Origin of the sequence: Micromonospora sp. SL1-18, from assembly GCF_047921505.1 — a bacterium.
Taxonomy (GTDB): Bacteria; Actinomycetota; Actinomycetes; order Mycobacteriales; family Micromonosporaceae; genus Micromonospora.
Window position 1 is genome coordinate 1 of record NZ_JBLROA010000049.1, and the last position, 46,410, is coordinate 46,410.

A 46,410-nucleotide genomic window follows, 5' to 3' on the forward strand; every position below is an offset into this window, starting at 1 on the left:
CCGTACGACATGCCCTGGAACACCAACGAGAGACCGACGTCGACCCGGACGGCTACCCGCTCGTGTTCATCGGCCGCCGTCCCGCGGAGAGCGCGACGAACGGTTCAGCGAGATGCTCACCACCGTGTGTGCTCGGTCAGCGCAAGCCGGCGAACAGGTCGTCCTCGGGCGTCGGCGCATCGGTGGTGTCGCGGACCCGGACGAAGGTCTCCACGCCCATCAGCTCGGTGAACCGTTCCTGGCCAAGTTGCAGGAAGAAGATGTTCTCGGCCTGACTGGCGTGCGCAGCCAACGATTCGAACTTCTGCGCGCCGTAGCCGCTCGTGTCCACCCAGGTGGTGATCTCGTCGTCGGGCAGGCCGAGCTGCGGCATCTCCTCCGACGGCCCGTCCGGCTCGGGAAACTCGACGCCAATCTCCTTCATGACGCGGCCGAACTCCTGAAATGCACTACGTGGCACGGTGGTCCAGTAGACCTTCGCGGGGATGTTCGTCCGCTCGACGGCGGCCATGGTGATGCGGTGCGCCTGGATGTGGTCCGGATGGCCGTAGAAGCCGTTCTTGTCATAGGTGACGACGACGTCGGGCCGATAGCGCTGGATCAACTCGGTCAGCCGGTCGGCCGCCTCCGCCACCGGCGTGTTCCAGAACGCGCCGGGCACGTCGTTGGCCGCCCAGCCCATCATCCCGGAGTCCGCATAGCCGAGCGTCTCCAGGTGCGTGACCTTCAACGCCTCGCAACTGGCCGCCAACTCGGCCCGGCGCATCGCCACCACGGCCTCCGGGTCGTGCCCCGGGTCGCCCGGCTTGACCCCGCCGGGCCCGTCGCCGCACCGCCCGTCCGTGCAGGTCACGAGCACCGTCGTGATCCCCTCCGCCGCATATCGGGCGAGGATGCCGCCGGTGCTGGTCGCCTCGTCGTCGGGGTGCGCGTGCACCGCCATCAAGGTCAGAGATCGCTCAGCCACCCCACCACAATACGAGGGACATCCGACGCAATAGCATTGCCGCGGTCCGGGACGGCTGCTGAAACGAGGCGAGATGCGTTGGCTCCGGCAGTTGGTGGGTAGCAGGCGGGTCCAGCTCAATCCGGGGCGGCAGCAGGCGCTGCTGCGGGACGTACGGCACCGGTACGGCGCCCGCTCGCAGGTCCGGTTTCCGGAACAGGTCGAGGCGATCACCCGGATGCTGAACGACGACGACGGCCTGGTGGTGGCGGCCCGGATCGTGAGCGAGGCCGCCGACGAGGCCCACGCGGACCTACAGGCCCAGGTTCATGACGTACACCGACGGACGGGCCGGCGGCTCCTGGTGCACCGCCGAAACTACCGGCCGCTGTGGAAGGAGGCCGGACCGGCACTGCGGTGGCCCCTGTTCGCGCTGCCGTGCGGCCTCCACCCGTACGCGCAGGTGGCCGCCGCCGTCGCGGTGGTCGGCAGCCGGGCGCCCCGCCTCGGCCGGCTGTCCGACCCGAACCCGCTCCTGACCCGCGTGTTCGAGGTGCTCGACCTCACCACCGCCGGCTGGGAGTACGGCCGGGTGCGGGTGGACACCGATGCCGCGGCCCTGGCCGATCGACTGATCTCGACCGCCGGGCAGGTCCTCGCGACCATCGACGACCCGCCCCGGCTGCCGCCTCCGGTCCGCGAGCTGATGCGCTGCAACAGCACCCTCGACGTTCACGATCCGACCGGTCCGCGGGTGGTCGGCGGAATCAATCTGGGCGCGAGGATGCGGGAGACTCTCCTGGTCTGAGACACCGCGGCGGCCTGACCAACGTCCACGGGCCGGGAGCGGCGGACGGAGCGTGAGGATCGCTGGCGAACCGCGTCGCACGACCTGCGGCCGTGAGAGTCAAATCGCACCACGATCAGACACGGCGTAGCACCAGTGGTTGCGCGGGTACCGCAACGTTCTGGGCTTTGCGCTGGCACCGCGCACCGCCCCGTCCATGCCTTACTTTCATCCATCTCGGATGAAAGTCAGGGCTCTTCCGGTAAAAGCTATGGACGTATCGACATTTGTTTTGTTAGCGTCGGCCGGGTGATGAAGCCGCTCCACACCTGTCCAACACCCATCCCCTAGCCCCCGTGTCCTTCGCCCGCCGTCGAGCGCAGCTGCCCTGCCACTGGTGATCTGCGCCTAGCTGGCCGCGTACCGCGCAGCAGCCCGCATGGTCGACGCCACGGTCGACGTGCGATGGGCGGCTCAGCAGTGCCCGAACACCCGAGCCGCCCACGGAGAAGGAACAAGCAGTACGTCCCCGACCTGCCCCGATCAGTCCTCGATCCAAGGAGAGGCAGATGAAGAGACGACGCGCGCTCGCCGTAGCGAGCCTGACGATCACCGCGCTTGTCGCCACGCCCACCGTCTCGATGGCCGAGCCGGGCGCGCCCCCGGAGACGAGCTTCCAGAAGGTGACCCTCAACGATCGCCCGGGCGAGCCGATGGACCTCGCTGTGCTGCCCGACCGCCGGGTGCTGCACGTGACCCGCCCGGGTGAGGTCTGGCTGCACGACCCCGCCACCGGCCGCAACACCATCGCCGCCACCCTGGATGTCTACCAGCACGACGAAGAGGGCCTGCAGAACGTGGCGATCGATCCCCACTTCGGCAAGGCCGGCAACAACTGGGTCTATCTGTACTACTCGCCGCCGATGAACACCCCGGTCGACGACCCGTCGACGCCGAACATCAACGAGGGCGATGCACCGGCCTGGGGCACCCCCGCGGACTTCGCGCCGTTCAAGGGGGCGATCCGGCTCTCCCGGTTCCGATTGGTCAAGGACAAGCTGGACCTGTCCACCGAGCAGCAGATCCTCGACGTACCGGTCGACCGGGGCATCTGCTGCCACGTCGGCGGGGACATCGCCTTCGACGCCAAGGGCAACCTGTACCTGTCCACCGGTGACGACACCAACCCGTTCGAGTCCGACGGCTACACCCCCATCGATGAGCGGCCCGGCCGGAACCCGGCGTACGACGCGCAGCGCAGCTCGGCCAACACGAACGACCTGCGCGGCAAGATCCTGCGCGTCAAGGTACGCGACGGCGGCGGATACACCATCCCGGACGGGAACCTCTTTCCGGAGGGCACGCCCGGCACCCGGCCCGAGATCTACCTGATGGGCCTGCGCAACCCGTTCCGGATCGAGTTCAACCGCCAGACCGATGAGCTGTACGTCGCCGACTACTCGCCCGATGCCGGCGAGGCCGATCCGCTGCGCGGGCCAGCTGGGCAGGGCAAGTGGGCGGTCGTACGCAAGGCCGGCAACTACGGGTGGCCCTACTGCGCCACCGCCCAGTTGCCGTACGTGGACTACGACTTCGCCACCGGCCGGTCCGGGCAACCGTTCAACTGCTCCGCGCCGGTCAACGAGTCACCGCACAACACCGGGCTGCGGGAGCTGCCACGGGTGGAGCAACCGGACGTGTGGTACGGCTACGGCTCCTCGGCGCGGTTCCCGGAGTTGGGCACCGGCGGTGTCGGACCGATGGCCGGGCCGGCGTACCACTTCTCCTTCCCGACGACGCGGGGACGCGCTCCGGTGGCGTGGCCTGCCTACTACGACGGCGTTCCGCTGTTCCACGAATGGACCCGGGACTACGTGAAGGGCTTCCGGCTGAACGCGGGCGGCGGCCTCGGCGGCATCGAGCCGGTGCTCCCCTCGTTTACCTTCGACAACCCGATGGACCTGGAGTTCGGCCCGGACGGCGCGCTCTACGTGCTCGAGTACGGCGACGGTTTCTTCAGCGAGAACCCGGACGCGCAGTTGGCCCGCATCGACTACATCGGCTGGAAGGGCAACCACACTCCGGTGCCGCAGGTTTCGGCCACGCCCACCAATGGGCTCACGCCGCTGACCGTAGCTTTCTCCAGCGAGGGCACCCTGGACTACGACGGCGATCGGCTGTCGTACGCGTGGGACTTCGACAACGACGGCAAGGTCGACTCGCGCGCGGCGAACCCGACGTTCACGTACCAGAAGAACGGCCTCTACAACGCCACTGTCAAGGTGAGCGACCCGGGTGGGCTGTCGGCCTCCGCGTCGGTCCGAGTCGTGGTCGGCAACTCCGCACCCGTGGTGGAGCTGGTCAAGCCGGTCGCGGGCCAGCCGTTCAGGTTCGGCGACACCGTGCAGTTCGAGGTTCGGGTGACCGACGACCAGCCGGTGGACTGCTCCCAGGTCAGCGTCACGTACGTCCTCGGCCACGACACGCACGGCCACCCGCAGACCACGGCCAAGGGCTGCGCCGGCACGATCCACACGACGGTGCCGTCCGGCCACGACCCGGAGCACGACAACCTGACCGCCGTGTTCGTGGCGTCGTACACCGACCCGGGCGGGAACGGTCTGCCCTCCCTGACCGGAACGGACCAGGTCGTCCTGGTCCCCACCGCCTAGCCCCGGCCGAAGGAGTCATCATGTGTTACGGATACGACGGAGAGGCCGCGCTGCGGCGATCCGTCCTTGACCGGCGACGCCTGCTGCGCGGTTCACTGGCGGCGCTCGCCGGTGTCGGGCTCGCGTCGTCGGGGATCGGCGCGACGGCCGCGACGGCGACCACCCGTCCCACCGGGCGGCGGCACGTGCCCCCGGGCCTGATCAGCATCCAGCTGTGGACGGTTCGTGACGCACTGTGGGGCGGGCCGGGGTACGACGCGACCCTCACCCACCTCGCCAAGATCGGCTACCCGAAGGTGGAGCTGGCACTCGGCTACTTCGGGCGTACCGCCACCCAGCTGCGCCAGTTCCTGGACAGCATCGGCATCCGGGCCAGCTCCAGCCACGACGGGATCAGCGATAACGCCGCCGCGCTGGACGAGAAGATTCAGAACGCGGTCACCCTGGGCCAGTCCTACCTGGTGGTGCCGTACCTGTACTCGGAGCGCGAGGACGACTGGAAGCGCTGGGCGGAACAGATGAACGCCGAGGCCGCGGCGGCAGCCAGGGCCGGCCTTCGGTACGGCTACCACAATCACGCCCACGAGTTCACCATCGACCTCGGCGGCGGCAAGCGCCCCTGGGACGTGCTGACCGCGGAGCTTGATCCCAGGCTCGTGCACCTGGAGGTCGACATCTACTGGGCGGTCACCGGGGGCATCAACTCCGGCGATGGAGTGGCCGATCCCGAGCGCTTCACGCTGGACGTCATCCGGTCCGCACCGCAGCGCGTCCTGCAGTACCACGTCAAGGACCGGCACGCGTCCGACGGCGACATGGCCGACCTGGGCACTGGGATGATCGACTTCGCGCGGATCTTCCGGGAGCACTCCGCACAGGAGTACATCGTCGAGAACGACACCCCCGATGTGACGCCGCAGCAGACGGCGGAGGTCGGCTACCGCTACCTGCGCAAGCTGCGGTTCTGAGGAACCGCGGAAAGAAGTACTGACGGACACCAGGGGCGGCGCCTGGTTCGTGGGAACTCGCACACCTGCCGACCCGCCAGAATTGCCGGCCCTGGTGTCCGTCATCCGCCATATCGCGGACACTCAGCCGTCCACCCTGGAGCACATAGCTGGCAAGGCCGACTCCCTCTGCCGAGGGAGCAATAGAACGTGGAAAAAAACAAATTCGACAGGCCGGGCCGACACCGTTCGCGCATTCGAACGCCATTCGGTGGAGTTGCCCCCTCGATTCCCGATCCGCTGCCCTGCGCGCCGTGCGGCTGTGCCCGCTGACCAGGGGCGACGCCGCCGATCGTGACGCCGGTAGCGGGCGGCCACAGGTCGGGTGAGCAGCCGCGGATGATGCCGCTGCGGGCGTGGCTGCCGGCGGACCTCATCGCTGTCGAGGCGACGCGGGCCGAAATATGATCGCCGCCAAAATATTGACCCGTCGAAATGGGTCTCGTAGGGTGCCATGGAGCGTGAAAGCGCTTTCTGTCCCCCGTCCCCCGTTGAGGAGCGCGTGTATGAGACGCCAACGCACGCTACTTTTCGCCCTGCTCGCAGCCGTCACTCTCCTATTGACGAGCACGGCGACGACCGCCGCGAACGCATCGACCACCACCTCCACCTTCCGGGTGCTGGTCTTCTCCAAGGTCACGAACTTCTATCACGACTCGATCCCGGCCGGCATCGCCGCCGTCGAGCAACTCGGCGCGCAGCAGGGCTTCGCCGTCGAGGCGACCACCGACGCGGGCGCGTTCACCGACGCCAACCTCGCCCGGTTCGACGCCCTCGTGTTCAACAACACCAACTCCACCCCGGCCTCCGGCGACCTGCTCAACGCCGAGCAGCGGGCCGCGCTACAGAAGTTCATCCGCAACGGTGGTGGCTGGGTCGGCCTGCACGCCGCCTCGGCAAGCGAGCGGGACTGGAAATGGTACGAGGGACTGGTCGGGGCCATCTTCGACCACCACCCGGACTTCTCCCGCACCGGCGGCACCTTCCCGGGTCGGATCAAGGTCCTCGACCACGTCCACCCCTCCACCAAGAACCTGCCGGAGCTCTGGGAGCGCAGCGAGGAGTGGTACAACTGGCGGACCAACCCCACGGGTAAGGTCCACACCCTCGCCCAGATCAAGGTGCGCGACGGCATTCCCGGGATGAACCAGGGCGTCGACCATGCCTACTCGTGGTGCCAGAACTACGACGGCGGTCGCTCCTGGTTCACGGCCGGTGGGCACAGCTCCTCGTCGTTCCAGGAGCCGGCCTTCCTTCAGCACCTGCTCGGCGGCATCAAGTGGGCCGCGGGCGCCGCCCCCGGTGACTGCGGTGCCACCCGGACCAACAACTTCGAGCGGGTCCCCCTGGTCAACCAGAACCTCTCCGACCCGTTCGAGCTGGCGGTAGCGCCGGACCGCCGGGTCTTCTACATCGAGCGCACCGGCGCGCTGAAGGTCATCAACCAGGACACCCTCGCCGTCACCACCCTGCTGGACTTCGCCTACACGCCGCAGCAGACCAGTCAGTCCGACGGCCTGCTCGGCATGACGCTGGACCGGCACTTCTCCACCAACAACTGGATCTATCTGCTCTGGTCCGACCGGGTGGAGAAGCAGCTGAACCTGTCCCGGTTCACCCTCGATGGCGACAGCGTCAGCCTCGACTCGGAAAAGCGCCTGCTCACGATCCCGACCTGGCGTGGTGAGGCTCGTGCCAACTCGCACATGGGCGGCTCGCTGACGATGGACCAGCAGGGCAACCTGTACGCCGCCATCGGGGACAACACCGACCCGTTCGAGTCCAACGCCTTCACTCCCATCGACGAGCGGCCCGGCCGTCGCGCGTTCGACGCGCAGGGCACCGCCGGCAACACCAACGACCTGCGGGGCAAGATCCTGCGAATCAAGCCCCTGCCCAACGGCAAGTACGCCGTCCCGGACGGCAACCTGTTCGCCCCGGGCACGCCCAAGACCAGGCCCGAGATCTACACGATGGGCATGCGGAACCCGTTCCGCATCACCGTCGACTCCAAGTCCAACGCGCTGCTCGTGGCCGACTACGGCCCTGACGCAAAGTCCGCCAACCCGAAGCGCGGGCCGGAGGGCACCGTCGAGTTCAACCGGATCACCAGCGCCGGAAACTACGGCTGGCCCTACTGCATCGGGAACAACATCCCGTTCAACGACTACGACTTCGCCACCGCCACCTCCGGGCCGAAGTTCAACTGTGACGCGCCGGTCAACGACTCCCCCAACAACACCGGCCTGACCGACCTCCCCGCGGCCAAGCCGGCTCTGGTGTGGTACGCCTACTCGGCCTCCCCGGAGTTCCCGGAGCTCGGCACGGGCGGCGGCGGCCCGATGAGCGGGCCGATGTACGACTTCGACCCGTCCAACAAGCGGCTGACCAAGTTCCCCCAGTACTTCGACGGCAAGTGGATCGTCTACGAGCTGACCCGCAAGTGGTTCAAGACACTGTCGATCCACGAAACCGCCCAGACCTTCAACGATCCGCGCTTCAACCCCACCAACGCCGGTGACCTGCAGTCCATCAACGGAATCTTCGGCAACATGTCGTGGGTCCAGCCGTTCGAGGCGGAGTTCGGGCCGGACGGCTCCCTCTACGTCATCGACTTCGGCGCGGGCAGCGGGAGCGGCCGGGGCGGCAGCAACGAGGGCGCGGGCATCTACCGCATCGACTACGTCGCCAACAGTCGGCCCCCGGTGGCCAAGCTGGCCGTCGACAAGGACAGTGGACCCGCGCCGCTGACCGTTGCCTTCTCCAGCGCCGGCACCAGCGGGCCGGACGGCACTGCGGTCCAGTACGCCTGGGACTTCGACGGCGACGGCAGGGTCGACTCCACCGCCGCCAACCCCAGCCACACCTACAGCACACCGGGGCGCTACACCGCCCGACTCACCGTCACCGCCAACAACGGGCAGACCGCGGTCGCCGTACAGGAGATCACCGCCGGCAACACGCGCCCGACGGTTACCCTCAGCATCCCCGACGGGGCCTTCTCCGATTTCGGTGACCGCATCCCGTACACGGTGACTGTCACCGACCCGGAGGACAACAGCATCGACTGCTCCCGCGTGGTGGTGCAGACTCAGCTCGGCCACGACTCACACACCCACCCGCTGGACAACTACGTCGGATGCTCCGGGGTGGCCATCACCGACAGCAACTCCGGTGACGGGCACGGCCCGGGACAGAACCTCTACACCGTGCTCACCGCGCAATACACCGACGGCGGGGCAGCCGGGGCACCAGCCCTGATCGGCTCGACCCGGGTGAAGCTGCAAACCAAGAGCAAGGAGGCCGAACACTTCGACGGCCAGAGCGGCATCCAGGTGATCGACCGGGCGACCGCAAGCGGCGGCAAGCGCCTCGGTGACATCGACGACGGAGATTGGATCAACTTCGGTCCCGTCAACCTCCGTAACATCGACTCGGTCACCTTCGGTGTCGCCTCCGGCAGCACCGGCGGCGACATCGAAGTCAGGGCCGACTCCCCCACCGGTGAGCTCCTCGGCCGCGCCACCATCGGCGGCACCGGCGGCTGGGACAACCTGATCTCGCCCACCGTCGAGCTGGCCGATCCGGGCCGGACGTGCACGCTCTATCTGGTCTTCGTCAACCCGAACCAGGTCGGCGGCAACCCCGACCTGATGGCGCTGGACTGGCTGCGCTTCAACGGCCCCGGGGTACGCGAACAGACCGACGCCACCGTTTCGGCCTCGGCCACGCCCACCACCGGTAAGGCGCCGCTACAGGTGGCCTTCACCGGGACCGCCTCCCCGGCGACCGGGCGCACCATCACGGACTACGCGTGGAACTTCGGCGACAACACGACGGTCGCGCACGGCGCGTCGGCCAGCCACACGTACGCCCGCCGGGGCACCTACACCGCACAACTGACCGTCACCGACAGCCTCGGGGCGACGATGTCCTCGACCGTCGTCGTGACAGTGAGCTGAGCCCCAGGTGGTGGCGGGGTAACAGAACGCCCCGCCACCACCGACCCGGCCCGACCCGCTCCGGCCGATCCTCCATTCGACGCCGGGGTGCGGTGAGCACGTCGGCTTTCCCGTCCGATTCCCCGTCCATGTAGGAGAGAGAGCATGAATCCGAGTTCCACCCGCCCGTCCCCCAATCGACCGAGCCGAGCGCGCCATCTGCTCGCCGCGTCGCTCGCCGCGGCACTGCTGCCGTTCGCACCCGCTGCGGCGTCGGCCGCCGAGTCCCCGACCGACGGGAGCGTGGTCATCGACGACGCCGCCACCGAACAGCTCATCGAGGACAGCTGCCCCTGGGGTTACACCCCCTCGTCCACGGTCTTCTTCGGCCAGGACCGGGCCAACTCGGGTGTACCCAACCGCGACCTCGGCAACGGCTGCACGATCATGGACACCATCTGGGCCGAGGCGCCGTTCCCCAACCACGGCAGCTTCGTACGGACAGTCGCCAGGCTCACCAACATGCTCGAGCAGGACGGCACCCTCACGCCGGAGGAGCACGAGAGCATCGTAGAAGCGGCGGCCGAGTCCGAGATCGGCAAGCCGCAGCCGGCACCCGGGACCCGCGCCGTGCCCGACGATCGGATCGGCCTCGTCCTCTACACGGTGCGGGCCACCATGCCGAACGCGCCTGAAGCCACCCTGGCCGCTCTCGCCGCCTGCGGCTACCGCAACGCGGAACCCTCAGGCGCGGTGAACAACTTCTACGGCAAGACGGCCGCAACGCTCGCGCCCATAGTGGCCCAGTCCGGCCTGTCGGTTCCGTCCATCGGGATCGGCCTCGGCGACCTCAAAAACAACCTCGACGGCGTCATCGCCAACGCCAAGGCCTTCGGCGCCAAATACGTCCGAATCTCGGGCTCGGCCTCGTGGCGGCTCAGCGACTACTCCGCGACTGCGGCGACCCTCAACGCCGTCGGCCCCAAGCTCAAGCAGGCGGGCATCACCGTCGCCTACCACAACCACGGGTTCGAGTTCACCGCCCAGAACGGCGTACGCGGCTACGACGTACTGGCACGCGAGACCGACCCGAACCTGGTGGCGATGGAACTCGACCTGTACTGGGCATCCAGCGTCGGCGCAGACCCGGTGGAACTGATCAAGCAGTACCCGGGCCGGTTCTCGCTGTTCCACGTCAAGGACATGGCCCCCGACGGGTCGTTCGCCGACGTGGGCGAGGGCACCATCGACTTCGCCCGCATCTTCACCTACAGCGACATGGGCGGCGTCGACTACTACCTGACCGAGAACGACAACCCGCGGCCGAACGGCGTCTCGTCCGCCTGCGACAGCTACGCCAATCTCAGCGCCCTGCGCTACTGACACACCTCGCCGGCCCGCGACACCCGCGGGCCGGCGAGGTCCATCTCCACGCCGACGACCGCAGCGCTGGAGCTGATACGGCCTTGAACAGATCCAGCACGTCGGCAGGCTCGGGGGCCTGGGGTCTCGATTGCCGGAGGGAAGGCACAACGTCCACCCGCCCGGTTTGGAGGACAGGCGCGAGTGTCACGCCTTGAAGGTTGCTTGCCAGCGCTCGATCAGGCTGGCGAACTCGTCGACGGCTTCACGGGCTTGCCGCGTGGTGGTCTGGGTGTGCAAAGCCGCCCGGTAGGCGTCAGCGGTGCGGAGGATGGCGTGGTCGGCGGCGATGTAGATGGGTGACCGCTCGCCGAGGAGGTCCAACAGCCGGGGACGGTCCAGTTCGGACTCGACCAACCGGCGCTCCGCGTCGTGCGCATCCTCGGCCGGCCTCCTCTGGCCGGGAATGGCTGGCGGCGGGGACCATCTGAAAAGAAGCAGGTGCGACGGGCCGGACATCTCGTCCCGATCCCTCTCCCACGCTTCCAGAAAGGCCAGGACCGCCCGGAGGTTGCCAAGGACCGCCACTGGTACCTCGACCAGCGGCTGGGCGGCGCTCGGGCGGGTCGCGGTCAGCCGGGCCCACAAAACGATGGTACGAATCATCGGGAAAGCCACAAAGACGATGACGGATGCCAACGCGATGACGATGACCAGTCCCGCCCACGGCCCGCCGAAGTCGGTCGCCAGTCGCCAGTCCAGGATCTGCGGGATGTTGGGACCGGGAAACGAGCCGACCAGGTGCCAGGTGACCGCGGCGAGCGACTCGGACGCGCTAGTCCAGCCGGCATCGGTCGCGCCGGCCCGGACATCAACGGCGCCAACGGCACGCAGCACGGTCAGCACCGCCGCCGCAGCGATGACGACGTGCACACCGACCAGCGCATAGCCGCGTAAGTCCTCCCGCAGCCCGCTCGAGGGTGACGCCCAGTCGCTGGTGCCCAAGACCGCGGGGCGCCGCACTACCCTCCACATCAGGTAGACAAAAAAGGCCGCAGACAGTCCCCAGCACGCGGTGATGATCGCCCGACCGACGGGGAAGTCCCAAGGCGTCCACGTCACGTGTTCAGTGAGCCATCGCGTGGCCGGTGCATCGCTTCCTACGAACCCGAGCAGGAACGCCACGGCCACCAAGTCGTTCGGCAGTTCCTCCTCGTCCCATAGAAACACCAGCAACAGCACCGCCACCACGAACCACACGAGCAGCGTGATTCCGATCTTGCTCCACAGTCCCCGCCCGCCGGCCCCGGGAAGCACTGGGTTGTCGAACCACACCAAGGCGACCGCCGCCGCCAGCGTGAGCACCGCCGGCAGTTCGCGGACCCGCTGAAAGGCCCAGATGCCAAAGGCAGCAGCGACCATCGTGGCAATGACGGTCCCGGCGAGCGCGAGGCTGGCCCACGAGAACCACCGCATCGCCACATCCGCTCCCGGCGCTATCACGCTCCACACTGTGCCCGCGCCCGTAGCCAGCAAGAGCAGCCAGACCGGGATCTCGACGAATCGGAAGATGCGGCGGCCACCGATCTTGCTCGCCACCGCGGCCGAATATCGTCGTTCGTTGCTTCGGCTTTCGACGAGCGCGTACACAGCGACCGCGACGCGCACCAAGGGCGGAATCACGACCAGCTTGAAGCCGAGCACGAGCAGCCCCCCGTCGATGCCGGGGAGTACAGGCGGCTCGGTCCACTCCAGCCGGCCCGCAATGTCAAGCAGCGGAACGGAATCGACAAGGTGCCACATGTACAGCCGCTCGATCGCCCACAGGCCGGCATCCCCGCCGGCCATCGCCGCCGTAATGGCGGCGAACGCCTCGACGCTCACCATGACGGCCGCCGCGGAGGTGAGGAACGCCACCAGCAACGAGCGCCGGTGAGCCGGATCGACCAGCGAGATGACGACGTTGCGGACGACGACTATCAGCAGTACCGATGCCAGCAGCACCGCCACGGATGCCGCGACCCAGCGCGCCACCGGACCGCCGCCGACCGCCGCCGTCAGCACCAGCCGCAGCAACGCGACGACGCCGACGGTGGCCACCATCGCCAAGGCGAACAAGCGCAACCACGTACGCAGTGACTCGTCGGCCGCGGCGTCGAGCCGGACCTCGGCGCGATCGCGCCAAGCATCGAAGGTGTTGAAGGCCAAGTCCAGCATCGCCTGGACCCGCCGCAAGGCCGATTTCACAACCGCATCCTCTCATCGACACAGAATGCGATGGCTGCACCGCCGCGAGTAAATTGGCTACGGCCTGCCCTTGCCAAGACGCTCGACTTCAACCAACCAATCGGACTCATCCTCAGCGGCGTCATGGGCCACGTGCCCGACTACGAGACAGCCCGATCGGTCACGCGTCAGCTGCTGGCACCGCTGCCATCCGGCAGCTACCTCTCGCTCAACGACGGCGCCAGCCTGATCAGCGCCCCGAGATGCAGCAGGCGCAGGACGACTACAACGACACCGGAGCGACGCCCTACACACTGCGCTCGCCCGACCAGATCGCCGGATTCTTCGAGGGCTTGAAACTGGTGGAGCCGGGCGTCGTACCGTGCCCGCGGTGGCGGCCCGACGACAAGTCGACACGCCCGCCGACATCGACGCCTTCGGGGGTGTGGGACGCAAGCCCTAGCTTGATCTTCAGCGGCTACGGCGGATAAGGGCCGTGACAGCGGCGAGCAGCCGCTAGTGGCGCACCTCGTGCTGTCACCGGCCGGGCCCGTCCGGGGCCCGTCGCTGGTCAGCCGCCGGTCAGTCGTGGGTGGTGGCCACCGGTCGTCCGCCGATGCACCGCAGTTTCAGCTCGTATTCCCCGTCGGGGCCAACGAATTTGACCTCGACGTGATCGTCCGGCCCCCGGTCGACATCCTTTACCCGGTACCCCTGAGCGGGCGCCCAGGTAACCAGGCGGGCGCCGGTCGGCCCGCACTCCGCGACGGCCGTGCCGCCCGGGGTGGCGAAACCCTGCCGCGCCCCGGCCAGGCTGCCGGTCGGGCTCGCGGTGGAATGTCCGGTCGGCTGCAGGGATGCCGGTTCCGGTGACGCGAGGGCGCGTTCGACCTCCTGCTGGCCGAGTACGCCACCCGGGGTGCTGGTGATGCCCTCTCCTACCAGCCGGATCGCGCCAATGCCTACGAGTGTGGCGGCGACTGTGGTGGCCAACCACCCGACGGCGGCGAGGAACGAATGACGGCGCATGCACCGAGTCTCCCCGACGGAAGGTTGAGCCGGGCACCGGGGAACGCTAAGAGCGGGTTAACGAGAACTAGCCCGCGCAATCCCAGCGGCTACCCTGCATCCTGTGTCCCGGCTGCTGCTCATCGAGGACGACCTGGCGATCCGTACCCCGCTGATCCGGGCCCTGCGCGAGCGCGGCCACGCGGTGGCCGCCGCCTCGACCGCGATGACCGGGCTGCGCGACGCGCTCGACGACCGACCCGACCTCGTCGTGCTCGACCTGGGGCTGCCCGACCTCGACGGCCGGGAGCTGCTGCGGATGCTGCGCGCGGTCAGCCAGGTGCCGGTGATCGTCGCCACCGCACGCGACGACGAGGCCGAGATCGTCCGGCTGCTCGACGCCGGGGCCGACGACTACCTGGTGAAACCGTTCACGGCGGCACAGCTCGACGCCCGGGTCCGGGCCGTGCTGCGCCGGACGGCCGGCGACACCGCGACCGGCGATCCGACTCTCGTGGTCGGCGGGCTGCGCATCGACCCGCGGTCACGGCAGGTCAGCCTGGACGGGGCACCGGTCGAGCTGACCCCACGCGAGTTCGATCTGCTGCACCACCTCGCCGCACGGCCCGGGCAGGTGGTCACCAAGCGGGAGCTGCTCACCGAGGTGTGGCGGATCCCGTACGGCGGCGCCGACAAGACCGTCGACGTGCACCTGTCCTGGCTGCGGCGCAAGCTGGGCGAAAGCGCCCAGGAACCGCGCTACCTGCACACCGTCCGAGGCGTCGGGGTGCGGCTGGACGCTCCGGAGGCCGCCCGGTGAGGGGCCGGCTGGCGCTGCTCGCCGCCGCCGTCAGCGTGCTCATCCTGACCGCCTTCCTGGTGCCGCTGGCGCTGCTGCTACGCACCGTCGCCGCCGACCGGGCGACCGTGCGCGCCACCGCCGACGCGCAGAGCCTGGTACCGGTGGTCGGCACCGCCGACCCGGACACCATCCGGCTGGCCGTCGAGCAACTCACCACGGAGAAGGGCCGACCGGTCAACGTGTTCCTACCCGACGGCACCGTGCTCGGCGCGCCGATGCCACGTACGCCCGCGGTGGCCCTCGCCGTGCGAGGCCACAGCCTGACGGCCGAGTCGGACGACGGCCGGGAGGTGGTCATCGCGGTCCAGGGCCGCCCGGACGGAACGGCGGTCATCCGCACCGTGGTCCCCCGCTCGGAACTCACCGCCGGGGTGGCCCGGGCCTGGCTGGTGCTGGCCCTGCTCGGGGTGCTGCTGGTGCTGGTCGGGTTGGTCGTCGCCGACCGGCTGGCCCGCACCCTGGTCCGGCCGATCACCGAGCTCTCCGCGATCTCCCACCGGCTCGCCAACGCCGAACTCGACGTCCGGGTCACCCCGGCCGGGCCCGCCGAGCTGCGGGAGGTCGCCGGCGCGCTCAACCACCTGGCCGGACGGATCCAGGTGCTCCTGCGCGAGGAGCGGGAGCAGGTGGCCGACCTGTCGCACCGGCTGCGTACGCCGCTGACCGTGCTGCGGTTGGAGGCCGAATCGCTGCGCGACCCGGACGACGCCGCCCGGCTGACCACCGCGGCGGACAGCCTGGAACGCGCGGTCACCGGCCTGATCCGGCAGGCCCGGTGGCGCAGCTCGACATCGGACGGCCGGGCCGGCTGCGACGCGGCGGCGGTGGTCGGCGAGCGGGTGGCGTTCTGGTCGGTGCTCGCCGAGGACACCGGCCGCGAGGTCACCCTCGACCTCGCGCCCGGCCCACTGCCGGTAGGGGTGACCGACGACGAGCTGGCCGCGGCCGTGGACGCGCTGCTGGGCAACGTCTTCGCACACACGCCCGACGGAACGCCGTTCACCGTACGGCTCGCCCCCGACGCGGGACAGGTCACGCTGACCGTCGCCGACTCCGGTCCAGGGCTGCCGTCCGGCACGGTCCGGCGGGGCGCCAGCCACGCGGGGTCGACCGGGCTGGGCCTGGACATCGCCGACCGGGCCGCCCAGGCCGGCGGCGGCCGGCTGGAGCTGCGCAGCGGGCCGGACGGTGGCGCGGTCGTACTTCTCCGGCTCGGCCCACCGGCAGCCTCGACCCGGGCTTAGGCTCCGGGTAGCGCGCCGCTATCCGCTCAGGGCCGATCCTCGATGACAGGACCGAGTGCCTGCTGATCCGGTACCGGTACTCCAACCATTCCTGAGCCCCAGGCCGGCACATCCGGCGAGCCTGCTACGGGTGGAGGCGCTGCGCGGCAGATCTGACGCATTCGCATCTATGGGCGCGACGTGAGCCTCGGCGCGGGTGTCGAACACCGGAGAGGCGGCCGGGTAGAACGAACAGCACCGAGGCATGTGACCTTTGCTCTTATTCGGTGTTACGTTCGTAACCGCAGCAGCTGGGGGTGGGTGTGGAGCGGTTCGTGATGGTCGCAGCGTCGACCGCGGGCGGGTCGGCAAGCCTGCGGATGCAGGTGTGGCGGAAGCTGCGCTCATTGGGGGCGGTGTACGTGCAGCAGTCGGTGTGTCTGCTGCCAGCCCGGGACCAAGTGCTCAGGGAGTTGCGCCGGCTGGTGGCCCGGGTTCGCGCCGAGGGCGGGACCGCGCGGATGCTGACCGTGGACTTGCCCGAGCAGGCCGAGTACGACGACCTCGTCGCGGAGTTCAACGCGGCCCGTGATGTCGAGTACGCCGAGGTGGTGGAGCGTACGCCGGCGTTCCTGGCCGAGATCGAGATGGAGACCAAGCGGGGCCGGGCCACCTACGCCGAGGTGGAGGAGTCCGAGGCGGACCTGGACCGGTTCAAGACCTGGCTGGGGAAGATCACCGCCAGGGACTACTTCGGCGCCCCAGGCGGTGAGCCGGCCCGCGCCGCCGTCGCCGAGTGCGAGCAGGCCCTCGCCGCGTTCGAGCAGGCAGCGCTGTCCGCCGAGGCCCTACCCACCGGGGAGGCCGCTTCGGCGCAGGCCGCCGGGGCGGGCCGATTGCGATTGGTGGCCGGGAACCCGCCTGGCACCGGCGTGACAGCGGGGCGAGCTCGCAAGCCCCGCGGCGACCGCCAGGGAGGCCCAGCATGAGCGTGCTGGCCGCCCTGCCGTCGGTTGCCGCACGGGGCCGCCCGCTGGCGGGTGTGTCCCTCGGCGAGGTGATCGCCGCGATCGTGCTGGTGGTCGTGGCCGTGAACGTGGCGATTGTTGCCCTGCGCGGCTGGGTGTGGTGGCGGGACGAGCGCACCGCCCGCCGGCCTCTGAACGACGTCAACAGTGCCCGGGGAAGACGTGAGAGGGACTGGTCATGACCACGACATCCCAGGCCGCCACGGGCGAGCAGACCCCTTGGCATGCCCTGGACACCACCATAGCGTTGTCACGCCTGGACGCCACCGTGGAAGGGCTGCCCGAGCTGGAGCGGGCGGCGCGCCGGACGCGATACGGGGCCAACGCCGTGCGCACCCGCAAGCCCAAGCGGTGGCCGGCCGAGCTCGGCGAGTCGTTCACCGAACCTTTGCAGCTGCTCCTGATCGCGGTGGCGGCCCTGTCGGCGGTGTTCGGCGAACTGTCCGACGCGCTGGTGATCGCGGCGGTGATCACCACCGTGGCGGTGCTGGAAACGGCGACCGAGATGCGCGCCGCCAAGGCCATCGACGCCCTGCGACAGATGACCGCACCCACCGCCCGGCTGACCACCCCCAGCGGCCGGGTCCAGGTTCCGGCGGCTGAGCTGGTGCCCGGCGATGTGTTCACGATCGAGGCGGGAGACGTCGTGCCCGCCGACGCCCGGGTGCTGTCCGCCGCCGGGTTGAAGACCGACGAGTCCACCCTGACCGGCGAGGCCCAACCCGCCGGCAAATCCGATACGCCGGTCGCCGAGGCGGCGGACCTGGCCGAACGCTCCAGCGTGATCTACGCGGGCAGCCCGGTGGTTGCCGGGGAAGCCACCGCGGTCGTGGTCGCCATCGGCGCCGACAGCGAGTTGGGACGCATCGGCGGACTGGTCACCGACGCCAAGGAGCCACCCACCGGCCTGCAGAAAGCCCTCTCCCAACTGGCCCGCGCCGTGCTCGTCCTCGCCGTCGCGGCCAGCGTCCTGGTCCCCCTGGTAGGCGTGCTGGCCGGGCAGCCGTGGCGGGACATGCTCCTGTCCGGGTTGACCGTCGCGTTCGCCACCGTCCCCGAAGAACTACCCATCCTCGTCGTCGTTCTCCTCGCCGTCGGTGGCCGGCAGCTCGCCCGCCGGGGGGCGCTGCTGCGCCGGCTCAAAGCAGGGGAAACCCTCGGCGCGGTCACCACCGTGGTGACCGACAAGACCGGCACCCTGACCGAGAACCAGCTCACCCTGGCCGGCATCGACGGCGACCCCAATCAGGTCCTCGCCGTAGCGGTAGCCACCCAACCACCAGCCGGGCACGGCCGTGAACCCATGGAAGCACAGCTCGCCGCCGCAGCCGTCGACGCCGGCGTCGCCCCACCGGTCGGCGAGGTCGCGGCGTTCCCGTTCGATCCGGTCCGCAAGCTGGTCGCCCGCGCCCACCAGCAGCCCGACCACACCGATCAGGTCACGGTGTCGGTGGCCGGCGCGCCTGAGCAGCTTCTCCCCCGCTGCGACCTGCCGCCCGAGCAGCGGGCCGCCGTCCAGACGCGGGTGGATGATCTTGCCCAGCAAGGCGTACGGATCATCGCATTCGCCCATAGGCAGACCACCGGGATTCCGGCCGACCAGGACAACGCCGCGATCGGGCTCACCTATGTGGGGCTGGCCTGGTTCGCCGACCCGCTGCGCGACGGGGTGCCACAGGCCGCCGCCGACCTGACCGCCGCCGGGGTGAAGACGATCGTAGTCACCGGTGACCACCCGGCCACCGCCGCCGCGATCGCCGCCCAGGCTGGGCTCCCAACCGGGCACTTGATCGCCAGCGGCGACGCCCTCGACCGGCTCTCCGACGCCGGTCTGGACGCGCACCTCGCGCACGGCACGGTTATCGCCCGCGCTACCCCGGCCGGCAAACACCGCATCGTCACCGCACTGCAGCGGCGCGGGGAGGTCGTCGCCGTGACCGGAGACGGCGCCAACGACGCCCCCGCCCTCACCGCCGCCGATGTCGGCATCGCCATGGGCGCCCGCGGCGCCGACCTGGCCCGCGCCGCCGCCGACCTCGTCCTCACCGATGACGCCTACCCCACCGTGGTGACCGCGATCGGCAAAGGCCGCAACATCTCCGCCCAACTACGCCGCGCGGTCGCCTTCTACCTCGGCGCCAAACTCGCTCTCGTAATCGTGCTGCTGGCCGCGCTAGCCGGAGGACGGCCGATCCCGTTCGCGCCGGTCCACATCGTCCTGCTGGAGATCTTCATGGACCTCGGCGCGTCGGTGGCGTTCGTCGCCGAACCCGCCGCCCCCGATGCGATGCGCCGACAACCCCGGCCAACTGGGGCCCGGTTCCTCGACCAGCCCGCGCTGTACGCAATCCTCGCCGTCGCTGCGACTCTCACCGCAGCCACTCTCCCCTGCTACCTGCTGCTCACCCACGCCGGAACCGAAGCCGCCCGCTCCGGTGCCGTACTCGGCTGGCTGGCCGGACACGCCCTGATCGCCTGGATGCTGCGCACCCAACCATGGCTGTCCTGGCGGGTCAACCCGGCCTTCCCCGCCTGGGCCGCCGCAGCGATCACCGCCGGGCTGTTCCTGAGCCTCACCGCTGCGGGCCGCCCGGTCCACCTCACCCCGCTGGCCAGCACCCAGGTTGCCACCGTCGCCGTGGTGGTCGCCCTCGCGATCACCGCCACGTACCTGCTGCAACGGCTGCTGAGATTGTCCCGACGCCTTTGACATCCTCCCCCGCCTGAAGCTGAAGGCGGGAGATTCCCGCTTCCAGCGGCCAAGCGGGTCGGACTTGTCATCTGGCGGTCAGGTTGTCAGCAGCGGATGGGAGACAGCGCGAAGTCCTCCACCGCCGCGCGGCGCGGGTTTTCGGCCTTCTTCGTCCAGGTGTTGGTCGCCGGGTCGTACGACCAGGTGGTGCCCTCGGGCCCGGCCGGGGTTACCCAGCCGCCGGTCACGATGATCTTCCGGTCCACGACGCCCACCGCCATGGCGTGACGCGCGCCGGGCAGATCGGCGATCGGCGTCCAGTTCTGCGCGAACGGGTCGTAGACCCAGCTCTTCGCGCTGGAGGCCCGTTCGTCGCTGCCGCCGATCGAGTAGACCTTGCCACCGAGGTTGACCACCCGGTGTCCATCACCTTCACCGGGTACCTGGCGATGTCCATCCAGGGCGCCGCGTGCGGGCCGACCGCGGCGGGGGCTGCCGTGTCCTCCTTGCCGGACGCCTGCGCGGCGATGGACCCATCCTTTTCGGTGGACCTCGTGCCGTGCCCGTGCGTCCATGCCCGCCGCGTCGTCGTGAACCAGGCGACCCCGGCACACGCCAGGCGCTCGCGCACCCGCGCCCACTCCGGCAGACCCGCGCCCTCCTCGCCGTACCGCGCGTCGTGCTCCGCCACCGAATCCGTCACTGGATCAGCCATGCCGACCGACCCGAGTGATGAGTTGTCGCGCCCGCACCCGTCACACCTACGACGGGACACGACGAGGCGGAAGGATGACGTGATGAGTGCGGACACACGGCTGGAGGAGCTGGGCGTGAGCGGTCTGGGCGGGAACGGGCTGGGCGGGAACGGGCTGGGCGAGGTCGACGAGCCGGCATTCTCGGGGCTGGCGCAGCGGCACCGGCGGGAGCTGCACGTGCACTGCTACCGGATGCTCGGGTCGTTCGAGGACGCCGAGGACACCGTGCAGGAGACGTTCCTCCGTGCCTGGCGGCGGCGGGAGACCTTCGAGGGGCGGTCGACGTTCCGGGCCTGGCTGTACCGGATCGCCACCAACGCCTGCCTCGACCTGCTCGCCAAGTGCCGCCCGAAGCCCGCGACCGGCGGCGAGGTGCTGTGGCTGCAGCCCTACCCGGACCGGCTGCTCGACGAACTGCCCGCAGGCGACGCGGACGAGCCGGAGACCGTCGCCGTCGCGCGGGAGACAATCGAGCTGGCGTACCTGGTCGCAGTCCAGCACCTCGCGCCGCGCCCGCGGGCCGTGCTGATCCTGCGGGACGTGCTCGGCTGGCCGGCGAAGGACGTCGCGGAGCTCCTCGGAGACTCCGTCAACTCCGTGAACAGCGCGCTGCAGCGGGCCCGCGCCGGCATGCGGGAGCACCTGCCCGCCGAGCGGCAGGACTGGACCGGCGGCGAGGAGGACGCCGGGACGCGCGAGCTGGTGCGCCGCTATACCGACGCCAGCGTGGCCACGGACATCGACGGGCTCGCCGCACTGCTGCGGGACGACGTCCGGTGCTCGATGCCGCCCACGCCCGGCCTGTACGTCGGCCGCGACACGGTGGTGAACAGTTGGGTCGAGGACGGCTTCGAGGGCATGACGGGTCTGCGCGCCGTCCCCACCTCCGTGAACCGGCAGCCCGCCGTCGCCTTCTACCACTGGCGAAAGCGGGAGGGCGCGTACCTGCCGCTGACGATCGACGTCCTGCGCGTCACCGGCGGGGCGATCACCGAGATCGTCACGTTCCACGACGACCAGTTCCCGCGGCTCGGGCTGCCGGAGCGCCTGCCGGCGGACGGCACGGAGTAGTGCCGGTGTGGACGCTCGCGCTGCCCGGTGGCGCGCGTGTCGCCGTGGTCGCGGCGGAGTGGTGCGACGCGTTCGGCGTCGTCACCCGCGGGCGGGTGCAGCTGGAGCTGCGCGACGGCGAGCCGGGGCCGGTCCTCGGACGCGACGCCGGGTTCTGGCTCCGCGGCACCGGCGTCCGCGCCCTGCGGAACCCCGGCCGTCGCACGGCGAGGGTGCGCATCATCACCCCGAGGGCCAGGACCGTCACATGCCAGTCAACACACCCCGTACGCCAGTTACCGAATGATGGAGAAACGACATGAACAGCATGAATGACACCGGGGTCGCAGGCCCGGCATCGGGCCAGACCAGCCACACCCACCGACTCCGCGGGCTCGCCGGCACCGGCTTCATTGCCACGCTCGCAGCGATGGTGGCCACCACCCTCGCCGCTGCGCTTGCCCAGGTCGTTGGCGTCGACTTCGAGGTCCCCGATGGTGGCGAGACGATCCCGTTGTCCGGGTTCGCCGTGGTGACCGGCTTCTTCTCGGTCGTGGGCATCGTCATTGCCGTCGCTCTTCTTCGTTGGAGCGCTCGCCCCGCCGAGCGATTCGTGTGGACGGCAGTGACGCTGACCGCGATCTCGTTGGTCCCGTCCCTCCTCTCCGGGGCAAACACCGCCACCACCACCGCCCTCCTCGGGCTACACCTTGTCGCTGCGGCGGTGATGATCCCCACCCTGGCACGGAGCCTCCGCACCCGGACCGATTGACGATCCCGCAACGGGACAACGCGCGGCGTAAGGGGAGCCCGGCCCACCTCACCGTCGGTGTCGCACTCCCTTGGGGTGACTGGCCGGTGCCGCCCCGGCTACCTCCCGGGCCACAACCGGACGCTCTACCACTGAGCTACAGCCACACTCGCGGCCCGTGTCGTCGACGCCTGAGAACTGGTCGCCTGGCGGCGCGCGGGTTCTACAGCGCGTCTCATAAGTCTGTTGGGTCATGAGACACCGCCCTTCTCGGGCGTCCCTGCCGTCACGGATATTCGTGGCGGCAGGGTTCCTCCGTCACCAGGGCTGGTTTCACCGGCGCGTGGGCGCCGGCCAGAGCCGTCCCCTCGGGAGGCGTTGGTGACCGGGCCTCGTACTTCGGGTCCCGGGTCTGAGCATGTTGCTCGGCCCAGACAGCGAGGTTGACCGCCGCGTTGACGTCCCGGTCCGCCGTATGCCCACACTCGCCGCAGCGGAAGACGCGTACGGACAGGGATAGTGCCGGGCCGATGGTGGCGCAGGCACTGCACATCCTGGTCGACGGGTACCAGCGGGGTGCCGGGATGGTCTGCCCGCCCCGCCAGCGTTGCTGGTAGCCGATGATGCGAGCCAGATCCGCCCAACCCGCGTCGGAGATGGCGGCGGCCAGACGCCGGTTACGCAGCATGCCGGCGGTGTGCAGGTCTTCCAGAACCAGCCGGTCGTGAGTCTTGACCAGCCGATTGGCGACCTCGTGCAGAAAATATCGACGTACGTTCGCGACACGCAGGTGGGCACGGCCCAGCCGGGCGACAGCCTCAGCCCGGTTACGCGAGCCTCGCTGTTTACGACTGACCTGGCGGGACAGACGCCGCAGTCGGGGCAGGGCGGTCCGCAGCGGGCGCGGCGCATCATCGACACGCAACACCTGCCGGCCGGTGGTGTCGGCAGCCACGACAAGAGCGGCAAGACCTCGATCGACACCCACCCAACCACCACCACCGTCGGGGCGGGGCGGGTGCCGGCGCGCGGGATGCAGATCCGCCGCCTCCACCGTCACAGTGATGGTCCACCGGCCGGCCCGGGCAGAGACGGTGGCATACCGGACACAGGCACGGCCGGTGCGGATCATCCGCCGCAGGCGACGGGTCTCCTCCCGCACCCTCAGAACCCCGATCCTCGGCAGACACACACTGCGCGGCCCCGCCGTCGGATCCCCCACCCGGATGCTCGCCCGACCCGCCTTGATGGTGCAGCGGATCCGAAACGACGGCCGGGTGCGGGTCTTGCGTTTGAATGTCGGGAACCCCACCCGGCGGCCCGGCCGGTTCCCCCGCCGCGAGTCGGCCCAGGCGGTCAGGGCGCGGCCCAGGTCGACAGTGGCTTCCTCACACACCTGCTGACACACCTGCGCCCGCCACGACAACCCCGACGCCACAATCTCGACCGAGCCGGCCGAGTCGACCACGAAACGGCGACCCGCCCGCGCCGAGGTTTTCCACGAGTTGAACGCGTTGATCAGGTCAAAACCCGACCACGGCACCACCACCGACCCACCCCGACGCTTCGCATCCAGGGCTTCCTTCACCAGAGCCAGGCACTGGTTGAACGCGAACCGGGACGCCCCCGCATGACGGCCCAACACCACCACCTGCGACGGCGACGCGTCGACTGTGAACCGAAACGCGGTAAACCTCCCCACAGCCCCACAGCATGCCCGCCACCTACGACACTTTTGAAACACGGCGTAGGGCGGATTCAACCGGTCGTCGCAACACGAGGTTGTTGGAGCGATCGTAGGTGCTTGTCGAACCCGGTCCGAAACGGCAGCAGCGGCGCGAGGACTGGCGAAGCCGCGTTCGCCTTGCCAGCGCAGCCCGCGCAGCAGCCGGTTTTAGGCGCGGTTTTTCGGGTGCGAGCCGCCTGCCGTCAGCAGGCTGCTTGACCGGGTCTTGATGCCGTGGCCTGCGCTTTCGTAGCCGGAGTCGGCCAGAGCGGGCAGGTCCAGCTCGGCGGCGGACCAGTTCAGCGCGGCGGTCACCCTAAGTTCACGGGCACAGCTGGTGTCGTGCAGGTGCCCGGGCATCGCCGCCGATGTCCAGATCGGCAGTCCGTCCGGGCGGATGATCGCTTGGGATGTTCGCGCCGAAGTCTCGGTGCTTTCCGGAGTACCAGGCGTCGATGGTTTCACCCTTGACTGCCGACTTCCTCCGCTGCCAAGCCGAGGCCCTGCTTGCCTGCGACTGCTTCGAGACCATCACCCTGAAAACCCTGCGCAGCTGTTTCGGTCGCTACGCGCAAGGCAAGCTGGAGCACGTACTCGGGTCGGTCGAGGCATTGTACGACGCGGTATCGACATGACGACGGGGCCGACCGGTGCGCCGTGTCGCTGCGGAAGGGGCCGGGTTCCCCACTGCTGGGGACCCGGCCCTTTCCTCTGGATCGGGACGAAGCCCGACTGTGGCGCGTATGGACTTTTACGACGTCTTGCTTGCCAGCAGGTTTTGCATCCAGTTGATCTGCGCCTGCTGCGTTACGTACATGTCGTTCGCCCACCCTCTGAGGGTCTCGTCGCTGCCGTGGACGAGGACGTCTGCGAGCATGTCGAGCGCGCCTTGGTGGTGCCGGATCATCAGGCGGAGGTACATCACCTCGAAGGCAGCGCCGTTCGCCGCGCTGAGGGCGGCCATCTGCTCCGGGGTGGCCATCCCCATCATTTCGAGCATCATCGGGTCCTGCAGGTGTTCCTGGTAGGCCTTCTCGGCATCCGTGACCTCGAGGCCATTCCAGGACTGCCAGCTCTGCATCGTGGTGATCTCGAGGCCCTGCTCGACATCGATCTGGCTCGCGATCGAACGCACGGCCTGGTCGTTGGTCCTGGTGGGCGCCATCTGACTCATCAGGAGCGCCTGGTAGTGGTGCGGGATCATCATGCTGACAAAGTCCGCATCAGCAGGATTCACCGGGGGCGGCGTCGGCGTCGGCTTGGGCGTTGCCGTCGGCGTCGGCGTCGGCTTTGGCGGCTTTGGCGGCTTTCCGCTATTGGCTGTCAGCGGCGGCGCGGCCGACCCGGTCGTCACCAGTGCGGTCGTCGCGACGAGCGAACACGCGGCTACCAGTACCGCACTTATGGCTAGACGAAATCTCATTGCGCCCCGTCCTTTCTGTCTCGCCACCCCGCGAGACGGGATGAGCGTGGATGATGGACTTGAGAGCATCGGCGTGAGGGCCCCGGCAGGCACGCCGCCGGGGCCCCGTTTACGCGTACTTCTGTCAGCCGCGGTTGCCGGTGTCCTTGTAGTTGTCCTGGGTCTGCGGGTTCAGGTAGGGCAACTTGTTGAAGTTGGCGCTGCTCACACCCTCAAGGCCCGTGATCTTGAGAACGTCCAGGCCCTTTTGGATGTCGCTGGAGTAGATGTACCCGTTGTACCAGTACGCCGACCAGCTGCCGCCAAGCGGGCTGAGGGACGTCTTACTCAGGGGACCGCGCTCGAAGAAGGCGATCTCCCGCGGGTCCTTCGACCGATCGGTGAAATCGTACACCGATACGCCGCCCTGGTACCAGGCCTGAACGTAGACGTCGCGCCCCTTGACCGGGAGCAGCATGCCGTTGTGAGCGACGCAGTTCTCAGTGGACTGCTGCATGCGCGGGATCTTGAAGTAGCTGCGGAACACCAACTGGCGGTTGTCGCCCTCGCCGACGATGTCGTAGATCGCGTCGGCTCCCCGGCGCGGTCCGATCGCCTCGTTGCACACGGCCGCGCCGCCGCCGCCGAGCTCGTCGGTGAAGATGACGCCCTTTCCGCCGTTGACCAACGTCGCCGAGTGCCAGAAGGCGAAGTTGGGATCGCGGACACCAGTGATCTTGCGCGGGTTCACGGGATCCGAGATGTCAAGCAGGACGCCGTCGCCCATGCAGGCACCGGCGGCGAGCTTCCCAGCCGGGAAGACCGTGATGTCGTGGCAGCCGGAGGTGTTGCCCGCACCGGTCTCCTCGGGGAACAGCACCGGCTGGGCGACGACGGACGCGGTCGTCGGATTGCCCAGCGGGACCTCGACGATGGAGATCGAGTCATGCGGCGGCTGGCAGTGGGGGAACGCGACGTTCGGGCCGTAGGAGGAGACGTAGAGGTAGACCCTGTCGGCGCCCCCCGGCACCAGCGTGTGGGTGTGGGATCCGCAGTCGGTCCGCACCGACTTGACGTACACCGGGTTTGCCTTGTCGGTGATGTCGAAGATGCGGATGCCTTCCCAGGCGGTCGGCACGGACGCATTACTCGCACTGCTCGTGCAGGTGTCGTCCGACCGCGGCGAGTCCACCGACATGAACAGGAGCTTGCCGTCGGCGCTCACCGACACGTCGCCCTGCGACCCGTTGCAGTCGATCTGGGTGACGGTCTGAGGCCGCTTCGGGTGCGTGATGTCATAGATCGTGATCCCGCCATAGCTGCCCTGGAACAGGTAGTTGCCCCAGAACGCCATGTCGCTGTGGTAAACGCTTTGGCCCGCGAGCGGGCCCTGCTTCGGGACGTTCGCCACATGCTCGATGTTCTTGCTGTGCGAGATCTCGTCCACCTCAAGCTGGTCGCTCGCCGCGACCGCTGGGCCGACTAGTGCAAGCGGGATGGCGAGCATGACGCTGCTGAGGACTGCTGTGCGCAGTCTCCAGCGCGATCCGCGCGCCGGACCAGGGGTTTGCATGAAAGGCATCCTCCTCGTGTCAGGACGTCGGCACCGTCCTCGTAGGACTGCGAGACTCGGGACTGCGATGCCCCGGGTCCGTACGGTCGTGGCATGGCCATGGAACCGCTGCTCGTACTGGTTGAGTTGGTTGCAACAGGCTGCGTACTGGTTGCCAACGCCACACTAGTAGTACTGCAATTGCACCTTAGGGTACCTGACCATGGTCGTCAACAGCCGTCGATGAACTTGACCATGTGTGGCGGCCGGGTCATCCCTTCGACCACCCGTGGCTTCTTGAGACCTTGTCCGCCCTCTACAAGTTACGGCCGCATCGACCGGAGCCGCGAAGGCGATGCCGGACGTTGGGTGCTCGCCCATCGCGAATCCAGTCCCGACCGCCGACCCTAGTACGGCTCGTGGTTCAACGTCTACCTCTGCTCCGCCACCGTGACCGGCGTGCGGGTCGACCAGAAGCTCACCCCAGCGCGGAGCGGCATCCCGGTCACCGAGTCGAGCTGCAGGCCATGAGGCGCCCGCCCAATCCTTATCGGCGCCGTCGGGCTTGTCGTGCTTCGCGCTACTGGCGTTCTCTTCCCCGCGCCTGCCCGGCATCGCCGGCACCGGATACAGCGCCAACTTCAGCGACGAGAACAACACCTGCCCGCTGCAGTACTCCCGGATGGTGTCCCTGCACGCCGTGGATACCTCGAAGCCGAACACGCCGCCCGAAGTCGGGTACGCGGTGACCGCGCCGGAGGGCAACGCCCGCAGCTACCCGGTCTTCATGAACGGGCTTATACCTATACTGGACCGACAACAGCACTTGCCTGCGCGTGGCCAAGTACGTCGGCCCCGGGCAAACGCGCTGCCGGGGCCGCACTCCGGCGTCCACGAGGGCAACTCCACGAGTCCACACCACTGAGGTAACGGGGCAGGAGCGGAAGGAGCGGCACCTTCTTATCCGGGAAGCGATAAGACGGTTTTCCTCCTTCCAGAGGGGAGGCACCCGATGGGTGCTGGTCGTCGCACCGACTCCTGCCGGGTCGCCGCGGTCGCGCTGCTGCTCGGCCTCGCCACACTGATCGGCTTGCAGACCTGGGCTGCCGGACCGGCGCAGGCCCACGCCGAGCTGATCGGCACCACTCCCCCGAACGGCGCGCATCTCGACGCGGCGCCGGCACAGGTCACGCTGCGCTTCAGCGAGGCCGTCACGCCCGTACGGGGCGGCATGAGAGTGCTCGGCCCGGACGGCGGCACGCTTCGAAGTGGACAGCCACACGCCGATGGCGGAACGGTCACCTTCTCGCTCCCCGGCGGCCTCGGTGACGGCATCTACACGGTCGCCTGGCGGGTCAGCTCCGCAGACTCGCACCCCATCGAGGGCGCCTTCATTTTCAGCGTGGGCGCCGCCGGTCGCAGTCCGGCCATGATGGGCATTCCGGCCCCCCCCGGGCAACCGGGCCTCGGCGTCGCGTTCGGCGTGGTGCGCTGGCTCGGATACGCGGGAGCCGCCGCCCTCGCCGGAGGAGTCGCCTTCCTGGTGCTCTGCTGGCCGGCCGGCTGGGCGGACCGGCGTGCCCGCCGCCTCCTTCATGTGGGCTGGGCCGGATCAGTCGTCGCCGCCGTCGCCGCCTTCCTGGTGCAGGGTCCGTACGCCGCCGGCGTCTCCGCCGCGCACCTGGCCGACCGCGAGTTGCTGTCGGAAACCCTGCACACCACGTACGGCGTGACCGTGCTCGTCCGCATCGGCCTGCTAGTGGTGGCCGGGCCGGCGCTGCTGCGCCCGGCGTCCCGCCGTGCCCGCGCGGCGCTGGCGGTGGCCGTCGCCGGACTGCCGGCGACGTGGCCCGCGGCAGGCCATGCCCACGTCGGCCGTCAGGCGGCCGCCGGCTTCGTCGCCGACGCCCTGCATCTGGCAGCGATGGCCACCTGGCTGGGCGGGTTGGCGACGCTGCTGGTCTGTGTACTGCCGTGGGCACGCCATCGCGGACCCGTGGAGTCCGCGGCGACGGCGTCCCGGTTCTCTCGGGTCGCATTCGGCAGCGTGATCGTGCTGATGGTTACCGGCACCTACCAGGCGTGGCGGATCATTCCCGGCTGGGACGTACTGGCCACTACGGCGTACGGCCGGCTGCTCGACCTGAAAGTGGCCGGGCTGGTGGTCATCCTCGGCTTCGCCGCGGTGTCCCGATCCGTCGTCCGGCGCCGCTATGGAAAGCCGGCCACGCTCGCCATGCCGGCCCGGGCCGCCTCCCTGCTGGGAGCGCGGGTTGCCGGCGACCTGCCCACCGCGTCGGTCGGTGTTCCCACCGACGAATTGCCGGCCGGCCGTGTTCCCGAGGTCGACACCCGACGCCTGCGCCGATCGGTCACAGTCGAATTCGGCCTGGCTTTGGTCGTTCTCGGGCTCACCTCGGCGCTCGTGGCGACCACGCCGGCGACCCCGCCAGCCGCAACCGGAATGGGCGAGATGGCGGGTGGGTCCGTGATGGCCACCGGCGCCTACTCCGCCGTTCTGGACGGTCCGGCCGGCTCCGGCGAACGCGTCTCAGTCACGGTGAGCCCGGGGCACATCGGGTCGAACCAGGTCACCATCGCTGTGCAGGACGGCATGGGAATGGCCAGGGCCGTGCCCGAAGTGACCGCGCGGCTGTCGTTGCCGCAGGCCGGTCTCGGCCCGTTGCCCGTCGACCTGACAAGTCGCGGAGCCGGGGCCTTCGCGGGCACGGTGACGCTCCCTCAGTCCGGCACCTGGCGGCTGGACGTCACCGTGCGTACTTCCGACATCGACGAACACACCCTGAGCACGCAGCTTCCCGTGCACTGAACCGAAGGGAGTCGCAATGTTTTCGGGCATGAGCTGCCGTGGCTGTCGCCGCTGCCTGCACCGGCGCCCTGACCGCCCTCCTCATTTCCTCCCCGCCTGGGCCTATGTGGAGGTCAGCGCGGACCACCCGCAGGCGGGGGGACCAACGTGACGGTGACCTTCGAAGACGAGGCCGATTCGGACAGCGCTGGCATCTCCGCCAAGCGGGTGGTGCTTCCGTCTGGCATGGCCCGGCCGATGTGAGTTGGGGCGGTGATGTCGAGAACTGGTGACTGGCTCCGTCCCCGTGGTGAACAAGACCAAGATGGGTCGCACCCGCACCGAGGAGAACCACAATGGCCAAGTACTTGCTGCTCAAGCACTACCGCGGCGCTCCGGCTCCGGTCAACGACGTGCCGATGGACCAGTGGACGCCGGAGGAGATCTCGGAGCACGCGCGGCACATGCACGACTTCGCGGCCCGGCTCGAGGGGACCGGCGAGTTCGCCGACAGTCAGGCGCTCGCCCCCGAGGGAGCGTCGATTCTGATCGGTATGTCGCACACCATGCCACCCGCCCCGGGTCCTCGACTGATCCGGCCCGCCTGGTCGGTGACCAGGCGGGCCGGACTTGTCATCTAGCGGTCAGGTTGTCAGCACACCTAACCCGTTCCGCCAGACTTCGTTACTCTCACGTCGAGAACAACGTTCGACAGCTCCTGGCCATTCTTTGCATACGTATGGATTCTGATCCTGTACTGGCCAGTACCCGCGCCGCTTGCCACTTCAATCTCGTCCGCCCCGACACCCGCTGGTGGAACCCTCAGTGTTCCACTCGCGGACGAAATTGTTATTCCGTTTGGCACATCGGCTCTCCACGTCACCTCTTGCGGGTTGTGCGTGATGTTCTGGGCGGCGACCGTGACCGTCTTCTTGTCATTCTGACCCATGACGAAGTCGCGGCTAGGTTCGGTGAACGCGACCGTGGATTTCTGGCCCTCAGAGTAGGACGGCGGCGCGGCGTTCGCACCTGTTGCCCAATCCTTGTTCGGGACGGTACCCAGGGTGAAGTCCAGAGTGCCACCGCGCTCGATCAGCGAAGAGGGCAGGTACGCCCTGGGCCAGGCGCTGCCGTCCACCTTCAACTCCTGCACGTACGGCGCATCGGGAGCGGCGCCGCGACCGTTGATCGTGATGGTCGTGCCGTTGCCGCTGCGGACCACGGCGTGCGGGAACATCGGGCTGCCGAGCGCCAGGTCGGCGGTGCCGGGCGTGATCGGATACATGCCGAGCACCGACCACACGTACCAGGAACTCAGCGAACCGCCGTCGTCGTTTCCGGGCGACCCACTGGGCGCGTCGGTGTAGAGCTCGGTCTGGATCCGCCGCACCACTTGCTGAGTCTTCCACGGCGCATGGGCGTAGTTGTACTCCCAAGGATTCTGCCCGCTGGGCTGATTGCCGTGCCAGTTGTAAGCGATGATCGGGCCGACGTTGAGGTTCGTGAACAGGTCGTCCAGGTAGCTGATGAAGTTCTGATCTCCGCCCATTCCGTTGATCAATCCGCGGACATTGAACGGGATCATTGGCGTGTATTGGGCGGAGTTGCCCTCCGTGAAGCCCCTTCGGTTGTCCGGTCTGAATCCAGACTCCCACTGGCCGTCCCCGTTCTCGTTCTTGCCCTGGATATATCCAGTAGCGGGGTTGAAGACGTTCTGCCAGTATTGGGCGCGCGTCATGTACTTGCGGTACATGTCCTCGTGCCCCAGGGAGCGTGCGTACTGGGCGATGGAGAAGTCGTCGGTGGCGTACTCGAGGCTGACTCCCGGCCAGCGTGGCACGTACTGATATTCCAGCCACAACGCACCGCGCCCTCGGACCGGGTGGCCGCCGGACTGCGTGCCGACCTGCGAGGCGCCGAGGTCCATGGCGTGCAGAGCGGCAGCCTGGTCGAAGTCACGTGCACCAAACGCGTACGCGCCTGCGATGTAGGGGTCCGCATCATCTGCGACGTTCCCGGCAGAGTTGCGGTTGGCCTGCACCCAGCGCGGCAAGCCGGGACCATCTTGTTCGGCGTCGTTGATCAGCGACTGGACCACATCGCTAGCCACATCGGGGCTCAACAACGCGAGCAGCGAGATGTGCGACCGATACGAGCCCCAAGTGTCGATGTCGGAATACTGCGCGTGTCCCGGCGCGACGGTGTGCACCTTGTCGTCGAAGCCCCGGTACTGCCCGTTCACGTCGCTGAAGATGCTCGGCTCGATGTACACGTGGTAGAGCGCGGTGTAGAAGATCCGCTGGGCGGCCTCGCTCCCGCCGGAGACATCGATCGTGCCGAGGACGTCGTTCCATGCCGCGGTCGTCCTGTCCCGGATCTCCTGCAGGTCCCTTCCCCCGACCTCGGACTGCAGGTTGATCTCCGCGTTGTCGACGCTCACGTACGACACCGCGGTCCTCGCGATCACCTTCGAGTCGTCACTCGTGTTGAACGTCAGGTAGGCACCCGACTGCGGATCGCTGGCCGACGTCGTCTGTGGCCGCAGCTTCCTTCCTTCCCATGTCCCGTACGTGACGAAACTACGGTTGAACGTCGTGGCGAAATAGATCGTGTACTTTTCCGAGCCGCAGCCCACCGTGGTCGTGGCCGAGCCGGTGACCCGGTTGTGCGTCGGATCTATGTCGATGCTTGCTGCGATGTCGCCGTTCGCGCTGCCTCCGGCATTGATGAGGAGACTCGACTGCGGCTGGCGGGCGTAGGTAAACACGCCAACCCCTGAATGCGTCGCCGCTGCCAGTTGCACGCTGTTGCCGGAGTCCAGCGTCACGTCGTAGTAGCCCGGCGACGCGTGCTCGTTCGCGTGCGAGAATGTCGACCGGAACGCCGAGGGTGCGGCGACCGGAGACTCGGTGACGTCACCGGAGACGGGGATGAACGGGAAGTCGCCCTGATAGGAGCAGCCTCGTCCACTGTAATGCGTGAGACTAAAGCCGTCGATGGCGTTGTCTGGATACCAGTACCCGCCCGGAACAGCCGTGGGCGTATCGGGCGACCACGCGAGCATCCCGTTCGGGGCCACGGCGCCCGGGAATACGTCCCCGCGAATTCCGTTGGGGTTGACCCCACCGGCGAAAGGTTCACGAGTATCGGCGGTACCGATAAAGGGATCCACATATCTTGCGGGATTGTCTTGCGGCGACTGTCCGGCGTACGCCGTACCCGTGACGGCTGCGGTCACGCCGGTCATGAACAGCGGAACCGTCAGCGCGATGGCGACCAGAGCGCGGCGTACCCGCTGATACACGTATCGAGGTTTATTCATACCATCCTCATCCTCATTCTCATCTGAAGTGCGGCCCGGGGCGGAGGGAGACGGTCTTCCCGCCGCTCGCGTCGCTCGGATCGACCGCGAACGTCGCCGTCGGGTAGCGGAAGAACGCAGGGCTGGCGTAGCCGTACAGGTATCCCTTCCGCGCGAGCGACGACGACCTTGTCCGGTACCCAGTTGAGGTTGTTCGAGTTCTCCAGCGAGTCCTCGAACACCGCCGGCCTACCGGTGCGCACGTTCTGGTAGGCGATCGCCGCCCTGGTGGCGGGGTCGTTGACCGGCAGCGTCCTGGCCGCGGGCCCACTCGCGGACTCGGCCGCGAACGGGGTCGCTGCCTGGGCGACGGTGGCCTGGCCGAGGGCCGCCAGCGTCGTCAACGCGGCGCCGGCCCGGACGAACGCCCGTCGAGAAAGCCACCATTCTGGATGCGAAACGTCTGTCATCGTCAATTCCGACTTTGGGGACGTGGGGGCGAGGTGGCGACCGCACCTGTCGCGGCTGTCAAATTCTGAAGACCGAGGAACCAGGACCTCGTTCGTGCCCTTACCTCAGAAGTCTGACCTCAGCCATGCTAGATAGACCGACCGAGGGCGTCAACACCTCGCCAACGATCTATACGGCGCTCCTCCACCCGGGAAGATCATTTCCATCTTAAATCTCCGGTATAGGAATATTATGATGAAACGTTCTCCCTATGTGGTGCGGCTCAACGCCTCGGCCTCGATGCTCGACTTCTCCGCGCCCTGTCCAGCCGAGCGGGCGCTCCTGCGTCGCGTTATCGAAGAGCTCGGCGCTGGCCGCACCCCCAACCCCAACATTCCACCCGAATACGCGGCGCTCGCCTTGACGCACGCAGCCACCGGCGCCCGCGCACTCGACGGGAACGTCGCGCGGGAACGCGCTTACCCCAAGTCGGGCTCACCACCGACTTCGGTGCCGTCACCAAAGGACACCCATCGAAACGGCCGCCGTCGTGCCCCGGGCCGGTGCTACCGCCGAAGCGCGCAGGCATGTCGGCGCCGTCGCCCCTGCCGGCGGCCGCGTCGTCGTTACCGACGAACCCGCGTCGGCAAATCCTGGCTGTGCGAACAACTCGCAGACACCTACCGCGACGAAGACTGGATTGTTGCCCGGCACCACTGCTGGCTCGGTGCCACCGACATCAACCGAGAGGAACGCGGCGCGTTGCGGATCCCGCCTGATCAGGCCCCGAGAAACGTGGATGCCACCCCTTCGAACTCGTCGGGGTGCGTCCAGATGAGCGCGTGGCCGGCACCGCTGATGATCACCAACTGGGAACCGGCGACAGCGTCATGGAGCATCCTCGCGTGGTGGATCGGTACCGCTCGATCATGCGACGCGGCGATGATGAGCGTCGGACATGAGATCTCCGCCAGTCGGGGTCTGCTGTCGAACGCCATCGCCTCCTTCCAGGCGGGCACCATCAACTCACGGTCCTGGTCCGCGATGAGCCCGGCGAGCCAGCGGGCACGTTCCCTACCGAGCTGCGGCGCCGCCTGCGCGACGACCAACCTCGCCGACCACCGCATACCGAGCAGCCGGAGCACCACCGGCAGCAGGTGGCCCTCGACCCGTTCGCGACAGGTCGCCATGTTGTACGCGTAGGCGCAGGCGAGCACGAGGCGGTCGCATCGGTCGGGAAAGTCGAGAACCAGCTGTTGGACGATCGCACCGCCCTGCGAATAGCCGAGCACGGAGGTGGAGTTAACGCGCAAATGGTCGAGCAATCGCGCCAGGTCGGCCGCAAGCTGCGGCACCGCGTACGACGGCGGAAGTCCCCGGCTACGCCTGTGGCCACGCAGATCGGGAACGATCACCCGATGGCGGGCGGCGAAGTGCTCGATCACCGGCTCGAACATCTCGCCGGTGACCATCAACCCGTGCACGAGCAGGAGGGGCGGCCCCGATCCCCGCTCCGCGAAATAAAGCGGCTCTGATCGTGCCAAGCTCATGACAGCCTCACGGCCTTCCGCGCACGGTTTCGGTCCACGTCATCGCGCCCGGACCGATGTGGCCCCTGAGTGATGGTGGCGCTGGTCCTCGGTCGATCTCCGCTCAGTCAAGCCGGGTGGAGCCCGGCGCGCGAGGCGAACGCCCACATTTCCGCCGACGAACCCGGGCAGGTGCTCACCGACAGGGCCATCAACCGCACCCGGCACCCGCTACCAGTCCAGGTGAGTTTTTGTGACGTGACGGATTTCCAGGGTGGTCATGGCGTGCCCTTCGAGGGCCGGGTGAGCAGATAGGTTGGCCGGCGGCGGGCGGGCGCGGATCGGCTGGGCTGGGGGTGTGGCCGCACTGCTTTGGTGTCGACGGCGGGGGTCCCGCTGCGATCAAGTCGTGGGCGGAAGGTTGCGGCGCTGGTGGGACAGGTCGGAGTGATGGTGGGCGCCGGGGTGGCTGTCCGGGTCGGCGTGGACTGTGGCGCTGGTCAGCCGGGGCACTGCGTGGGTGAGTTGGTGTTCGGCGTCGGCGGCGATCTCGTGGGCGGCGACGAGGCTCAGGTGGGCGTCGACGACCAGGTCGGCTTCGGCGTGTAGGCGGTGGCCGATCCACCGCAGCCGCACCGCGGTGACGTCGTGGACGCCGTGCACTGCGCGCAGGGTCGCCTCTGCCTGGTCGACGATGGCCGGGTCGACGGCGTCCATGAGCCGCCGGTACACCTCGCGGGCCGCGTCCTTGAGCACGAAGGTGATGGCGACGGCAATGACCACGCCGACCACCGGGTCGGCCCACCGCCAGCCCATCCAGGCGCCGAGGGCCGCGGCGACCACTGCCAAGGAGGTGTACCCGTCGGTGCGGGCGTGCAGCCCGTCCGCGATCAGCGCTGCCGAGCCGATGCGTCGGCCCACGCGGATGCGGTACTGGGCGACGAGTTCGTTGCCGGCGAAACCGACGACCCCCGCGGCGAGCACCCACGGCAGGTGGGTCACCTGGGTCGGGTGGAGCAGACGGTCGACCGCGGTCCATCCGGCGGCGACCGCCGACGCGGCGATCACTACCACGATGACGATGCCGGCGAGGTCCTCGGCGCGGCCGAAGCCGTAGGTGTAGGCGCGGGTGGCAGCCCGCCGGCCGAGGAGGAACGCGATGCCCAGCGGCACGGCGGTCAGGGCGTCGGCGACGTTGTGCAGGGTGTCACCGAGCAGGGCCACCGACCCCGACAGCACGACGATGAACGCCTGTGCCACCGCGGTGATGCCGAGGCCGACCAGCGAGATCCACAACGCCCGCAGGCCCTCGCGGGACGACTCCAGGGCGGGATCGACCTTCGCCCGGGAGTCGTGCGAGTGGGGGACGAGCAGGTGTGTCAGGCGGTGCCACCATGTGCCAGGTCCCCGACCGTGATCGTGGCCGTGGTCATGCCCGGGGCCGTGGTCGTGGCCTTCGCCTGGCTTGTGGCCGTGGAGGTGCGCCGTCGCGTGGTCGTGGCCGTGGTCGTGCTGCTGGTCCGGCACAGGCTCAGACTCCCCCAGATTCGGCCAGCGCAGTCATTCCCGCCGGCTCTCGCCTGCATATTATGTGCTCATGTACGCACGCGACAACGTTGCAGGTGCCAATGACCTGCAACAACTCCTACCGGGCGACGACGAGGTGGAGGCGGCGACGGACATGCTCCGCATGCTCGCCGACGGCACGCGCCTGCGCCTGATGTGGCTGCTCAGCTCCGCCGAGCACGACGTCACCACCTTGGTCCGGGCTGTGGGAGTCGCACGGCCCGCGGTGTCGCAGCATCTGGGCAAGCTTCGACTAGCCGGCCTCGTCACGATGCGTCGCGACGGCCGACGCGCGCTCTACCGGGCGCAGGGTGGGCATGTGCGGCGCCTCGTTTCCGAGGTGATGCAGGCCGCCTCACACCGGGTGACCGGCGCACCCGAGCACGACTGACTTGGCCTCTACCGCCCCATGATCGACTCGGTCGCCTATCCAGCCTCGTCCACAGCTCGTGCGGCAGCGCACGTCCTGGCGCCGTCACCACTGCCGCAGCCATGGGCTACCTGCAGGGGGTGCAGTGCCTGCACACCGGAGGTCATCGCGAGTACCTCGGCGGCGAGCACCCCGCGGCGACCAGCGCTTTATGGGACAGGCGTGGGTTGCGCAGCGGCGGGATGTAATGGCTCAGCACGTCACCGAGCATGAACCTGCCCACAACGGCGATCAGCTGCCTGATCTCGACGCCGATGTTGAAGGCCAGCACCCGCGGAATCATCCCGTCCGACGGCAACCCGATGGCCTGCAGCCGGGTCGACAGACCCAGGCCGTGGGCCAGCCCGAAGGCGAGCACCGCCGCGGCGAACCAGGCCCAGTCCTTCGGCCGGCCGGGAAGGCCGACCACGCCGACGAACACCAGGCTCAAACGCCACGATGACGTCGACGAGCACCGGGTTGACCTGCCAGTAGGCGACCATGGCGGTAAACGTGTGATGCTGTGCCCGAGCGCGAACAACGAGATCAGCTTCGCCGCCCGGCGCGCGAGCAGCAGGATCCCGCCGACGAAGAGCAGATGGTCCCACCTGGCGAGCATGTGCATGGTGCCGAGCCAGACGAAGCCCGGGCGTTGTCGCTGCGCCCGCTGACCCCATGGGCCCAGGCAGCGTCCGGCGCTATCGCCAGCGTCAGGACCAGGGTCACGCTCAGCGTCGCTACCCGTCGGCTTGCCGCCGCCATCGCGCGTCCTCTCCCCCGCACGGCGCCTGCCGGCCCTCACCGGGCATCCGCCGAATCGCGGACTCGACCTCCGCCGACGACGAAGGTACCGCCCCGCACCTGCCGCCCCATCTGAAGCTGACCAATCGGATCCCTCAGTACCGGCAGAGGCCGAACGATTAACCGTAAGCTGGGGGATCATGGCTACTCGCCGCTTACATGGTCTTCGTGCCGTCTTCGGCGTGCCGGCGTTCCGGCGGCTGCTGGGAGTGCGGCTAGGCGGGCAGTTCACCGACGGCATATTTCAGGCCGCGCTGGCCGGCAGCGTGTTGTTCAACCCGGACCGGCACACCACGCCGACGGGGATCGCCCTGGCCGCGGCGGCGCTGGTCCTGCCGTACTCGCTGGTGGGTCCGTTCGCGGGGGTGCTGCTGGATCGGTGGAGCCGCCGGTCGGTGATCGTCTGGACCAATCTGCTGCGCGCGGTACTGGTTCTGCCGATCGCCGCGGCCATCATCGCCGGCGACGAAGGCATGGTTTTCCTCAGCGGGACGCTCACGGTGATCGGGCTGGGACGGCTGCTGCTGTCGGGGGTGTCCGCGGCGACGCCGCACGTGGTGGCCGACGATCGTCTGGTCACGGCGAACGCCGTGGGCGGCACCGCCGGCTCGGTGGCCTACTCGGCCGGGTTGGGTTGCGCCCTGCTTCTGCTACGCGCTGTGTTCCCCGCCGGGAATGCCGGATACGCGGCGGTCGCGCTGCTCGCACCCGCTGGCTACGGGGTGTGCGCGGTGCTGGGCCGGGTCTTCTTCTCCCGGCCGCAGCTGGGTCCGGACGAGGTGGTGCCGCACCGCCCCGGGCTGACGGGTGAGGCGGGGGCGGTGCTGCGGGGGATGGTCGACGGGGTTCGGCACCTGCGGTCGGCGCGCGGCGCCGCGTACGCCCTGGCGGCGCAGGCGGGGTTCCGGGTGCTCTTCGGCGCCCTCTCCCTGGCGCTGTTGTTGCTATACCGCAACGCCTTCGGCGCTGACGTGGCCGAGGTGTCCGCGAAGCTGGGCCTCGTGTTCGCGGCAGGGGCGGCCGGGGTCCTGCTCGCCGCGGTGGTGACGCCAGCGGTGTCACGGCGAATCGGCGGCTGGCGGTGGGTGACCGGTCTGCTCGGGGCGCTGGCGGTGGCGGTGCCGGTGCTCGGATTGCCGTTCGCCTCGCCGCTACTGGTGATCCTGGTTCTGCTGGTCAACATCGCCGGTCACGGCATCAAGATCGTGGTAGACACGATGGTGCAGCACGAGTGCGCCGACGCGTTCCGGGGGCGGGTGTTCGCGGTGAACGACACCCTGTTCAACCTTGCCTACGCCACCGGTATGGTGGGGGTGTCACGGTTCCTGCCGAATGACGGGCGGTCGGCGGGGTTGCTGGCCGGGGCGGCGCTCGGCTTCGCGGCCCTTGCCACCGGCTACGGGATTACCGCCGGCCGGTGGGCCCGCCGGGTGGGAGACGACATCGCCGCACCCGCTGGTCTGGTGCCGTCGGGGCGCTGACGGCAACCCGTTCCGTCGTTCCCGGCCGCGGACAGACACCGGCCACGACGCATGCCCGGCGCGTCCGGTGTCTGAAAGTTCCTCTTCGTGTCCACTGGATACCGGTCAGGCGATCACCGTGGCAGGTTCGATGTCGGGTTCGAGGTAGACGACGCGGGCGGCCGGCAGCGCCCGGCGGAGTCGAGCCTCGGCGCCGTCGATGGTGGCCGCGATAGTTGCACCATCGTCAGTCGCGTCGACGGCGATCTTGGCGGCGACGAGAAGGTCCTCGGGTCCGAGGTGCATGGTGCGCAGGTGGATCACCCGGTCCACGCCCGGCGTGGACAGCAGTGCGGTGTGGATGGCGACGACCTCCTCGGGCAAGGCCGACTCGCCGATGAGCAGGCTCTTGATCTCGATGGCCAGGATGACAGCGATGCTGACCAGCAGCAGGCCGATGCAGCCGGTGGCGATGCCGTCGAAGATGCCGTTGCCGGTGATGATGCTGAGCCCGACGCCGAGCAGCGCGAGGACCAGGCCGAGCAGCGCCCCCGCGTCTTCGAGGAGGATCACCAGCAGTTCGGGGGCGCGGGCGCGGCGGACGAAGGCGATCCAGCTGTGGCCATTGCGGATGTGGTTGGCCTCGGCGACCGCGGTGCGCAGCGCGTAGCCCTCCAGAGACATCGCGATCAGCAGGACGATCACCGCGATCAGCGGAGAGGACAGCTCCTGCGGATGGGTGATCTTGTGCCAGCTCTCGTACAGGGCATAGAGGCCGCCGAGGGTGAACAGGATGATCGCCACGAGGAAGGCGTAGATGTAGCGCTCGCGGGCGTAGCCGAACGGGTGCAGAGCCGACGGGCCGCGGCGGGCCCGTTTGCCGCCGACGAGTAGCAGCGCCTGGTTGGTCGAGTCGGCCACCGAGTGTACGCCCTCGGCGAGCATGGACGCCGATCCGGTAATCGCGGCGGCGACGAACTTGCTGATCGCGATACCCAGGTTCGCCGCCAGCGCTGTCACCACGGCCTTGGTGGTGCCCTCCGCCGCCATCGGGTAGTCCTTTCCATGAGCAGGTTGGATGGGTGACCAGTCTGCCAGCGACCCGCCCGGGCCAGTCAGCGGATGGCCGCATATCCCGGAGCGCATGACGCCGGCCCGCCCGGTGCTGGGCGGGCCGGCGGCCAGGGTTGGGGTCAGCGGCGGCGGCCGTAGGCTCCGGACGCGAGTGACACACCGATGGCGGCGAAGCCGACCTGGAGGGCTAGCTCGATCCAGTCGATACCGCGGGTGTCGGCGACCCCGAAGGCTCCGGCGACGAGGGTGCCGAGGAACGCGGCGACCACGCCGATGAGCAGGGTCAGCCAGATCGGGATGTTCTGCTTGCCTGGTACGACCAGCCGGCCCAGCGCGCCGATGATCAGACCGATGATGATCGCGGTGAAGATGCCGGTGACTTCCACGAGAGCGTCCCTTCCCAAGAGGTCATCTGCTTCCAGCGTTGCCCAGTCCTGCAAGGAGGCCAAACCCCTGTCGTCCTATGGGAATGGGCGGATGCCCGGAGTGGCCACGGGACCTGGCCGCCCCGGGCATCGCCGGAAGCTGCTGTTACTTGCCGCCGGTCAGGGCGACGAAGGCGCTGGCGGTGCGGAAGTACGGGTTACGGCCGAGGCCGCCGATCGTGACGATGCCGAGCGCCTCCTTGAGCAGCTTGGTACCACCGTCGCTGACCCCGGCGAGGACGGGCACCGGGGCGTCGACCAGTTCGGTGAGGGTTCTTTACTGCACACCGGCTGCGCGATCCACTCTCACCGGGGCCTGCAACGGCAGGTTGCCCGAGGAGTTGCCGACCCGCACCGTGTAGGTGCCATCCACGGTGGTCCAGGCCGCCGCCTTGGTGTTCCAGATCGAGAACGCTCGCTGGTTCAGGTGGAAGGTGAGGTGCTTGGTCTGTCCCGGCCGCAGGGTGACCTTTTGGAAGCCCTTGAGTTGGATCGGCGGCTCACCTGCCTGCGGCGGGAAGGAGAGGTAGACCTGCGCCACCTCGGACCCGGTTCGCGAGCCGGTGTTCGTCACGTTGACCGCGACGTTCACCTGGCCGTTGGGCGTCAACCGCGGCGAGACGGCGAGATCCTTGAACGCGAACGTCGTGTAGGACAGGCCATAGCCGAACGGGAACAGCGGCTCAACGTCATGTGCGGTGTTCCAGCGGTAGCCGACCTCGAGCCCCTCTGAGTAGACGGCCGTTCCGTTGACCCCGGGGAACTGTTCCGGCGTGTTGGCCGGATAGTCACCCTCCTCCTTCGGGAAAGTCACCGACAGCTTGCCGGATGGGTTGGCTGTGCCGAACAGCAGGTTGGCCACGACGTTGCCATCTTCCTCACCCGGGTACCACGCCTCCAGCACGGCGGGCACGTCGTCGATCCACGGCATGAGCACGGCGCCGCCGCTCTTCACCACGACGACCGTGTTCGGGTTGGCGGCCGCGACAGCCTGTACGAGCAGGTCCTGGTTGTTGGGCAGTGAGAGGCTGGGCCGGTCGCTGCCTTCGGCGCTGCGCTCTCCGACCATGACGATGGCGATGTCGGAGTGTCTGGCAGCGTCGGCAGCCTTCTCGAGTGCGGAGCTCGATCCGGGCGGGAGCCACCCGAATCTGATCGACGCGGGCCCGGTCTTGTCGTAGTACTCGACGCGGACGGTGTGAGGACCGGCAGCGAGCGGCACCGGGGCGGCAACCGTCTTGGACTCGTGGTTCCCCCAGTTGTCCACCACCGGCGAGTCGTCGATGAACAGCCGGCTGCCGTCGTCGCTTGTCGTCGCGACCGTGTACGTGCCGGTTGTTGGCGCGGTCAGCGTGCCGGTCCACCTAACCGAAAATCTGTCAGAGGGGATGCCGGGCGCCGGCGAGCCTTCGCCGTAGTCGAAGTCGACCTGGTCGTCGACCCTGGTCAACGCCGGTTTGCCGGACAGGTCGCGGTTGGTGAAGTACTCACCGAGCAGCCCGTGCACGTCAGGTTGGCCGGGGGGGTTGAGTGCCGAGGACGGCACGGGGGGCAGCGGTTCGGTCTCCACGCCGGGCTCGTAGTTCACCGTCGTGTCAGGTTTGAGGTGGGCCTTGATTCCGTCGACAGGGTCCACGGTGTACAGCGGGGTCACGTGCGAGCTGCCGCCGCCGCCGGTGTGGGCTGCGCCGGCGAATTGGCCGACGACCGCGATCGAGTTGATGGACTGCGCGGACAGCGGTAGCTGGTGGTGGTCGTTCTTCAACAACACGGCGCTCTGTTCGCCGATTGCGCGGGCGATCGCGCCGTTGCGCTCGGCGGGGATGGGAGTGACCGTCCGCGGGTGGTCGAACAGCCCCATCTTGAACATCTGGGTGAACCGGCGGATCAGCATCTGGTCCAGGCTGGCCTCGCTGACCTGGCCGCCTTCCACTGCGGACTTCAGCGGGGCGGCGTAGTAGTCGCCGTCTGGCATCTCCAGGTCGAGGCCGGCTCGCACGGATGGCAGGGTGCTGTGGGTGGCGCCGAAGTCGGACTGGACGAAGCCCTTGAACCCCCAGTCATCACGGAGGATCTCGGTGAGCAGGTGCCTGTCCTCACAGGCGAATGGGCCGTTGACCCGGTTGTACGAGCACATGACCGCGCCAGCGTCGCCCTCCGTCACCGCGGCCTCAAAGGCCGGTAGGTAGATCTCGCGCAGGGTGCGCTGGTCGATCAGCTCGTTGATGCCGTTGCGGCCGGTTTCATGGTTGTTCGCGGCATAGTGCTTGACTTCGGCGATGATGCCTTGTTCCTGGATGCCCTGGGTTTCCGGGACGACCATCCGGCTGGCCAGGTAGGGGTCCTCCCCGAGGTACTCGAAGTTGCGGCCGTTGTGCGGGACGCGGGCGATATTGACGCCGGGTGCCTCAAGAAGGCTCTCTCCGCGATGGGTGACTTCCTCGCCCATGAGCTTTCCATACGTCCTCGCCAGGTGGGGATCCCACGACGAGGCCAGGCCGATGGCCGCTGGCAGGGCGGTGGCCGGCGGATCAACCGGGCGGTCACCCGGACCCGCTCCCAGCGGTCCGTTGGTGATCAGAAACGCCGGTATGCCGAGCCGCTCAACCGGGGCGACGTATCGCAAATGCTCGCTGCTCCGCGAGCCGTGGACTTCCAGAATCTTCTCGTCAAGTGTCATCGCCTGAACGAGAAGCTCGGCCCGCTCCGGCGGTGGCAGTTTCGGATCCATCCAGGGGTGACGGTCGGCCGCCTGACCGGCATTCGGGCTTAGCACAAATGTGGCAAGCAGGATTCCGAACGTGGCCAGCAGGGCGATCGGCCTTCGTGTGGCAGGTGAGTCTCTCATATCAGTCCTCGCTGTGCAGTCAGGGAAATCGCGGTCCGGTTCTAGGCACCGGACGGTAGGTATACGCTTCCCCCCTATCCATGACAAGCGGTTGCCACAAGTTTTGCCAGGCTCTGTGTGGTCCACCGAACCGTCGCTCGCAGCGACACGAGCACGTCCAGGCCAGCCCGAGCCTGACGGTCAGGACTAACGTCGCCCGGCGGCCCTCGTAGGGTGACTCGACGGCTCCGGTGGCGGTGATCCGGTGGACTCCCGTACCACGAGCGTGGTTGGCAGGACCACCCGACGCCGGGCGTGGCGGCGAGCCGGGGCCAGCGACTCCAGGAGCAGGCTGACAGCGGCGCGGCCGGCATCCTGGATCCGAGCCGACAGCGTGGTGAGCGCCGGATGGCAGATTTCGGCGCCGAAAACGTCGTCACAACCCACCACGCTGATGTCACCGGGCACGTGCAGCCCGCGGGCGAACAGGCGCTGGCTCGTGCCGATGGCCAAGAGGTCGTTGTAGGCGATGACGGCGGTCGCGCCGCTGACCACGACCGCCTCTGCCGCAGCGGTGCCGCCGGCGACGGTAGGCGCGAACGGGCCGAGCTGGGTCATGGCCAGGCCCAACCGCTGGCCCGCGGCCTGCAGGGCGCGCCATCGAGCGCGGTCGGCCCAGGACGCCCTGGGACCGGCGAGGTAGGCGACCGAGCGGTGGCCGAGGGAGGCCAGATGTTCGGCCGCCTGGGTCATGCCGTGCGGGGTGTCGATGGCCACGCTGGGCACGTCGCCGACCTCGCGGTTGACCAGGACGAGCGGATAGCGGGTCGCGAAGCCGGCGATCTGCTCGTTGGGAAGTCGTGACGTACCGACGATCACCCCGTCGACCATCCGGCTCAGCCGGTCGATATGGATGGCCTCCATCTCCGGCGACTCATCGGTGTCGGCGAGCACCAGGGTGTAGCCGGCGGCGCCGGCCTGGCGCTCGGCTCCCCGGATCATCTCGCTGAAGAACGGGTTGGTGACGTCCGGGACGAGCAGGGCGAGCATCAGTGTGCGTCCGGACGGCAGCGCCTTGGCGATCGGGTTGGGTCGGTAGCCCATCCGCTGGGCGGTCTGCCGGATACGCTCGGCGGTCTCGGGGTTGACCCGGCCCGGATGGGAGAAGGCGCGGGACACCGTGGACGGCGCGACTCCGCACTCGCGCGCCACGTCCATGATCGTCGGCCTGGTGGACGCCCGTCGGCGACCGGACTTGCCGGCCACCTGAGCAGGCGGTCCGTTGGAATCCGCCACGTTGGCCACACCTTCCTTGGAATCGACAGCGACCCCGGAAGTCTGCCGTCAAGGCAGTTGGGTTGGCAAACGTTGTGGCAAACGCTTGCCAACCCAGATGAAGGCGACGTAACTTCCGGGCGATGCAGGTTGCGGCGAGCGGCGCTGGTGGGTGGAGCGCAACAGCGCACCCCGATGGGGCCTTGGTGATCAAAGCTTCGAACTGCAGGTGACCTAGCCCGAGGGTCGGCGACTCGGCCGGCACCGTGGGCCGGCGGACGTAGTCGGCAGGCGAGTGCTCCAGGATGACGTCGATGACGCAGACCATAGAACCCGACCACCACCGACAGGCGCCGCGAGACTGTCGAGGGCTGGTAACGACGCACGTCTTCCAGCCAGCGCACGTACCGCTCGATGTCCACCCGCCCCGCAGCCAGCGGGTCGAGGTCTTGGTCGGTGCACCAGCGTAGGAAGACTCTGTCTGGTCTCGAACACATGCCGTGCAGATCGTCGAGGGTGGTGAGGACGGCGATCCTCTTGGCGGTCGTGTAGTTCTGGCTGAGCTACCGGACGCTGTGTCTGTCGAGGCGGCGCGCGAGTTGACCACGACAGGTCGCTTCACCGGTGACATCTGTCGTTGTCACGGTGGGCCGACGATCGTGCTCCGCGATACAGCGGGCGGCGTGCTCGCCAGCGCCCATCCGGCTGGCCCGGATCCTGCGCCGGCTGCTGCCCACCGAGCATGAGGTGGCCGGGCTGCTCGCCTTGATGCTGCTCATCCATGCCCGACGCGACGCGCGCACCGGGCCGGACGGCGAACTGGTCCTGCTCGACGATCAGGACCGCGGTCGCTGGGACCGCGTCATGATCGAGGAAGGGATCGGGCTGGTCCGGGTCGCGTTGACCGGCGGGCCGCCCGGCCGGTACGGAGTGCAGGCAGCGATCGCCGCGCTGCACAACGAGGCGGCCGACATGGCTATTACCGACTGGCCACAGATCGTGGCGCTCTACGACGTATTGCTGGCACTGGCCGAATCCCCGATCGTCGCGGTGAACCGGGCAGTGGCGGTCGCGATGCGCGACGGCCCGCAGGCGGGCCTGGTGCTGCTAGACGAGATGGCCGGCGAGTCGCTGCTGCGCGGCTACCACCCCTACACGGTCGCCCGGGCCGACCTGTTGCACCGGGCTGGCCGCCACGCCGAGGCGGCCGTTGCCTACGGCAAGGCGCTCGACCTACGCCGGCACAGCACCCGAACGGGATCTCCTACGGCGCAGACTGAACACGATTGAGCAGCCGGGCACATCTGGAGGATGACAGCGGCGTGATAGTGAGCAGATGTCCTGCCGAACAAGTTGACATGACCCGGTCGGCGCACTCAATTCGGCACGACCGGACGCCCTCGACCCATGACAGTCGACCACACAGCGTGACGCACGGATTGCGGCAGAAGCGCGCACCTAGTGTCCTGCGCCTTAAATTCGCGGGATAAGTGT

Annotated in this window: 37 protein-coding genes, 1 tRNA gene and 2 pseudogenes; 21 read left to right on the top strand and 19 right to left on the bottom strand. The window is 68.7% G+C overall.

From position 1 onward, the window contains the following. Positions 1 to 136: 136 nt before the first annotated feature. Positions 137 to 967 carry a PIG-L family deacetylase gene (locus tag ACNAW0_RS21560; protein ID WP_416289754.1) on the bottom strand — a complete coding sequence of 277 codons (831 nt, stop codon included), beginning with the start codon at positions 965 to 967 and terminating at the stop codon, positions 137 to 139. A gap of 73 nt (positions 968 to 1,040) precedes the next feature. Here ACNAW0_RS21560 and ACNAW0_RS21565 point away from each other — a divergent pair, with 73 nt between their 5' ends. The 5 genes from ACNAW0_RS21565 to ACNAW0_RS21585 all read left to right on the top strand — a co-directional run bounded on the left by ACNAW0_RS21565 (position 1,041) and on the right by ACNAW0_RS21585 (position 10,736). Next, positions 1,041 to 1,754 (top strand): hypothetical protein, encoded by a 714-nt coding sequence (locus tag ACNAW0_RS21565; protein WP_416289755.1) that lies wholly within the window; start codon positions 1,041 to 1,043, stop codon positions 1,752 to 1,754. Between the two features lie 548 nt (positions 1,755 to 2,302). Next, entirely contained in the window at positions 2,303 to 4,405 is a 2,103-nt protein-coding gene (locus ACNAW0_RS21570) for a PQQ-dependent sugar dehydrogenase (RefSeq protein ID WP_416289756.1), read from the top strand. A 20-nt stretch (positions 4,406 to 4,425) separates the two neighbouring features. After that, positions 4,426 to 5,373: a sugar phosphate isomerase/epimerase family protein gene (locus tag ACNAW0_RS21575; protein ID WP_416289757.1), complete on the top strand. Its 948-nt coding sequence runs from the start codon at positions 4,426 to 4,428 to the stop codon at positions 5,371 to 5,373. 545 nt (positions 5,374 to 5,918) lie between these two features. Then, positions 5,919 to 9,374 carry a ThuA domain-containing protein gene (locus ACNAW0_RS21580; protein ID WP_416289758.1) on the top strand — a complete coding sequence of 1,152 codons (3,456 nt, stop codon included), beginning with the start codon at positions 5,919 to 5,921 and terminating at the stop codon, positions 9,372 to 9,374. Positions 9,375 to 9,518: 144 nt separating this feature from the next. Next, complete coding sequence (locus ACNAW0_RS21585; protein WP_416289759.1) at positions 9,519 to 10,736, top strand: sugar phosphate isomerase/epimerase family protein; 1,218 nt, start codon at positions 9,519 to 9,521, stop codon at positions 10,734 to 10,736. Between the two features lie 186 nt (positions 10,737 to 10,922). On the opposite strand, the gene ACNAW0_RS21590 is transcribed toward ACNAW0_RS21585, so the two are convergent. Further along, positions 10,923 to 12,962 (bottom strand): hypothetical protein, encoded by a 2,040-nt coding sequence (locus tag ACNAW0_RS21590; protein ID WP_416289760.1) that lies wholly within the window; start codon positions 12,960 to 12,962, stop codon positions 10,923 to 10,925. A 30-nt stretch (positions 12,963 to 12,992) separates the two neighbouring features. Between ACNAW0_RS21590 and ACNAW0_RS21595 the strand changes: the two are divergent. Further along, a pseudogene (locus ACNAW0_RS21595) lies at positions 12,993 to 13,169 on the top strand (SAM-dependent methyltransferase); the annotation flags it as partial. Beyond that, positions 13,151 to 13,432 (top strand): SAM-dependent methyltransferase, encoded by a 282-nt coding sequence (locus ACNAW0_RS21600; RefSeq protein WP_416289790.1) that lies wholly within the window; start codon positions 13,151 to 13,153, stop codon positions 13,430 to 13,432. The pseudogene ACNAW0_RS21595 and the gene ACNAW0_RS21600, both read left to right, overlap by 19 nt. 91 nt (positions 13,433 to 13,523) lie before the next feature. Here ACNAW0_RS21600 and ACNAW0_RS21605 read toward each other — a convergent pair whose 3' ends face one another. Continuing rightward, positions 13,524 to 13,970: a septum formation initiator gene (locus ACNAW0_RS21605; RefSeq protein ID WP_416289761.1), complete on the bottom strand. Its 447-nt coding sequence runs from the start codon at positions 13,968 to 13,970 to the stop codon at positions 13,524 to 13,526. A 103-nt stretch (positions 13,971 to 14,073) separates the two neighbouring features. Here ACNAW0_RS21605 and ACNAW0_RS21610 point away from each other — a divergent pair, with 103 nt between their 5' ends. The 5 genes from ACNAW0_RS21610 (at position 14,074) to ACNAW0_RS21630 (ending at position 19,772) form a co-directional block, all read left to right on the top strand. Next, a complete protein-coding gene (locus tag ACNAW0_RS21610; RefSeq protein WP_416289762.1) occupies positions 14,074 to 14,769 on the top strand; it encodes a response regulator transcription factor in 696 nt (231 codons plus the stop codon). Continuing rightward, positions 14,766 to 16,055 carry a sensor histidine kinase gene (locus tag ACNAW0_RS21615; protein WP_416289763.1) on the top strand — a complete coding sequence of 430 codons (1,290 nt, stop codon included), beginning with the start codon at positions 14,766 to 14,768 and terminating at the stop codon, positions 16,053 to 16,055. The genes ACNAW0_RS21610 and ACNAW0_RS21615 overlap by 4 nt, the downstream gene beginning before the upstream one ends. Before the next feature lie 317 nt (positions 16,056 to 16,372). Further along, complete coding sequence (locus ACNAW0_RS21620; protein ID WP_416289792.1) at positions 16,373 to 17,023, top strand: Chromate resistance protein ChrB; 651 nt, start codon at positions 16,373 to 16,375, stop codon at positions 17,021 to 17,023. Beyond that, positions 17,020 to 17,244, top strand: a complete 225-nt coding sequence (locus ACNAW0_RS21625) for a hypothetical protein (RefSeq protein WP_416289764.1) — start codon at positions 17,020 to 17,022, stop codon at positions 17,242 to 17,244. Before ACNAW0_RS21620 ends, ACNAW0_RS21625 begins: the two co-directional genes overlap by 4 nt. Then, positions 17,241 to 19,772, top strand: coding sequence for a cation-translocating P-type ATPase (locus ACNAW0_RS21630; protein ID WP_416289765.1), 2,532 nt, complete (start codon positions 17,241 to 17,243; stop codon positions 19,770 to 19,772). Before ACNAW0_RS21625 ends, ACNAW0_RS21630 begins: the two co-directional genes overlap by 4 nt. A gap of 86 nt (positions 19,773 to 19,858) precedes the next feature. Here the strand turns inward: ACNAW0_RS21630 and ACNAW0_RS21635 are convergent, their stop codons facing one another. Then, on the bottom strand, positions 19,859 to 20,170 hold the full coding sequence (locus tag ACNAW0_RS21635; RefSeq protein ID WP_416289766.1) for a kelch repeat-containing protein: 312 nt from the start codon (positions 20,168 to 20,170) through the stop codon (positions 19,859 to 19,861). A gap of 381 nt (positions 20,171 to 20,551) precedes the next feature. On the opposite strand from ACNAW0_RS21635, the gene ACNAW0_RS21640 reads away from it, so the two are divergent. Together ACNAW0_RS21640 and ACNAW0_RS21645 are read left to right on the top strand one after the other, a co-directional pair. Beyond that, on the top strand, positions 20,552 to 21,580 hold the full coding sequence (locus ACNAW0_RS21640) for an RNA polymerase subunit sigma-70 (RefSeq protein ID WP_416289767.1): 1,029 nt from the start codon (positions 20,552 to 20,554) through the stop codon (positions 21,578 to 21,580). A gap of 298 nt (positions 21,581 to 21,878) precedes the next feature. Then, complete coding sequence (locus tag ACNAW0_RS21645; protein WP_416289768.1) at positions 21,879 to 22,331, top strand: DUF6069 family protein; 453 nt, start codon at positions 21,879 to 21,881, stop codon at positions 22,329 to 22,331. Positions 22,332 to 22,402: 71 nt separating this feature from the next. Here the strand turns inward: ACNAW0_RS21645 and ACNAW0_RS21650 are convergent. The 3 genes from ACNAW0_RS21650 to ACNAW0_RS21660 form a co-directional block, all read right to left on the bottom strand. Continuing rightward, positions 22,403 to 22,477: transfer RNA gene (locus tag ACNAW0_RS21650), tRNA-His, on the bottom strand. Between the two features lie 119 nt (positions 22,478 to 22,596). Continuing rightward, a complete protein-coding gene (locus ACNAW0_RS21655; protein WP_416289769.1) occupies positions 22,597 to 24,012 on the bottom strand; it encodes an RNA-guided endonuclease InsQ/TnpB family protein in 1,416 nt (471 codons plus the stop codon). A gap of 192 nt (positions 24,013 to 24,204) precedes the next feature. Further along, positions 24,205 to 24,501, bottom strand: a complete 297-nt coding sequence (locus ACNAW0_RS21660; protein ID WP_416289770.1) for a transposase family protein — start codon at positions 24,499 to 24,501, stop codon at positions 24,205 to 24,207. A 2-nt stretch (positions 24,502 to 24,503) separates the two neighbouring features. On the opposite strand from ACNAW0_RS21660, the gene ACNAW0_RS21665 reads away from it, so the two are divergent. Then, positions 24,504 to 24,671 carry a hypothetical protein gene (locus ACNAW0_RS21665; protein WP_416289771.1) on the top strand — a complete coding sequence of 56 codons (168 nt, stop codon included), beginning with the start codon at positions 24,504 to 24,506 and terminating at the stop codon, positions 24,669 to 24,671. Positions 24,672 to 24,787: 116 nt separating this feature from the next. On the opposite strand, the gene ACNAW0_RS21670 is transcribed toward ACNAW0_RS21665, so the two are convergent. Next, positions 24,788 to 25,459, bottom strand: a complete 672-nt coding sequence (locus ACNAW0_RS21670) for a DUF305 domain-containing protein (RefSeq protein WP_416289772.1) — start codon at positions 25,457 to 25,459, stop codon at positions 24,788 to 24,790. Between the two features lie 124 nt (positions 25,460 to 25,583). Then, positions 25,584 to 26,945: an LVIVD repeat-containing protein gene (locus tag ACNAW0_RS21675; RefSeq protein ID WP_416289773.1), complete on the bottom strand. Its 1,362-nt coding sequence runs from the start codon at positions 26,943 to 26,945 to the stop codon at positions 25,584 to 25,586. A 610-nt stretch (positions 26,946 to 27,555) separates the two neighbouring features. Between ACNAW0_RS21675 and ACNAW0_RS21680 the strand changes: the two genes are divergently transcribed. The 3 genes and pseudogenes from ACNAW0_RS21680 to ACNAW0_RS21690 all read left to right on the top strand — a co-directional run. Next, positions 27,556 to 27,915: a hypothetical protein gene (locus ACNAW0_RS21680; protein WP_416289774.1), complete on the top strand. Its 360-nt coding sequence runs from the start codon at positions 27,556 to 27,558 to the stop codon at positions 27,913 to 27,915. 87 nt (positions 27,916 to 28,002) lie between these two features. Next, positions 28,003 to 29,820 (top strand): copper resistance CopC/CopD family protein, encoded by a 1,818-nt coding sequence (locus tag ACNAW0_RS21685; RefSeq protein ID WP_416289775.1) that lies wholly within the window; start codon positions 28,003 to 28,005, stop codon positions 29,818 to 29,820. 335 nt (positions 29,821 to 30,155) lie between these two features. Continuing rightward, positions 30,156 to 30,386: pseudogene (locus ACNAW0_RS21690) on the top strand (hypothetical protein); the annotation flags it as partial. 74 nt (positions 30,387 to 30,460) lie between these two features. On the opposite strand, the gene ACNAW0_RS21695 reads toward ACNAW0_RS21690, so the two are convergent. The 4 genes from ACNAW0_RS21695 to ACNAW0_RS21710 form a co-directional block, all read right to left on the bottom strand. Next, positions 30,461 to 33,103 (bottom strand): GH92 family glycosyl hydrolase, encoded by a 2,643-nt coding sequence (locus tag ACNAW0_RS21695; RefSeq protein ID WP_416289776.1) that lies wholly within the window; start codon positions 33,101 to 33,103, stop codon positions 30,461 to 30,463. 14 nt (positions 33,104 to 33,117) lie between these two features. After that, the gene (locus ACNAW0_RS21700; protein ID WP_416289777.1) at positions 33,118 to 33,576 is read right to left on the bottom strand and encodes a hypothetical protein; all 459 of its coding nucleotides are present in this window, start codon (positions 33,574 to 33,576) and stop codon (positions 33,118 to 33,120) included. 753 nt (positions 33,577 to 34,329) lie between these two features. Beyond that, entirely contained in the window at positions 34,330 to 35,100 is a 771-nt protein-coding gene (locus ACNAW0_RS21705; RefSeq protein ID WP_416289778.1) for an alpha/beta fold hydrolase, read from the bottom strand. Positions 35,101 to 35,481: 381 nt separating this feature from the next. Then, complete coding sequence (locus tag ACNAW0_RS21710) at positions 35,482 to 36,606, bottom strand: cation diffusion facilitator family transporter (protein WP_416289779.1); 1,125 nt, start codon at positions 36,604 to 36,606, stop codon at positions 35,482 to 35,484. A gap of 70 nt (positions 36,607 to 36,676) precedes the next feature. Between ACNAW0_RS21710 and ACNAW0_RS21715 the strand changes: the two genes are divergently transcribed. Continuing rightward, entirely contained in the window at positions 36,677 to 37,036 is a 360-nt protein-coding gene (locus ACNAW0_RS21715; RefSeq protein WP_416289780.1) for an ArsR/SmtB family transcription factor, read from the top strand. Positions 37,037 to 37,178: 142 nt separating this feature from the next. Here ACNAW0_RS21715 and ACNAW0_RS21720 read toward each other — a convergent pair whose 3' ends face one another. Beyond that, positions 37,179 to 38,096 (bottom strand): HupE/UreJ family protein, encoded by a 918-nt coding sequence (locus ACNAW0_RS21720; protein WP_416289781.1) that lies wholly within the window; start codon positions 38,094 to 38,096, stop codon positions 37,179 to 37,181. Here ACNAW0_RS21720 and ACNAW0_RS21725 point away from each other — a divergent pair. Next, positions 37,996 to 39,336: an MFS transporter gene (locus ACNAW0_RS21725; RefSeq protein ID WP_416289782.1), complete on the top strand. Its 1,341-nt coding sequence runs from the start codon at positions 37,996 to 37,998 to the stop codon at positions 39,334 to 39,336. The two genes, ACNAW0_RS21720 and ACNAW0_RS21725, sit on opposite strands and share 101 nt — an antisense overlap. 105 nt (positions 39,337 to 39,441) lie before the next feature. On the opposite strand, the gene ACNAW0_RS21730 is transcribed toward ACNAW0_RS21725, so the two are convergent. The 5 genes from ACNAW0_RS21730 to ACNAW0_RS21750 all read right to left on the bottom strand — a co-directional run bounded on the left by ACNAW0_RS21730 (position 39,442) and on the right by ACNAW0_RS21750 (position 44,937). After that, positions 39,442 to 40,365, bottom strand: a complete 924-nt coding sequence (locus ACNAW0_RS21730) for a cation diffusion facilitator family transporter (RefSeq protein WP_416289783.1) — start codon at positions 40,363 to 40,365, stop codon at positions 39,442 to 39,444. A 143-nt stretch (positions 40,366 to 40,508) separates the two neighbouring features. Then, positions 40,509 to 40,775 (bottom strand): GlsB/YeaQ/YmgE family stress response membrane protein, encoded by a 267-nt coding sequence (locus ACNAW0_RS21735; protein WP_416289784.1) that lies wholly within the window; start codon positions 40,773 to 40,775, stop codon positions 40,509 to 40,511. 145 nt (positions 40,776 to 40,920) lie between these two features. Continuing rightward, on the bottom strand, positions 40,921 to 41,061 hold the full coding sequence (locus ACNAW0_RS21740; protein WP_416289785.1) for a hypothetical protein: 141 nt from the start codon (positions 41,059 to 41,061) through the stop codon (positions 40,921 to 40,923). 30 nt (positions 41,062 to 41,091) lie between these two features. Next, the gene (locus ACNAW0_RS21745; protein ID WP_416289786.1) at positions 41,092 to 43,788 is read right to left on the bottom strand and encodes a glycoside hydrolase family 3 protein; all 2,697 of its coding nucleotides are present in this window, start codon (positions 43,786 to 43,788) and stop codon (positions 41,092 to 41,094) included. A 60-nt stretch (positions 43,789 to 43,848) separates the two neighbouring features. Continuing rightward, entirely contained in the window at positions 43,849 to 44,937 is a 1,089-nt protein-coding gene (locus ACNAW0_RS21750; protein WP_416289788.1) for a LacI family DNA-binding transcriptional regulator, read from the bottom strand. Positions 44,938 to 45,561: 624 nt separating this feature from the next. Between ACNAW0_RS21750 and ACNAW0_RS21755 the strand changes: the two genes are divergently transcribed. Further along, positions 45,562 to 46,206 (top strand): DUF6596 domain-containing protein, encoded by a 645-nt coding sequence (locus ACNAW0_RS21755; RefSeq protein ID WP_416289789.1) that lies wholly within the window; start codon positions 45,562 to 45,564, stop codon positions 46,204 to 46,206. Positions 46,207 to 46,410 lie beyond the last annotated feature (204 nt).

Excerpts from the sequence above, each read along its gene's own strand:
- ACNAW0_RS21565 (WP_416289755.1), top strand. The coding sequence starts at position 1,041 with ATGCGTTGGCTCCGGCAGTTGGTGGGTAGCAGGCGGGTCCAGCTCAAT.
- ACNAW0_RS21605 (WP_416289761.1), bottom strand. The coding sequence starts at position 13,970 with ATGCGCCGTCATTCGTTCCTCGCCGCCGTCGGGTGGTTGGCCACCACA.
- ACNAW0_RS21705 (WP_416289778.1), bottom strand. The coding sequence starts at position 35,100 with ATGAGCTTGGCACGATCAGAGCCGCTTTATTTCGCGGAGCGGGGATCG.
- ACNAW0_RS21575 (WP_416289757.1), top strand. The coding sequence starts at position 4,426 with ATGTGTTACGGATACGACGGAGAGGCCGCGCTGCGGCGATCCGTCCTT.
- ACNAW0_RS21730 (WP_416289783.1), bottom strand. The coding sequence starts at position 40,365 with ATGGCGGCGGAGGGCACCACCAAGGCCGTGGTGACAGCGCTGGCGGCG.
- ACNAW0_RS21675 (WP_416289773.1), bottom strand. The coding sequence starts at position 26,945 with ATGCTCGCCATCCCGCTTGCACTAGTCGGCCCAGCGGTCGCGGCGAGC.
- ACNAW0_RS21725 (WP_416289782.1), top strand. The coding sequence starts at position 37,996 with ATGGCTACTCGCCGCTTACATGGTCTTCGTGCCGTCTTCGGCGTGCCG.
- ACNAW0_RS21625 (WP_416289764.1), top strand. The coding sequence starts at position 17,020 with ATGAGCGTGCTGGCCGCCCTGCCGTCGGTTGCCGCACGGGGCCGCCCG.
- ACNAW0_RS21570 (WP_416289756.1), top strand. The coding sequence starts at position 2,303 with ATGAAGAGACGACGCGCGCTCGCCGTAGCGAGCCTGACGATCACCGCG.
- ACNAW0_RS21720 (WP_416289781.1), bottom strand. The coding sequence starts at position 38,096 with ATGCCGTCGGTGAACTGCCCGCCTAGCCGCACTCCCAGCAGCCGCCGG.
- ACNAW0_RS21645 (WP_416289768.1), top strand. The coding sequence starts at position 21,879 with ATGAACAGCATGAATGACACCGGGGTCGCAGGCCCGGCATCGGGCCAG.
- ACNAW0_RS21620 (WP_416289792.1), top strand. The coding sequence starts at position 16,373 with ATGGTCGCAGCGTCGACCGCGGGCGGGTCGGCAAGCCTGCGGATGCAG.
- ACNAW0_RS21585 (WP_416289759.1), top strand. The coding sequence starts at position 9,519 with ATGAATCCGAGTTCCACCCGCCCGTCCCCCAATCGACCGAGCCGAGCG.
- ACNAW0_RS21630 (WP_416289765.1), top strand. The coding sequence starts at position 17,241 with ATGACCACGACATCCCAGGCCGCCACGGGCGAGCAGACCCCTTGGCAT.
- ACNAW0_RS21640 (WP_416289767.1), top strand. The coding sequence starts at position 20,552 with ATGAGTGCGGACACACGGCTGGAGGAGCTGGGCGTGAGCGGTCTGGGC.
- ACNAW0_RS21670 (WP_416289772.1), bottom strand. The coding sequence starts at position 25,459 with ATGAGATTTCGTCTAGCCATAAGTGCGGTACTGGTAGCCGCGTGTTCG.
- ACNAW0_RS21580 (WP_416289758.1), top strand. The coding sequence starts at position 5,919 with ATGAGACGCCAACGCACGCTACTTTTCGCCCTGCTCGCAGCCGTCACT.
- ACNAW0_RS21685 (WP_416289775.1), top strand. The coding sequence starts at position 28,003 with ATGGGTGCTGGTCGTCGCACCGACTCCTGCCGGGTCGCCGCGGTCGCG.
- ACNAW0_RS21715 (WP_416289780.1), top strand. The coding sequence starts at position 36,677 with ATGTACGCACGCGACAACGTTGCAGGTGCCAATGACCTGCAACAACTC.